This window comes from Qipengyuania pacifica (assembly GCF_019857205.1).
Taxonomy (GTDB): domain Bacteria; phylum Pseudomonadota; class Alphaproteobacteria; order Sphingomonadales; family Sphingomonadaceae; genus Qipengyuania; species Qipengyuania pacifica.
Window position 1 is genome coordinate 1 of sequence record NZ_JAHWXO010000004.1, and the last position, 52,655, is coordinate 52,655.

Sequence of the window (52,655 nt, forward strand, 5' to 3'; positions counted from 1 at the left end):
AGTTCGCGGATTCCGAGCCGGAGGGGCGCGACATGCGGCGCTGGCACGCGTTCGTGGAAATCGGGCACAAGGGCGTTGCCTTCGATACCTGGAACCACGCGACAAAGGACTGGAGCGACGGCAAGCGCTGGCGTGTGCGCAGCATCGTCATGCTCAGCGTGACCGTCCGGTTCTTCAAGAATCGCTGGGCCGATTCGCTCGCCCTGCTCAAACAGGATGGCATCACCGGCTGGAAAGCCCGCTGGGGCCTGTTCAAATATCTGACCGTCAGCCCCGGCGTCGTGCGGCGCATTTTCCCGGCATGGCTGGCCTATTTCAAACCGGGCTTCCATCCGTGGGATCACGACGATCGCGCCCTGATTAATGTTTACGAGGGCGAATTTTCCGACGCCCTGATGCCCGCGGAATAATTTTCCGCCCAATAGCTGCTGGAAGAAAGGCCCCGCGAGGTGATCGCGGGGCCTTTTCCGTTTGGTCAGGCGGCCTGAAGCGGCATCAGCGTCTCATCGGACAGGTGCAGCCGGTAAAGCGCGCAGGGCGCGTCGCTACCCCGCCCCCTGCTGTGGCGCGGAACGATCTTTCCGGTCGGTACGAAGCCGATCTTGCGCAAAACGCGCCCCGACGCCGGATTGTCGGTGAAATGGCCCGCCTCGATTCGCTGGTGGCCCAGCAGCCGCGCAACCTCCAGCACACCGCGGGCCGCTTCGGTGGCGAAACCGCGCCCCCAGTATGGCTGCGCAATCCAGTAACCCAGTTCGGTCTGGCCGTTCTCGTCCGGATCCATGCCGATGCATCCGACGATCTCCGACCCTGACGGCGTCGGCAGGGTGATCAGGAAACGCGGATAGAAGGGATCGGTGTTGCGCATCACGAATTCGTGCGCATGTCGGGGGAGATAGGGCCAGGGCGCGCTGGCAAGGTTGCGGACGACGCCTTCGTCGGCAATCGCGCGCAAAAGTGCATCGGCATCTTCGGGCCAGGCAGGCCGCAGCAGCAGCCTCTCGGTAACATGGAACATCGGTATTCTCCCCGTATCTCCACGCTCCGGGCTCCTAGGCCGGACGCGTGACAATTGCGTGGCGGCGAAAGGATTTTTCGCCGACGAAATCGAAGAGGGAGAAACGACGAGAGGGAGACGGGTTGGTCCCATCTCCCTCTTCGGTTGCCGGATCATGGACCCGGCTGGGACCGTCCCGTTTGGACGATCCCGTTATCGGAGCGTCCGGTTATTCCGCGGCTTCGGCCATCATATCGACCGAGACGAATTTGCGGTCGAGTTTGCCCTTGTGGAATCGCACAATACCATCGGTAAGCGCGAAAAGGGTGTGGTCCTTGCCCATGCCGACATTGGCACCGGCATAGAACTTGGTACCGCGCTGGCGCACGAGGATGTTGCCGGCGACGACGTTCTCGCTGCCGAACTTCTTCACACCAAGGCGACGACCGGCTGAATCGCGACCGTTACGCGACGAACCGCCTGCTTTCTTATGTGCCATCGTCCGTGCTCCTTACTTCTTGTCTTCGGTCTTCTTGGCTGCGGCCTTCTTGGGCGCTGCCTTCTTGGCCGGTGCCTTGTCGGCAGCTTCCGTCTTGGGAGCGGCCGTCTTCTCGTCGGCGTCAGCCTTCGGAGCCGCTTCCTTCTTCGGAGCCGCCTTCTTTTCGGCCTTCGAATCGCCAACCGCCGTGATGCGCAGCAGCGTCATCTGCTGGCGGTGGCCGTTCTTGCGGCGATAGTTGTGGCGGCGACGCTTCTTGAAAACGAGAACCTTCTCGCTCTTGGCCTGCGCAATGATCTCCGCCGAAACGGTAACCTTGCCGGCATCCGAAAGCTTCTCACCTTCGCCTGCAAGCAGGACGTCACCCAGCGTGATGGTGTCGCCGGCTTCTCCAGCCAGCTTCTCAACCGCGATCTTGTCTCCGGCGGCAACCCGGTATTGCTTGCCGCCCGTGCGCACTACTGCGAACATGGTACGTGTCTCTCGTTCAATTTGCTGTGCCCTAACCCACAAGACGAACTCTTGCGAATAAACGGCGCGCCCGTCAGGCCGCCAGAAGCAGCCCCGGAAAGAAGCGTGCCGTTAGGCCAAAGGCGGTCCCAAGTCAACGCCCGGTACGAGGAAATTTGCATCCTCGCTGGCGCGCTGCGACGCGCGTGATATGGAGGGTGTGATGATCGACCGCAAGCATCTTGTCTTTCCGTTCGCCGCACTTCTGGTGGCAGGCTGTGCCGCCTCCTCGGACCGCTATCCTTCGCTGGCCGTGCGCGATGTGGAACGTGCGGAAGGTACGTTCGACCCCGTACCGGGCCCGCAACTCGACGTTCCCGAGGTAGAGGTGGATGTCGGCCCGGATCTCGGCGCGGGCCTCACATCCCTGGTTGCAGACGCCCAGGCCGCCCATACCGCCTTCACCGACGCCGTCCCTGCGGCAGAACGCAGCGTTCGGGCCGCATCGGGCAGCAGTATCGGCAGCGACAGCTGGGCAGCGGCTCAGGTCGCTCTTGCCGATCTCGATTCGGCACGCAGTAATGCGGCAATCGTGCTGGGCGAACTCGATACGCTCTACACCGCTGCCACCGTGCAGGCAGAAGACGCCACGGCGATCGTCGAAGCGCGCAACACTGTCATCGCTCTCGTATCGGAAGAAGATTCGGTGCTGGAACGGCTGCGCGCGCAGGTTCGCTGAACGCCAGGGGCACGAAGCCGGTTTCCCGGCTCCGCACCCCCGCCCCCATAAACCGGTACTGGTCAGACCAGCGCGGCGATCGTGACCGTGGTCACTCCCCAGCAGAAGATCAGCACCGGCAGGATAAGCACCTGCACCGCGGCATCGCGCGCAGTCACCCGGCCCGTATGAGTGGCAATTCCGTCGCGGACGAGCTTTGCCCAGCTCATGTTCCGCCCCCGGTGTTCCGGCGCCATCCGTATCCACACCGCTGGCAGGCCGAATCCCGCGACGATGAAGAGGGTGAAGATCACCATCGGTATGATGAGCCCGGGCGATGACAGGCCAGCCGCCATGACCGCGAGAAAGCCGAGATAAAGCCCCACGGTCGCGACATAGAGCCCCTTGGGCAGTTCGAAGCTACGATCGACTTCGTGCGTTACCTGGGGCGAATCGAGGATGATCGCCTGTTCGGCAACGAGTTCGCGGGTGAAATGCTTGGACATGGCGTGCTCCTTTGATGGAGCAGTGATGCGCCGGTCAGACCGCGTTTTCCTTGATCTGGATCAAGAAACCCGAATTATTTCCAGCGCGCCAGATCGCTATGGTCCTGCCCACGGGGTTCGATCCAGTGCCAGCCATCGCCGCGCCGTTCGCGCTTCCACAGCCATGCTGCCGACTTGAGATGGTCCATCAGGAAATCGGCGGCCTCGAAGGCGTCGCGGCGATGCCGCGCGGCTGCGGCAACCAGCACGATGGCATCGCCCGGCGCCATGACACCGACCCGGTGCCACACGAGCGCGCCATCCAGCGAAAATCTCTCCTGCGCCTCTTGCGTCAGCTCCTGCATGCCGGGCAGCGTGAGCGGTTCGTAATGCGACAGTTCGAGCGCTTTCACATTGCCGTCGGGTCGCACCTTGCCGAGGAAGGACACGATCCCGCCCGCCTCGCCATGCGCGGCGTTGAACGCCGCCAGCGCTTCGCCCACCGACAGTCCCTTGTCGAGCAGTCGAACGTCCAGCGGGACGGAGATGCTAAGCCTGGCCACCGCTCACCGGGGGTAACAGGGCGACTTCATCGCCGTCCTGGGCATCGAGGGCGGTCTTGTCCGCCAGTACCCGTCCCTGGCACGCGATATTCACCCGCGTCTCGCGAAGCTGCTGCGCAATCGCCGCGTCGACCTGGCCCAGCAACCCTTCCCAATCGAGCGGGGCGGCAACTTCGATTTCCGATTCGCCGGCCAGATCGCTCAGCGGACCAAGGAAAAGAATGCGTACACCCATCGATCAGGTCTCCAGATACTGCCCGGTTATGCCGGGCGCCGCCGCAAGATAGGTTTCGGTTGCATCGACCGCTTCGCCCCCATCACCGGCAACCATGTTGATCCGGCGCGGCGCATATTTACGGGCAAGCCCTGCAACCATGGCCAGGCGCCACTGTCTATGGGTGTGATCGGCAGGCGGGACGAGTATCAATGCGTCTTCGCCCCCATCCAGGACTTGCTCGACCTGCTCCAGCCAGTGTTGGTGGAATGCGCCCGCCGCGGCCAGCGGGTCTTGCGGCAGGCCGTCTACTGCGATTCGCTTCATTCCCGGCGCTCGCGGTGCAGGGTGATGCCGATCTGCTCGCCCGCCTCCGCGATCGCCAGCTTGACGATCTTCACCGTCACCGCTTCGATCCTTCTGTCCTGCAGGAACAGGGTCTCGCACACGTGATCGGCTACGGCCTCGATCAGCTTGAAATGCACGCCCTCGGGCAAGGCACCTGATGCGGCGAACTTCAGATCCATGTAATTCTTCGAATCGTCGAGCGGCGTGTCCGGATCGTAACGGCGAAGCGGTTTCATCCGCACCTTGATGGTGAAACGCAGCGGCTGCGGGCGGCCGGTTTCTTCCGAATAAATACCGGTGAGCACATCGTGCTCGAACTCGGCCACTTCGAGGATCAGCGAATCGTTCATGCGCGCGCCTCCTAGCGCGGATTGGACCAGCGCGCGAAAATCGCGGTGGGTAGCAGGCGCCCTGCCCGCTGTTCGTCGTCGGCCTGTTCGAGGCTGTCTTCCTGCACTGCCAGATCGCCATGCTCGATCTTGCCGGGCAATCCGGCGAACAGCTCTTCCAGCAATCCACCCAGGGCAAGGCTGCTCATCCGTACGGCATAGACGGTCAGGAACAGGAACCGGCTGTCCGCATCCAGCAACTGGCGGCAGTCCGAAACGAGGCCGGGAAGCCCCTCTTCCAACCGCCATACTTCGCCGTCGGGCCCGCGGCCGAATTTGGGCGGGTCGAGGATGATCCCGTCATAACGCCGGCCGCGCCGCACTTCGCGCGCCGTATACTTCATTGCATCTTCGACCAGCCAGCGGATCGGGCGATCATCAAGGCCCGCAAGCGCCGCATTCTCGCGTGCCTGCGCTACAGATTTCTTGCTCGCATCGACATGCGTAACCCGGCCGAACCGGCTCAGCGCCTGTGTACCGACCCCGGTATAACCGAACAGGTTCATGGTCTCGGCGTCGGTGGCACCGGCCAGTTGCTCACCCATCCAGTCCCACACCGGCGCCATGTCGGGGAAGAACCCGAGATGACGGAAGGGCGTACATTGCGCGGTAAAGCGCGCCTCGTCGCCCCAACCGAGTTCCCATCCATGTTCCGGCACTTCGCCGGAATATTGCCAGCGGCCTCCGCCGTCCTCGTCGCTGCCAGGCACGAATTCGCCATCCGCATTCCACTCGGGCAAGCGCGGCGACCACATGGCCTGCGGTTCGGGGCGAATGAAGCGATAGGGTCCGTATTCTTCGAACTTGCGACCATGGCCGCTGTCGAGCAGGCGATAGGCATCCCAGCCCTCGCCGACCATCAACACCGGATCGCGCATCAACTCCGCCATCAGGCAGCATGCCCCAGAATGTGGTCGCGCACCGCCTCGTACGTGCCGGGAAGCTCGGTATAGGCTTCCTCGCGCGCGAACAGGTCGCCTACTCGCGCGGGCAAGGACGGCCGCGTCCCGGTGGAACGTTCGACGGCATCGGGAAACTTCGCCGGGTGCGCCGTCGCCAGCGTGACGACCGGCACGTCGTGAGGAAGCTCCACCGCGCGCGCTGCATGCAAGCCGATCGCGGTATGCGGGTCGACGATCTCGGCACAGTCCTCGCACGCCCAGCGCATGGCCCGTGCCATGTCGTCCTCGTCGGCGCGCATGCTGGTGAACAGCGCAGCCGCCCCATCACGCTGTGCATTGGTCAGCTGCATCGCTTTGCTCGCTTCGAAACCGCGCATCTGTTCGGCCAGAGCGATCCCGTCACGCCCCCCGACATCGAACAGCAGCCGTTCGAAATTGGAACTGACCTGGATATCCATGCTCGGCGCAGCGGTCGGTGTGACTGTTCCGGTCGAATAGTCGCCGTTCGACAGTGCTCGATACAGTATGTCGTTGGTGTTCGTCGCCACAATCAAACGTTTGATTGGCAAGCCTATCCGTTCGGCAACATGCCCGGCAAAGACATCGCCGAAATTGCCCGTGGGTACGCTGAAGGCCACTTCGCGCTCCGGCCCGCCCAATTGGAGGGAAGCCGCGAAGTAATAAACAACCTGCGCCATTAGCCGCGCCCAGTTGATCGAATTGACGGCCCCGATCCGGTGCCTCGCCGTCACGTCCCGATCGGCAAAAATGCGCTTAACCATCGCCTGCGCATCATCGAACGATCCGTCGATCGCGATGTTATGGACGTTGGGCGCACGCACCGTCGTCATCTGGCGGCGCTGCACGTCGCTGACCCGCCCCTTTGGGTGAAGCATGAAAATCTCGACCCGGTCGAGACCTGCCACGGCATCGATAGCCGCGCTGCCGGTGTCCCCGCTGGTCGCGCCGACGATGGTCAGCGTGCCATTTTCCCGCGCAAGAAATTCCTCGAACAGCAGGCCCAGCATCTGCAGCGCCACGTCCTTGAAGGCGAGTGTCGGACCGTGGAAGAGTTCCAGCAGCCACTGCCGCTCGTCGAGCTGCGTCAACGGCGTCACCGCGGCATGGGCAAAGCGCCCGTAAGCCTTGGCCGTCAGCCCGCGCAGGCTTTCCGGCGTCAGGCAGTCGCCCACGAAGGGCTGCATGACCCGGGCAGCCAGTTCGGCATAGGGCAGGCCGCGCATCGATCCGATCTCGTCACGAGAGAAACGCGGCCATTCCGCCGGAACGTAGAGACCGCCATCATTGGCGAGGCCGGCGAGCGTGACGCCAGCAAAATCGAGCGTCGGGGCGCTGCCGCGAGTAGAGACATATTGCATCGTGTCAGCCGGTTAGCGCCGGTAACTGGAGCGGGCAAGCAAGCCGCTCTTTAATCCGCCCTAGCCCGCGTCGCCTTGCGCCGTAGCGCCAGCACATAAATCACCAGGGCAGTCAGCGCGAAAAAGAACCACTGCCCGGCATAAGCCAGGTGATTGTTTGGCAGATCGCGCGGATCTGGAGAGGCGAGAGGTTCGAGTCCCGCAATCGGCTCGCTCGCGACGATCCTGCCGCCGGGCGCAATCGTACCGCGAACCATGCCGCCGTCCCAGCTCACCGGCGCCGGGTCGCGTGAAAATCCGAGGTCGATGGTTGCGCTCTCTCCGCTCCCGAGGCGACATGTCGCCCGCTGAGCCACGCCCTTTTCTCCGCGCTCGCTCGTACCGGCAACCGTCGTGATGCCATCGACACGAACGCAATCGACGCTCGTGCGACGGTAGAGGGCCTCATCCAGCGCAGCTGGCGAGCGCGGATAGTCGACCTCCGCTGACATCTGCAGGGCCTGCTCTGCCCGTGCAATCAGCGCGGCCTTTTCATCCATTCGGCCCAATTGCCAGATCCCGAGCGCAATCATGATGGCAATGGCCGCAGCGACGACAAGCGTGGGAAGAATGGGAACGCGCATCAGAAAATCCTGCTTCAGCCCTCGCGGGCAGCACTGTGACGCCCGTCGATCAATTGCACAGTAGTCACGACCATCGTCGGGAATCCCTGCGCCAAACCGAGAAGGGCAGCCTCGGTGAGACCGGGCTGCCCTTCGCGTTTTTCGAATTCTGCCGAGCCCATTAGTGGACGGCAGCACCCCAACCGCCCCAGACATAGATGGCGACGAAGAGGAACAGCCAGACGACATCGACGAAGTGCCAGTACCAGGCGGCTGCTTCGAAGCCGAAGTGCTGACGCGGCGTGAAGTGGCCCTTGTAGGTACGGATCAGGCAGACGATCAGGAAGATCGTGCCGACCAGCACGTGGAAACCGTGGAACCCGGTCGCCATGTAGAACGCCGAGCTATAGGTGTTCCCGCCGAAGGCGAAGGGCGCATGCATGTATTCATACGCCTGGATCATGGTGAAGACCGCGCCCAGGATAATGGTCAGCCAAAGACCCTTCTTCAGCCCTTCGCGATCGCCGTGGATCAGGCTGTGATGGGCCCAGGTCACGGTCGTGCCCGAGCAGAGCAGAATCAGCGTGTTGAGCAGCGGCAGGCTGAACGGATCGATTACCGCCTCGATGGCGACCGGGGGGAAGACCCCGCCGACGACTTCGGAAATCTCACTCGGGAACAGTGCGAAATCGAACCAGCTCCAGAACCAGCCAACGAAGAACATCACTTCCGAAGCGATGAACAGGATCATGCCGTAGCGCATGTGCAACTGCACGACCGGCGTGTGATCGCCGCGCTCGGCTTCCTTCACGATGTTCGAAAACCAGCTGAAGAAGGTGGCGATCAGGCCTGCGATACCCAGACCAAGCACGAGATGGCCATTTGCCATGTCGTGCATGTAGAGCACCATGCCGCTGGTGAAGACCAGCGCCGACAGAGAGCCGACGAAGGGCCAGATATCGGGTTCGAGAATGTGATATTGGTGATTGACGTTGCCAGCCATTGTACTCGCGTCCTGGGTTTCGCTTTGCGGGTGCCCTTAATGCGCCAATGCCCGCTGGTCTAGGGGCTACTCGGCAGATTCCAGAGCCCGGTGAAAAGTATACGATAATGTGATCTGCTCGACATCGTCCATATTCGGATCGTCGAGCGCCTTGGGATCGACATAATAGAGCACAGGCATGCGCACTTCCTGACCCGGTTTCAGCACCTGTTCGGTGAAACAGAAACACTGAATCTTGTTGAAATAGGCGCCTGCCTGTTCAGGCTCGACGTTGAAAGTCGCCGTGCCGGTGATCGTTTCGTCGGAATTGTTCTTGGCGAGATAGATCGCCATATCGCGTTGACCGATCGTGACCGTGTCCGTGACCTGTTCCGGCCGGAAGCTCCACGGCACGTCGTTGGCCGTCGTGCCGTCGAAACGGATCGAAATGGTCTTGGCGCCCGCACTGGCGCCCAAGCGTTCGGCCAAGGCGGCGTCACTTTCGCTGGCGCGCTGCGTGGTACCGCCGAAGCCGGTCACCTGGCAGAACATCTGGTAGAGAGGGACCGCTGCGAATCCCAGGCCGAGCATGCCCAGAGCGCCCAGGAATGCGAAGATCGCCGTGCGGTTCTTGCGTGAATCGAGAGTTGCAGCCGTCATGCGTCCCTCACATCCGCGCGATGGTTATCACGTAGAATAGAACGGCCAGAAACAGCAGAATACCGCCCAGCACGAGATTACGGCTCTTCTGGCGGCGTTTGTATTCGGTTTCTTCTTCGGGGGTCATGCGATCCATCCCAGATTGGCCAATACCCTGTCAGCCACCAGCGCGGCAAACAACGCGAAAAGATAGATGATGCTGAATGCGAACAGGCGCTTTTCGGGCTTCATCGTGTCGTTCTCGCCAGTGTGGCGGAAAGCGACGGGAAACGAAAGGGCAAGAAAGGCAAGCGAGAGCGCAAGCGATGCAACACCATAGATATAACCGGTCCCGCCGATGAACCACGGCGCCGCCGCGACCGGCACAAGCAGTACGGCGTAAGCAAGGATCTGGTGCCGCGTCGACGTTTCGCCGCGCACCACGGGCATCATGGGAATGCCGACATTGGCGTAATCTGTCTTCACGAACAGGGCGAGCGCCCAGAAATGCGGCGGCGTCCACATGAAGATAATCAGGAACAGCAGCACTGGCATGAGTGTGATGTCGCCGGTCACGGCAACCCAGCCTATCATCGGCGGAAAGGCCCCCGCCCCGCCGCCGATGACGATGTTCTGTGGTGTGCGCGGCTTGAGCCAGACAGTATAGATCACCGCGTAATAGAAGATCGACAGCGCCAGGATCGTCGCTGAAAGCCAGTTCACAGCCAGGCCCATGATCATGACCGAAGCAGCCGATATCAATACGCCGAAATCGCGCGCATCGGTGCGGTTCATGCGGCCTGCGGGAAGCGGCCGCGCCGCCGTGCGTTTCATGCCGGCATCGATATCGGCTTCCCACCACTGGTTGAGCGCTGCAGCGCCGCCCGCGCCGAGCGCGATGCACAGGATCGCGGTAAAGCCAAGTATCGGATTGATATGCCCAGGTGCAGCCAGCAAACCACATAAGCCGGTAAAGATCACCAGGCTCATAACGCGTGGCTTGGTCAGCGCGAAAAAGTCGCGCCATTCCGTAGGGAGCTGGGTGGGAACGGTCTGGGTCATGGAATCGAGCGCCCTATAGGGCGTCAGAGGCGCTTTAGCCAGTCAATCAGGATGCGGTTCACCTCGTCCGGCCTTTCCTGCTGGGTCCAGTGCCCCACTCCGTCGAGTATGTGACCTTCGACATTCGGCACGAACATCTTCACCAATCCGATCGGATCCTCGACCGCACCGAACAGGAAAGTGGCCGGATCGCGTGTGCCGCCGATGAACAAAGCGGGCTGTTCGATCAATTTGCCCGCCCAACCCTGTAGCCATTCATAGTCGGCTTCATGGTTGCGGTAGCGGTTGAGCGGTCCGCGAAAGCCGGAGGATTTAAACTCCGCTTCATAAAAATCGAGATCGTCCTCGGTCAGCCAGCCCACCGGCGCTGGATCGGGCAACCCTTCGAGGAAGGTGGCACCCAGCGGCTTGTCGAAATAATCTCCTGGCGGCACATCGCCGCTGATCGAATACATCATGCGGGCCACCCATTCGCGCGGATCCCGCTCGGCTTCCGCTTCGGCGACGCCCGGCTCCTGGAAGTATTCCTGATAGAAGAACCGCCCTTTGGACGTGAAATGTTCGCGAAACACCTCCGTGAACGGGCGATTGGGAACGCCGGCGAAGGGAACGGAAAGTCCCGCAACGGCGCGAAAATGTTCCGGATGCGTCAGCGCGGAATTCCACACGATGGGCGCGCCCCAGTCGTGCCCGATCAGGGTCGCCGGCTCATCGGGCGAAAGAGCGTTACGCAGCCCGACGAGATCGCCCACGATCCGCTGCAAGGTATAGGCTTCGATCGGATGCGGTTTGTCCGAACCGCCATAACCGCGCACATCGATCGCACAGGCGGTGAACCCCGCCGCTGCAATCGGTCCGATCTGGTGTCGCCAGCTGTACCAGCTTTCCGGAAAGCCGTGGACCATGATGACCAGCGGTCCTTCGCCCTCGATTGCACAGCGCAGGCTTGCGTCGCCCGTATCGATCGTCCGCATTTCACGCATTCGGTGTCTCCCGTCGAGATATGAAAACGGCCGGTCCACCATGGAACCGGCCGCGCTTTCATGTCCAGTCTTTCGAGCGTGGATCAGGCCGGATGGGCCTTGCTGATGTGGTCGTCGGAGGTGTGGTGATCCTCGATCACCGGCAGCTCGCTGAACTGGTGGTACGGCGGAGGGCTGGACAGCGTCCACTCGAGCGTCGTCGCGCCTTCGCCCCAGTAGTTTGCAGGAGCCTTCTTGCCGGCCACGAAAGCGTAGACCAGGTTGGCGAAGAAGAAGATCATCGAACCGGCCATGATTTCGTAACCGATGGAGCTGATCTCGTTCCAGTAGGCATAGGCATCCGCATAGTCGGGATAGCGACGCGGCATGCCCTGCAGACCCAGGAAGTGCTGCGGGAAGAAGATCACGTTCACGCCGATGAAGAAGCCCCAGAAGTGCAGGTGCGCCAGCAGTTCGGAGTGCATCTTGCCGCTCATCTTCGGGAACCAGTAGTAGAAGCCCGCGAAGAGCGAGAACACGGCACCCATCGACAGCACGTAGTGGAAGTGCGCGACGACGAAGTACGTGTCGTGAACGACGTCGTCGATGCCGCCATTGGCGAGATAGACGCCCGTCACACCGCCGACGGTGAACAGGAAGATCATGCCGATCGCCCAGACCATGGGGGATTTGAACTCGATCGAGCCGCCCCACATGGTTGCGATCCAGCTGAAGATTTTCACCCCGGTCGGAACCGCGATGACCATGGTCGCTGCGGTGAAGTACATCTTCGTGTTCACGTCGAGACCGACGGTGTACATGTGGTGCGCCCAGACGACGAAGCCGACGACACCGATCGCGACCATGGCGTAGGCCATGCCGAGGTAACCGAACACCGGCTTGCGGCTGAAGGTCGAGACGATCTGCGAGATCATGCCGAAGCCCGGCAGGATCATGATGTACACTTCTGGGTGACCGAAGAACCAGAACAGGTGCTGGTAGAGAATCGGGTCGCCACCACCGGCCGGATCGAAGAACGTCGTACCGAAGTTACGATCGGTGATCAGCATGGTGATCGCGGCCGCCAGAACCGGCAGGGCCAGCAGCAGCAGGAAGGCGGTAACCAGAACCGACCACACGAACAGCGGCATCTTGTGCAGGGTCATGCCCGGCGCACGCATGTTGAAGATGGTGGTGATGAAGTTGGTCGCGCCCAGGATCGAACCCGCACCGGCAAGGTGCAGCGCGAAAATGGCGAAATCGACGGCCGGGCCTTGCGAACCCGTGGTCGAAAGCGGCGCATAGACCGTCCAGCCCGTACCTGCACCCGGACCCGTGCCGCCCGGCACGAAGAGCGAGAACATCAGCGAGCAGAAGCCCGCAACGGTCAGCCAGAACGAAATGTTGTTCATGCGCGGGAAGGCCATGTCGGGCGCGCCGATCATCAGCGGGACGAACCAGTTGCCGAAGCCGCCGATCATCGCCGGCATCACCATGAAGAAGACCATGATCAGGCCGTGAGCGGTGATGAACACGTTCCACATGTGCAGCGCGGTGTCGAAATCGGCACTGCCGCCCATGAACTGGGCCCAGAACTGCAGATACTGGATACCCGGCTCAGCCAGCTCCATCCGCATGATGCCCGAGATCGCACCACCAACGATACCCGCGATGATCGCGAAGATCAGGTAGAGCGTACCGATGTCCTTGTGGTTGGTGGACATGAACCAGCGCGCAAAGAAACCGGGCTTGTGGTCCGCATCGTGATGCGCGTGATCTTCGTGGTGGGCCTCGAAGTGGTCGGCGGTAGTAGCCATCGTGCTATACTCTCGAGCTAATCGTAAATCTTAAGCGGTCGGTGCGACAGGAGCAGCGCCTGCCCCCGGAGCGCCGGGTTCGGCGCTTTCGGGCTGCTGCAGCGGAGCGGCGGCAGGTTCTGCTGCCGCTTCTTCCTCTTCGGCACCGGCGATGGTGCCACCCTGGGCCAGGACCCAGGCATTGTACTGATCCATCGGCAGCGCTTCGATCGCGATCGGCATATAGCCGTGACGCGCACCGCACAGTTCCGAACACTGGCCATAATAGACGCCGGGTTCGTCGATGAAGAGCATCTTTTCGTTCAGGCGTCCGGGGACCGCGTCGAGCTTGAACCACAGGCTGGGCACTGCGAACGAGTGGATCACGTCGGCTGCAGTCGTCTGCAGACGGATCGGCACACCGGCGGGAACGACCATGCGATTGTCGACGGCCAGCTGATGGGGCTCGCCCACCGCATCGGCTTCTTCCTTGCTCAGCATGTTCGAAACAACTTCGAACTCGCCGTTGTCGGGATAGGAATAGCCCCAGTACCACTGATAGCCGATGGCCTTGATGGTGATCGCATCCTTGGGCGGCGATTTGTACTGCGCGCTCAACAGGCCGATCGAAGGCACGGCGATGCCGAGCAGGATCAGCGCCGGAACGACAGTCCAGATCACTTCGATCAGCGTGTTGTGGCTGGTCTTCGAAGGCACCGGATTGGACCGCTTGTTATATTTGAGGATGACCCAGACGAACAGGGCCAGCACGAACAGGCTGATGATGACCATGATCCAGACCAGCCCGATGTGAAGGGCGTTCGCCTGGTGGCCGATCGGCGAAAACTGCTGCTGGACATCGATTGCCTTGGCGATCGGCATGCCCTTGCCTTCGGTCGGCTTCATCGGCGTGTAGGCATCGGCACCGGGGCCGACATCCTCGCTCGAAGCTTGCGCAACATCGGCCGCAGCGACTTCTTCAGTCTGCTGCGCCGCAGTCGTTTCGGTGGCATCCTGTGCCATCGCGCCCTGCGCGCCGAAAGCCAGCATCGCCGCCATCGTAAGGCTGGCGACAATCCGGTGGAACCCGTGGAGGGAGCCGAGAATTTTCATCGTCTTGGCACTCTTTCGTGTCGTGTCTCGTTCCGGGCCTGCCACACTGCGCGAATCTCGCGTACGCGGCAAGACGCGCCCCTGCGAGGGCCCGGTTGCGCCCGCCCTATAGGCAGGGATCGCGCTTGCCTCAAGCGGCTGGCCGATAAAAATGTGCACGCACCTTTGCCTCTTGCGAAAATGTGCGCGACGCGCTTTGGACGCAGGCATCATGACTGAAGACGAAATTATCTCCGAATTCCGCGCCAGCGAAGCTCTCCTCGAAGGCCATTTCAAACTTTCGAGCGGGCGCCACAGCGGGCATTATCTCCAGTGCGCGCGCGTACTTATGAATTCGGAAAGGGCCGGTAGGCTCGCTTTTGCCCTCGCCCAGAAAATTCCGCGCGAACTGCGCAACCAGATCGATGTGGTCATCAGCCCGGCCATGGGCGGTATCATTATTGGCCAGGAAATGGGCCGCGCCCTCGGCAAGGATGCCATGTTCCTCGAACGGCCCGAAGGCACGTTTCACCTTCGCCGTGGCTTCCGCCTCGAACCGGGGGCGAAGGTCTTGATGGTCGAAGACGTCGTCACGACCGGACTTTCCAGCCGCGAGGCGATCGCGGCCGTGAGTCGCGAAGGCGGCCAAGTTGTTGCCGAAGTCGCGCTGGTCGATCGCTCGAACGGCGCGGCCGATCTCGGTGTGCCTTTCTATCCGCTCGTGGACATCAACTTTCCGACATACGCGGAAGACGAAATTCCCGCCGATCTGGCAGCCATCCCGGTGACCAAGCCCGGAAGCAGGGCAGCTTGATCGATCTGCCGCATCCCCCACGCCTGAGACTGGGCGTCAATATCGACCACGTCGCAACCATCCGGAATGCGCGCGGCGGCGATCATCCGGACCCTGTCCGTGCGGCAGAAATCGTGGCGCAGGTCGGCGGGGACGGCATCACGGCGCATCTGCGTGAAGATCGTCGTCACATTCGCGATGCGGACCTCGAGCGCATACAAAAGGCCACCGACCTTCCGCTGAACCTCGAGATGGCGGCGACCGAGGACATGCTGGCCATCGCGCTCGCTCACAAGCCGCATGCCGCCTGCATCGTGCCTGAAAAGCGTGAAGAGCGGACGACCGAAGGCGGGCTCGATGCGGCAGGGTTGCACAATCAGCTCGCGCCCATCGTGTGGAAGCTGGCCGACAACGGCATCCGCGTGTCCTTGTTCATAGAAGCGAGCGAACGACAGCTGGAAGCGGCCCAACTCCTGCGCGTGCCGGTGGTCGAATTTCACACCGGCGAATATGCCCATGCCGGGCTCGACAATGATGAAGAGCGCGAAGCGCGCGAACTGGAGCGCATCGCCACCATGTCGAAGATGGCTCGCCAGATGGGGATCGAGCCGCATGCCGGACACGGCCTGACATATGAGAACGTAAAACCTGTCGCCGCGATCCCCGAACTCGCCGAACTCAATATCGGCCACTATCTCGTCGGCGAGGCAGTGTTCGTCGGGCTGGAAACGGCAGTGCGGCGCATGCGATATCTGATGGACGAGGCACGCTCATGATCATCGGCCTGGGCTCCGACTTGTGTAATATAGAGCGGATCCAGAATTCGCTGGATCGTTTTGGCGAGCGGTTCGAGAATCGCGTCTTTACCGAGATCGAGCGCGCCAAGGCCCGCCGCCGACCCTTCACCATCGCCGGCACTTACGCCAAGCGTTTTGCGGCCAAGGAAGCTTTTTCGAAAGCTGTCGGCACGGGATTCCGGCGCGGGGTCTTCATGAAGGACATCGGTGTGGTGAACGCGAAATCGGGTGCGCCCACGCTTTCGCTGACGGGCGGCGCCGCAATCGTGCTTGCGGAAATGGTGCCAGAGGGCCATGAGGCGCGCATACACCTCACCCTCACCGACGATCACCCATGGGCTCAGGCCTACGTCATCATCGAGGCCCTACCCAAGTGACCACCGGCACACCGGCAGTGAACGACACCAGCAAAAAGAAAAAGAAAGCTGACGACAAGGTCGACTGGATCGCGGAAATCCGCGGTCTGGCGTTGATGCTGTTGGCTGTTTTCGCGTTTCACAGCTTCATCGCGAAGCCATTCTATATCCCGTCGGAATCGATGATGCCGAACCTGCTGGTCGGAGACCGGCTGGTGGTGAGCAAATATCCCTACGGCTGGAACTGGTCGTCGATCAGCTTTCACCTTGCCCCGCGTGGCAAGTGGCGCCTGTTCGGCTCGACCCCGGAATATGGCGACATCGTCATTCCCGTGCACCCGCAACGCGATGAGGATTACATCAAGCGCGTCGTTGCACTCCCGGGTGACCGGATCGCGGTACGCAACGGCCAGATCATCCTCAACGGCACCCCGGTCGAACAGAAGGTCGAACCCGCCATCGCCCTGCCGCTCGATGCCAACTCGCGCTGCGACGGCTTCGGTTTCGACGACTTCCGCTCTACCAACGCCGATGGCAAACCTATTTGCCGCGTACCCGTGATGCGCGAAACCCTGCCCAATGGCGCAACCTATCTCATCATCGACCACCAGAATCAGGATCTGGACAACTTCCCCGAAATCACCGTTCCCGAAGATCATGTCTTCGTGATGGGCGACAATCGCGATCACTCGGCAGACAGCCGCGAACTGAACCACCCGCGCGGCCTCTTGGGCCCAATTCCGCTCGAAAATATCGGCGGACGTGCCGAGTTCATCACCTTCTCGCTCGACGGTACGACCACGATCAATCCGATCAGCTGGTGGACCAGCCTGCGCGAAGGGCGCGCCTGGTCGACCCTGCGTCCCGCCATTGCGGAACGAAAACCCGCTCCCGAGCGCTAAAGCCACACAATACAGGGGGCGCGCATGGCCGATAAGACGCAGGATATCCACGAAGCGGACCTCGGCACCAGCCCCTCCCGCATCAACGACCCGCATATTCGGCAGGAAATAGCGCGTGCCGTCGTCTGGGTGGGTGTCGTCGGCGCCGTGGCGCTGGCTGTCTGGATTGCTCGCCCGCTACTGGTGATCTTCGGCGCCATGGTTTTCGCGTCCATGATCGATGGCGGCGCTCGTCTGCTTGGCCGTGCCCTTCCCATCGCGCGCGCATGGCGCGTCGCGATCGTACTGGCCGCAACCGTCGCCTTTCTGGCGTGGCTCGGATATTTCGCCGGGTCAACGATTTCGCAGGAAGCGGCCCAGTTTCCCGAGATTATCGAGCGTCAGGTGGGCGAACTGATCTCCTGGGCGCGTTCGCAAGGGTTTGAAATCAACCAGCCGCAATTGCAGGACTATCTCGGTAATATCGGCAGCGGGATCAGCACCGTTACTCGCGCGCTGAGCGGGCTGGTCGGCGGGCTGGCAACGATAGTCCTCATCCTCGTAATCGGCGTCTACGTTGCGATCGACCCGCAACTCTACGAACGCGGCGTCGCCTGGATGCTGCCAAGCGAAAAACGGGATCGTTTCCATGTCACCCTTGCCCGCATGGGCAAGACGATGCGCCGGCTGATGGCCGGTCGCCTCCTCGGCATGCTGGTCGAGGCCGTTTTTACCTACATCATGCTCGGCGTGGTCGCGCCAATGGTTGGCATTGGCGCAGTGCCGATGGCAGCATTGCTCGCCATCCTTACCGGTCTGCTCGCTTTCATTCCCAATCTGGGCGCGATCATCTCAGGTCTGCTGATGGTTCTGGTGGGCTTTTCCGGTGGGGTCGAAATGGGTATTTACACCATCACCGTCTATTTCTTCGTCCAGAACTTCGATGGCTATGTAATCATCCCGATGATTGCGAAGAAGACCGTCGATCTGGCCCCCGCGCTCGTGCTCGCATTCCAGCTGATCATGGGTATTCTGTTCGGCATTCTCGGCCTTTTCCTCGCCGACCCCCTACTGGCGATGATCAAGGTCGCGCTGGAACGCCGGGCGGAACAGGCGCATGAAAACAAACGTGAAGAGGTTGCCACGAATGGCGCGTAAGTTTCTGTATTTTATTGCCGTTTGCATCGTTCTGGTGATCTTGGGAGCAATCGCACTGTCGATCTGGTCTCGCGAGGCGACTGAAATCGCCTTCGTGCCCCGCGGCGAATTCGTCGAGCAGGAACCGTTCGCCGAAAATGCCTATCAGGACCCGAACATGTGGTATTCGCGGCCTGGTCTCGGTACGAACGATCCTTCGCGCTACCAGCCTGCCATCGCGGAAACCGCGCCCGATCCGGCTGATCAGGATCCTTCGCCACAAGCCCCGGCTGCCGAGCAGAGCCTCGATGCAGGCAACCCTCTGCAGACTACCGGCACCGTCACCGGCGAAGCGGCCGATCCGCAGACGCTGCCCGAATTTGCGGTCTTCTTCGTGCCTCCCACCAGTTATATTCAGGCCGGCGGTGACTGGAATTCCAAGATCGACGATGCGACCACCAACAATCGTGCGCGCATCTTCCTCCAGGGGCTCGCCAGCCCGTTCAATCGCGCCGATGAACTCTGGGCGCCCAAATACCGGCAGGCGGCCGCAGGGGCTTTCCTGACCGACAAGCCCGAAGCGCAGCAGGCCATCGATGCGGCCTATGCCGATGTCGCCCAGGCCTTCGATTATTTCATCGATAGCGTGGACGAAAACAAACCGATCGTATTAGCCGGTCACAGCCAGGGCGCTTCCCATGTTCTGCGGCTACTACAGGAAAAGGTAGCCGGTACGCCGCTTGAAGCGCGCATCGCTGCCGTCTATGCCCCGGGGTGGCCGGTGTCGGTCGAACACGATCTTCCCGCGCTTCCATTCCCGGCCTGTGCATCGGCGGGCCAAGCGCAGTGCCTGCTCGCCTGGTCGGCATTTTCCGACGATGGCGATGCCGATCTGATCATGCGCCGCTACGAAGCAACCGTTGGCTACGATGGTCAGCCGCGCGGCACCGGGCCGATCCTGTGCGTCAACCCGCTAACCGGGGCCACCGGGGGCTCGGCTCCCGCCAGCGCCAATCTCGGCACGCTGATCCCCGATCAAAACCTGTCAAAGGGTGAACTGGTCGCGGGCGTCGTTTCCGCACGCTGCGGCGAGAACGGCCTGCTCTATATCGGCGATCCGCCGGAGCTCGGCCAAGGCGTCCTTCCGGGCGGTAATTATCATGTCTACGACATCCCCCTGTTCTGGAAGAACCTGCAGGAAGACGTCGTTACACGGGTGAAGGCATGGACGGCGGCGCAGGCCTCGTAACGGACAACGCCCTGACCTATGGCGACGTGCTACCGGAAGGTGGCGCGCTGCTCGGTCTCGACCTCGGCACGAAGACAATCGGCGTTGCGACCTGCGATGCGGGGTGGCGATATGCGACCGCGGGCAAAACGATCGCGCGCGGCAAGTTTACCAAGGATTGCTGCATCTTGCGCGCGCTTGCTACGGAACGCTCTATTCGTGGCCTCGTCATCGGCCTGCCCCGCAACATGGACGGAACCGAAGGTCCGCGCGCGCAGGCCAGCCGCGCCTATGCGAGGAACCTCTCCGCGGCCCTGGAATTGCCGGTTCTCCTGTGGGACGAACGCTGGTCGACTTCCAGCGCGGAAGCGGCCATGATCGGTCAGGACATGAGCCGCAGCAAACGTGCCGCACGGATCGACAGCCATGCCGCTGCAGTGATCCTTCAGGGCGCCATCGACACGCTGGCGGGCGGCGGGTTTTGATAGCGGCCACGGCGGCTTCACAAACACCCTGTCAACTTGCCTGCAGCCTCGCTATCGCCCTTCCATCATGAGCGAACAGGACCGTAAATTCGATCCGGCCAAGGCCACCGCGTTCTTCACCGGACGCGGTCATTCAGGCTGGCTCGGTCTCAGATATTCGGACCACGGCGACGACTGGGTCGAACTCGAACTGCCCTGGCGCGAAGACCTGCTCGGCGAAGACGGGCAACGCGTCCTGGCATCGGGTCCCATTCTCAGCCTGATGGACATGGCCAGCGGCATGGCCATCTGGCGCGCCATGGACGAATTCACTGCCATCGCGACGCTCGACCTGCGCGTCGATTACGTCCGCCCCGCACGTGAAGGGGCCAGCGTGTTCGGCCGCTCGCAATGCTATCGCCTGACGCGCAGCGCCGCGTTCGTGCGCGGCCTCGCCCATGACGGCGATGCAGATGATCCGGTAGCCCATATCCAGGCGGTCTTCATGAAGATCGCACCCACGGCGAGGCTCTGACATGGCGGACATTCCCGATATCGAAGCGCTGACGCCTTACGCCCGCTCGCTCGGCATTGCGCTGGACCGCTGGGAAGACGGCACGCCGATCATGGCCGTTTCCTTCGACGAGATGGTCGAGGGCCGACCGGATCATTACCACGGCGGCGCGACCGGCGGCTTGCTCGAAACGGCAGGCTATGCAGCGCTGCGTGCCGAACTTGCCCGGCTGGAGCGCGAGGCGGTCCTCAAGCCGATCAACATCACGGTGCAGTATCTCGCCGCCGGCAAGAGTCGCACCAGCTATGCGCGCGGACGGATCACCAAGCTGGGCCGCCGTAGCGCAAACATCACCGTCGAAGCTTGGCAGGACGATCCAGCGCGGCCCATCGCGACCGCGGTGATGAATGTCCTGATGGCCGAACCTTCCGGCTAATTCGCCGCGCCGCCTGACCCCGCGCTTTCCTCGCGCCGGTTCCGGGCTTCGAACCGTCTTTCGTCTACACGTCTGCGCGCTTCCTCGATCGCCGCCTCGTCGACCGCTACGCCCTGATCGCCCACGCTGATATCGACGGGGATGCCGTCGATCTCGGTCGACAGTACCGCTTCGCCATCGCGGATGCGCAGGCGCGAATTTCCGTCCCCGAGGGGAATATCGCCGAGATCGGGCACATCCAGCGGCTCGATCGGTGTGCCCGGATCCGCCTGTTCGCGCGGCTTCGGCTGGCTTGGCGCACCCCTGACGTTCATCGCGCTGTTCATGAAATCACGCCAGATCCGCGCAGGCAGGCCCCCGCCGCTGATCCCGCCCTGCAGCGGGGAATTGTCGTCGTTCCCGATCCACACGCCCACAACCAGGTCACCGGCATAGCCGACGAACAGTGCATCGCGATTGTCCTGCGTCGTGCCGGTCTTGCCGAAATTGGGTCCCGACAGCATTGCTGCCCGCCCCGTTCCGTTATTGATGGCTGCGCGCAGCATCTGTTCCATTTCCGACTGGGTGGAAGATGAAAAGCTCGAAGGTCCATCCCACAGATTGGCAAAGAAACCCCGTTCCGGCCGCGCGAACGCATGCGGTTCTACCGGATATTCATTGGCCGCGATCGCCGCATAGGCGGACGTCAGTTCGAGCAGCGACATGGTCGATGTTCCCAGCGCCAGGCTCGGATCGCCTTCCGGCAATGGTGCCGTAACGCCCAGATCGCGGGCGGTCGCGATCACCTTGGCGCTACCGACGTCGCCCAGCAGGCGCACCGCTGCGACATTGCTCGATTGCGCAAACGCTTCTTCCAGCGTCAGGCTTTCCGAATAGCGCCCGCGGGAATTCTTGGGGCGATAACTGCCTTCGGTGATCTCCGTATTCGCGATCCTGTCCTGCGGGCTCCACCCTGCCCGCAGCGCGGCAAGATAGACGAACAGCTTGAAGGTCGATCCTGGCTGGCGCTTGGCCTGCGTGGCGCGATTGAAGGGCGATTTCGCGTAATCCTTGCCCCCGATCATTGCTACGACCTCGCCATTGCGACGCATGGCGACGAGCGCCACCTGTGCCCCGCCCAATGGGGCATTCTGGGTCACCCGCCGGGCGATGTTCTGCAACCGGCTGTCCAGTGTGGTGGTCAGCGTCTGGCGGGAATAGCCCTGCTCGGTCAGCTCGCGCGCTTCGGGCAGCGCCCAGTCGGCGAAATATGTGCCCGTGGGCAATTCGTTGCGCGCGCGCACGTCCAGCGTCGGCGGCCTCATCTGCCGCGCCTCGGCTTCGGTGATGTATCCCGCATCGACCATGGACTGGACCACGACCCGCATGCGCTTTTCCGCCCGCGCATAATGCTTGGTCGGGGCATAGGCGCTCGGCGCCTGCAGCAGGCCGGCCAGCATCGCGGCCTGATTGGGTTTCAGGTTCTCCGGCCGGCGGTAGAAATAATGCAGGCTCGCTGCGCGCAGGCCATACACATTGTCCCCAAAATAGGCGTTGGACAGATAGCGGCTGAGGATTTCGTCCTTCGTCAGCCAGCTTTCCAGCCAGAATGCAATCAACGCCTCGCGCGCCTTGCGCGTCAGCGTGCGCTCCGGCGAAAGAAAGGTGAATTTGGCGAGCTGCTGAGTGATCGTGCTGCCCCCGCCCGTCCCGGTGAACGCGGCGCGCGCGATCCCGCGCGGGTCCACGCCCCAGTGCGAATAGAACCGCCGGTCCTCTGTCGCCAGGAAGGCCTCGACCACATGCGGTGGAAGCTGCGACACTTCGACCGGCTCATCCGTGATTGCACCGTTGCGGGCGATCGGCGTCCCGTCTGCTGCCAGCAGCGTGATCTGCGGCGCGGCAATCGGCTCGAGCGATTTGGACAGCGGCGCGGTAACCGCCAGCCATGCGACCAACAGTATGAACAGGGCGATGATGGCGGCAAGGATGTGGCTGGCCCACCAGCGCTTGCGGCGGCCAAGCCAGTAATCGCGCTGCCACCAGCGCCGGCGCCGCTTCTCCTCGGCATCGAGAGCATGGTCGACCCGATCCAGCCGATCGTCCCAGTCGTCGTAATCGAGAGCGTCATGCGTGGCGTAATATCCGCGGTGCGGCGGATGGTCCGCCTCCGGAGCGGATCTGCGCAAAAGGGAATCGAGAACGCCCATCGCCTACTGTGTTAACCCAACAACACAGTCAATGATAGGGGGCGCAAGCTTAACTCTTGCCGACTACGCTTTCGGGCAGGTCCTCGCCGAAAACGCGCTGGTAATATTCGGCCACCAGCATCCGTTCTTCCTCATCGCATTTGTTGAGGAAGCTGAGGCGGAAGGCCAGGCCGACATTCTTGAAGATCGCCGCATTCTCCGCCCAGGTTATGACGGTACGCGGGCTCATGACGGTCGAAATGTCGCCATTGATGAAGCCCTGCCGCGACAAATCGGCAACCTTGATCATGTCGGCAACCAGCTTGGGATCGGTCTCGGGGTTCTTCGCCTCAACGATCTTCTGTTCGGTTTCGGCCGGCAGATAATTCAGCGCGACCACGATGTTCCAGCGGTCCATCTGCCCCTGGTTGATCTGCTGCGTGCCGTGATACAGGCCCGACGTGTCGCCGAGGCCAACCGTGTTGGCGGTGGCGAACAGGCGGAAATTCGCATCGGGGCGGATCACGCGATTCTGGTCGAGCAGGGTAAGTTTGCCCTGCTGTTCCAGCACGCGTTGGATCACGAACATTACGTCCGGGCGGCCAGCATCATATTCGTCGAATACCAGCGCCACCGGGTGCTGCAGCGCCCAAGGAAGCAGACCTTCGCGGAATTCGGTAACCTGCAGCCCGTCGCGCAGCACGATCGCATCGCGACCGACCAGGTCGATACGGCTGATATGCGCATCGAGGTTGATGCGGATGCACGGCCAGTTGAGACGCGCGGCAACCTGTTCGATATGCGTCGACTTGCCCGTACCGTGATAGCCCTGAACCATCACCCGCCGATCATGTGCAAATCCGGCCAGGATCGCCAGCGTCGTGTCCGGGTCGAAAACATAGTTTTCGTCCAGATCGGGCGTGCGTTCGTCGGGCTTTGAAAACGCCGGAACCTGCCAGTCGATATCGATCCCGAAGGTCTCGCGAACGTCCACGGTAATGTCGGGCGCGGCGAGCACGGTTTTGGCGGATGCGTCGAAGGTCTTGTCGGTCATGTCATTCATCTTGTTGGCGGGTTAGACGGATGGATAGGTGGCTGCAAGCAACGAAATCGCTGTGGGCCCCAAGCCGCTCTCGACTCGCCGTCCGCCCCGCCGCATAATCGCCCGCGATGCCACCGACCCCGCTTTCAGAACGTCTGCGCCTCAAGCTGGTCGAGCGTGTACGCGGCGTTTTCAACGATGTCGAAAGCGGCCAGCAGCCGGTGCCGACATCCGATGAAGCGCTGTTTCCAAAGGATTCGCCGATCCGGATGGTCCATGCCGACATCGTCGCCATGATGGTCGGCGGGGTGCGCGGACTGCTGCTGCAGATGCTCCACCCGCATGCGCTGCAGGGCGTGCTCGATCATTCGAACTTCCGCACGGACATGCATGGTCGGCTGCGCCGGACCGCGCGTTTCATCGCCGTGACGACCTTCGGCCATCGGGAGGATGCGATGGCCGCGGTCGACCGCGTCAACCGCATTCACGCCAAGGTCGGCGGCACCCTGCCCGACGGCACGGCATACTCCGCTACCGATCCCCGCACGCTCGCCTGGGTCCATGTTGCGGAAGCGACCAGCTTTCTGGCGGCCTATCTGCGCCACGTCCGCCCCGACATGCCCGGCAGCGAACAGGATGAATATTATCGCCAGTTCGCTGTGATCGCCCGCGCTCTGGGCGCCGATCCGGTGCCGATCGACCGGCGTGAAGCCGAAGCGATCTTTCGCGATCTGCGCACCGATCTCACCGCTTCGCCCGCTGCACGCGAAATCGCCCAACTGGTCCTGACGCAGAAGCCGCCAGGTTCGCCCCCTGCTGTTCAGGCCCTGCTGGGCGCAGAAGCGGTTGCCCTCTTGCCCCCGTTTGCGCGATCCATGCTTGCGCTGGAACGTCCAGGCCTTGCCGCCATCCCTGCCCGCGCCGCGACATGGGGAATGGGCAAAACCCTGCGCTGGGCTTTCCGTCAGAATTGAGAAGGCTGGCCTTCTGTTGAGGCGCTCACCTCATGCCGAGCATCCCGCGTTTTGCGCATACGCTGAAAGTGGCGATGATCAGTATGGCCCAGATCAGCGTCAGAATGTCGATCATCTGGGGCTGCGGCACAAAACCGAAAATCGAAAACGCCGCCCAGCCGCCTATGAAAAGCAAGACGAGGTAAAAGGCGGTAGATCCTGCCTGACGCGAAACCGTGCGCATCAATTCATCGGAATGTTTCATCGATCGCACGGATGCAAGCGTCGCGATCACGAGGAGGACACCTGCCGCGACAGCGCCTGCCATGGGCGCAAGCAGAGCACCGGGACCGGTCAGGGCGAGAACTGCGAGCACCCCGCCAAAGGCTACACTTCCAATTCCGCTAGCCAAAAGGCTTTGCTTCATTTCACGCAATTCCTCGGCATCCTGAACGTTGAGGAATCGCGCTCCAAGGCGCGGCGACAATGCACCGAAGCCAACGAGCACGCCCATGAAGCCATACAGCATCGCCACCAGCAATGCGATCTCGCGCGAAGGGCCGAGCGAGCCGAGCGCACCGCTATCGATGAGCGTCATCAGTCCAAGCGCCCCGAAAAAGCCGGTCAGCGCGCCGCCGCCGATCATCAGCGCAAGTTTGCGCCCCTTGTGCGGGGGCTGGGAAAGGTCTGTCGATGCAGTGTTCATGGCTGTGGCTCCCAGTCGTCGATGAAAAGTTCGGGCACCGACACGCCGAACAGTTTCGACATGCGCAGCGCCAGAGGCAGGGACGGATCGTATTTGTCGGTTTCGACCGCATTGATCGTCTGCCGGGACACACCCAGCCGGCGCGCGAGTTCACCCTGGCTCCAGCCATGTGTTTCGCGAAATTCCTTCAAGCGGTTTTTCAACGACTCATCCTTCTGCCTGACAAGAGCTCTTTACTGTAAAGACTTCTTGTCAGTCAAGACCTCTTTACAGATGCACTTGGGTCCGCAAACTCCAACCGCCTCAGGCAAAGAAGATCAGTCGATCTTCTCGGGCAGTTCGAATATGTCCATGAACCGCTCCGCCAATTCGGGATCGCCATCCAGACGGATGCCCACGTCGGCTAACGGCATGCCGACATAGAATGCCCCGGCCAGCGCCGGCCCGTCGGGCGCATGGAAGACCACGTCGCACCCGTCCGCATCGGTCCGGGAAACCGCCATGGCACCGTCTTCCAGATCGGCCACCAAACTCACATCCGGGAACTTGAAACCCACCCGCATCGCCAGTCCAGCGGCCCTGTCCTTATCGAACATGGTGCGCAGCGACAGCAGGAAGCTGGTGGGCGAGAGCGGCAACGTCGGGTCGTGCTGCGAAGATTGCGCGGCCCAGCGTCCCAGTTCCTGGATTAGCGGTTCGGCCGCATAGCCCCACCGGGTCAGCTCATAGACTCGCGCGCTCGACGGCGCTGGCAGAGTGCGATGGATCAGAACACCCGCCCCCTCGAGCTTTTCCAGCCGCTCGGTAAGCACTTTGGCCGAAATACCGGGCAGATTGGCGCGAAGGGCGGAAAACCGCAGTGCGCCGAACATCAATTCCCTTACGATCAGCAACGACCACCGTTCGCCGACCAGTTCCATTCCGAACGCCGTGCCGCAGGCGTCGTTGTACCACCTTCCGTGCACATCGGCATCGGGTCGACGCGGTTTAGTTTCTTTTTGTAACTTCATAGTTGCTTTTAGTAACTCACAGGTGCACCAATCGCAAGTCGCGAGTCGGCCAAAGAGGGAGAGGCATCGATGACCCGGAGGAAATTCGCAGATCTGCCAGAGGCGCGCGTCGCGCGCCCCCGTTCCCCGCACTCTTGGAAAAGTCGCGCATGAGGGGCCGTCCGCCAAACCATAGCCAACGATAATAAACGGCCCCGCGCCCCATCCCCGAGGAGAGAGATGATGAGTTATTTCGACGGTTTCGTGCTTGCAGTGCCCACCGCCCGCAAGGACAAGTTCATCGCCCATGCCACGCTGGGCGACGCCGTGTTTCAGGATGAAGGGGCCCTTCGCATCGTGGAAGCCTGGGGCGACGATGTGCCCAAGGGCAAGGTCACCGATTTTCAGGGCGCCGTGCAGGCGAAGGACGACGAGACGATCGTCTTCGCGTGGGTCGAATGGCCCGACAAGGCCCACCGTGACGATGTGATGGCGCGTTCGCAGGAATGGATGGCGGATCCGCGCATGGATCCCGAAAACAACCCCATGCCCTTCGATGGCAAGCGGATGATCTACGGCGGGTTCGATACGCTGGTCGACGAAGGCGATGGCGGCGGCGACTATGCCGATGGTTATCTTGTCCCGGTGCCCGAAGCGCGCAAGGAGGATTACCGCGCGCTCGCCGCAAAGATGGCGCCCGTCTTCCGCGGCTATGGCGCCACCCGCGTGGTCGAGGCGTGGGGCGACGATCTGCCCGACGGCAAGCTCACCGATTTCCGCCGCGCCGTTAAGGCGGAAGATGGCGAGAACGTCGTCTTCTCCTTCGTGGAATGGCCCGACAAGGCGACCCGGGATGCCGGCTGGGCCAAGATGATGGAGGAGGACGGCCCCGACGGAGACATGCCGTTCGACGGAAAACGCATGTTCTGGGGCGGTTTCCGGCCCGTAGTCGACCTGCAGGCCCGCTGACGCATGGCCGATCCCGTCACCATCTGGACGCTCGACTGGGTGCCCGAAACGCCGCGCGGTTTCGTGCGCGACCTGCGGCTGCGCTGGGCGTGCGAGGAGGCGGGCCTTCCCTATCGCATCGCCACCGTTCCGTTCGACGATCGCGAAACCAACCATCTCGACCGGCAGCCCTTCGGCCAGGTGCCGATGCTGGAGGACGGCGATCTGCGCCTGTTCGAAAGCGGGGCCTGCGTCATCCACCTCGCGCGCAAGGGCGGCATACTGATCCCGGCCGATCCCAAGGGCGAGATCAAGGTTCTGCAGTGGATCATGGCCGCGCTCAATTCGATCGAGATGGTGACCATGCCCTGGGTGGTGCTTACATGGTCGGACGAGGAATTCGCCGGCATCACCGGCTGGCTCGACAAGCGGCTGGCGCAGATCGAAGCCGTGCTGGCCGGTCGCGAATGGCTGGTGGGCGACACCTTCACAGCCGCCGACCTCATCATGGCCGACGTGCTGCGCGTCGATCTGGTGCGCAAGCACGGCGATCGCCCGGCAAGCGAAGCCTATGTCCGCCGCGTCACCGACCGTCCTGCCTTCCGCAAGGCGCATGCCGACCAGCTGGCCCATTTCGCGGTCGCCGATGCAAACCGAGAGGAGAAGTCCGATGGCTGACAGTCAGGGCGATTTCGTCTGGTACGAACTGATGACCGGCGATGCCGATGCCGCGCAGGCATTCTACGAACCGCTGCTCGGGTGGACATTTGCCGGCAGCGGCATGTCCGACATGGACTACCGGCTCGGCAGCGCCAACGGCGTGGAGGTGGTCGGCCTGCTCGAGCTGACGCAGGACATGACCAGCGGCGGCGCACGGCCGGCGTGGATCGGCTACATCGCGGTCGCCGATATCGACGCCTCGCTGACCAGGCTCAAGGAACAGGGCGGCCAGCTGTTCAAGGGGCCCAACCATCTCGAAGGCGTCGGCCGCATGGCCATGGTCGCCGATCCGCAAGGTGCGCCCTTCTATCTCATGCAGCCCGAAGGTGAAGCGAGCCAGTCCTTCGCCAGATACGAACCGCGCCCTGGCCATTGCGCGTGGAACGAACTGATGAGCGGCGACCGGCAGGGCGCGCACGATTTCTACACCGCCCTGTTTGGCTGGGAGAAGGCCGACAGCATGGATATGGGCGAGATGGGCTCCTACGACATGTACCGCGCCGGCGATTACATGCTGGGTGCGATCATGCAGAAACCGGACGACATGCCCGCCAGCCTGTGGAGCTATTATTTCCGCGTTCCCGAAATCGAACCTGCGGCAGATTATGTGCGATCCAACGGCGGCCAGGTGATCAACGGACCGATGGAAATCCCGGGCGGCGAGCACGTGTTCAACGCCATCGACCCGCAAGGCGCGATGTTCAGCCTCATCGGCAAAGGAGCTTAAGCCATGGCAGACTATACCCTTTTCACCAATCCGATGAGCCGCGGCCAGATCGCGCGCTGGGCGCTGCACGAAGCGGGCGCGGATTACGATACCCAGCTCGTCGAATGGGACGACAGGCCGCAGGCCCTGCTGGATGCCAACCCGATGGGCAAGATCCCCACCCTCATCCACCATCACAACGGGCACGATCACATCATCACCGAATGCGCGGCGATCTGCCATTACCTGGGCGCGATGCAGGCCCCCGAACTGACCCCGAAGGCGGAAGAGACGGCGGATTATTTCCGCTATTTCTTCTTCGTCGCCGGCCCTGCCGAACAGGCAATCACCACGCGTGCCATGGGCTGGTCTGCCGAGGATCCGCAAAAGCAGATGATGCTCGGCTACGGCACCTTCGACAAGGCGATGGACACGTTCGAAACGCTGATGACGGGCCGCGATTATGTCTGCGGCGACCGCTTCACCATGGCCGATGTCTATGTCGGCAGCCAGGTCGACTGGGGGCTGACCTTCGGATCGATGCCCAGTCGCCCCGCGTTCGAGGATTACGCCGCCCGCCTGCGCGAACGCCCGGCCTACAAGGAAGCCAAGGCGATCGACGCCAGACTGATCGAGGAGCGGCAGAATGGCTGACAAGCTCACCACCGTCCTCTGGTTCGACGGCGATGCCGAGGAAGCGGCCCGCTTCTACGCCGATACCTTGCCCGACAGCGCCGTGGGCACGATCTTTCGCGCGCCGTCCGATTTCCCCGGCGGAAAACAGGGCGATGCGCTGACGGTAGAATTCACCGTCTGCGGCCGCGCGTATTCCGGCCTCAACGGCGGCGATATGTTCAAGCCGAACGAGAGCGTCAGCTTCATGGTGGTGACCGAGGACCAGGCCGAAACCGACCGCTACTGGGACGCGATCACCGGCAATGGCGGGCAGGAAAGCGCCTGCGGCTGGTGCAAGGACAGATGGGGGTTCAGCTGGCAGATCACCCCGCGCACCCTGCTGGAATCGCAGGCCGCCGGCGGCGAGGAAGCACGCCGCGCCTTCGAAGCCATGATGACGATGCGCAAGATCGACGTCGCTGCCATCGATGCGGCACGCAAGGGGGACTGATCCGATGATACGCAAACTGACCGGCGCCGCCTTCGTCTCGCTCGACGGGGTGATGCAGGCCCCCGGCGGCCCTACCGAAGATCCCACCGGCGGCTTCGACGAAAGCGGCTGGGTCTTCCGCATGGACGACGACGGCATAAACGATACGCTCGGCGCGCTGTTCGGTGCGCCCTACGATCTGCTGCTGGGGCGCCGCACCTACGATATCTTCGCGGCCTACTGGCCCTATGTCGAAGGCGAGAATGCCTTCATGGGCGAATCGCTGACGCAGGCGGGCAAATACGTCCTCACCAGCAGCGACGCGCCGCTCGAATGGGAAAACTCGCACCGCCTGTCCGCCATCGACGAGGTGCCCGCCCTCAAACAGAGCGACGGCTCCGACCTGCTGATCCAGGGTTCGAGCACGCTCTATCCGCAATTGCTGGATGCGGGCCTGCTCGACCGGCTGGTGCTGATGACCTTCCCCATCGTGCTGGGCAAGGGCAAGCGCCTGCTCGATGGCGCGATGTCCGCCGGCAAGCTGAGGCTGGTCGACCACCGCGTCACAAGCAAGGGGACCGTCATCACTACCTACGAGCCGGACGGCACCATTCCGCCCATGCCCGCCAACGCTCCCGAACCTGCCACCAGCAAGCGCGAGATGGCGCGGCGGGCGCGGATCGAGGCGGGAACTTGGTGATGCTGGCGCTCTACGGCCACCGCTTTTCCTCCTACACGTGGAAAGCGCTGATCCCGCTCTACGCCAACGGCACAGAATTCGAATTTCGCGATGTCGATCCGGGCGTGCCCGATGGCCCGGCCAATATGGATTTCGTGCGCAAGGCCCACCCCGCGGGAAAATTCCCGGTGCTGGCGGACGGCGATGCCACCGTTATCGAGGCGACCGCGATCGTCGAACACCTTGCCGTGCACCACCCCGGCCCGGCCCCGCTCATCCCCGCCGATCCGGCAGAGGCCGCCACCGCCCGGATGATGGACCGGGTGTTCGACAATTACGTGATGGGCACCGCGCAGCTCGTCGTGAACGCCTATATCGCCGATGCGCAGAACCCCGATCCGGAGCAGCTCGACCTCGGACGCACCGGCCTGCTGCGCGCCTATCGCTGGCTCGAAGGCTGGCTGGCCGACCACAGCCTGCCGCCCCACGTCAGCCTCGTCACCTGTGCGGCGGCCCCGGCACTGTTCTATGCCGACTGGGTCGAGCGCATCCCCGAAGACTGCCCCCGCGTTGCCGCCCTGCGCGCCGAAATCCTCGCCCTGCCCGCGGTCGCCCGCTGCATCGACGACGCACGCCCCTACCGCCACTATTTCCCCCTCGGCGCCCCCGATCGGGACTGATCGCATTCGAGCGTTCCGTGCTGGAAGCAGACGGGCAGATAACGACCCAATTTCGGACGACCGACGAGACGCCTCATCCCTCCGAAGGCGGTCGCGGCATAAGTGCCTTGCATAACAAGTATACTCTGCTTAGGAACCTTGCATGGCAAGGAACTCGATTGAGGCGCACGAGGAGACTGCACGCTGGGAGGTTCAGCTGCGCAAGGGCGTGCTCGAGTTTGCAATCCTGCTGACGCTGCGTGGAGGGGAGCACTACGGATTTGAACTGGTGACCAGTCTCACCTCGAAAGCCCGGATCAATGTGCCAGAGGGAACAATCTACCCTCTCCTGCTGCGGCTCGCCAAGGACGGCCTGATTAAATCCGAGATGCGAGACGGCGAAGGAGGCGCGCCTCGCAAATACTACACGCTTACCCCGCGAGGCGTCGTGCTGCTCGAAGCCATGATCCCACGCTGGAAGCAGCTTTCCACCTCGGTCGAAGGCCTGCTTGCTGGAGAAGAAAATGACTGAACTTTTCGATGATCCCGCAATGGTAAAATTGTGGAACGCCTATTTTAGCGAGTTCGACAAGTTAAGCGCGCCTTTGGGGGACGAGGGGCGCGAACTGCGGAGTGATCTTGAGCGGCATGTGATGGAAAGCATCGGCGCGCAACCAGCGACTGGCAATCCGGCGCAACAGCTGAAGGTTGCGTTGAAGCGACTTGGTCGTCCGATCGATTACCTCCATCCGATCCTAGGCGAACGCTATATCTCTCGCGCCACGCACACATATAGTCCGGTCGCGGTCGGGAAGGGATTATTTCATACCATTCTCGCCGGTGGAGGCCGGTTGCTGGCAGCGAGTCTGTTCTGTCTCGGCTATCTGTTCATAGCGGTTTTCGCGGTTATCGCCCTTTCAAAACCCTTCTGGGCGGACAACGTCGGATTGTTCCGCGCTCCCGATGGAACGATCGCCGCAGGTATCGTAGCCGAAACGGCGGAACACCAAGAAGTGCTTGGCTGGTGGTCCATTCCAATCGCGCTCGCCCTAGCGATGCTCACTTATCTCCTGCTCACCAAGGGTTTGGGTCGGCTGATACGAACCCAATAACGCATTTATCTCAAAACCTTGCAATACAAGGGTGGAAAATGAACCAAACCGAACATGCCGCCCGATCATTCCCGTGGACCTTCGTCGTGCTCACCTATGGGTTAAGCTGGAGCATTTGGGTTGCGGGCTGGCTGTTATCTGGCAAGCCGATAGAATCCGGCGCGTCTGGCACGATGATGGCGGCAATCCTCCTTGGTTCCTTCGCGCCAGGGATGGTCGCGGCAATGTTGTTGGCGCGGTCCGGGGGTGCAAGCAAAGTCAAAGCGTGGCTGCGGGATTTCATTCAGATTCGGTGCGGATGGCGAGCCTATGCCGCTGCTCTGCTACCTTTTCCCATCGCCTTGCTCATTCTGACGGCACTGTTTGGATATGTGCCAATGCCTGACGCCGCCGGGGGAGATGCACCCGCACTGTTTTACCTTACAATCTTCCCGGTCTCGATCCTTAACGGCGTGGCGACGGTTTTCATGGGCGCTGGTCCCCTCGGCGAGGAAGGGGGCTGGCGGGGCTATCTCTTGCCGCGCTTGATCGAGGTTCACGGTGAGTGGCGCTCCTCGCTGATTATCGGGGTCATCTGGTCGCTATGGCATCTTCCGGTAATGGCCATGTTCCCCGATTGGCGCGACGGGATCGACTTCTGGACATACCTACCGCTCTACACATTGAGCGTGACGGCACTGTCCTACCTCATGACGCGCGTGTGGGTGATCGGAAGAGGCAGCCTAATCCCCGTTATCTGGCTGCATGGACTCGTTAATGCGGTAGGTCCGATGGCTTTCAACCGCGAACTATGGTCGAGCACATGGTCGCAAGGGTTCGGGGTATTACTGTTCGCTGTGGCGGCGCTCGCGTCGGCGCTCGTGCTTAATCGCAATGCTACGAAGAGAAAAAGCGAATGACCGCTCTATCTTCTTTCTCACCAGAACCCGTCAGTCTCAAAACCACCCCAATTGCAGTCGCTCTTGTGTAACGAGAGATACTATTTTATTTTGTGCGAATGGATCAGGAAAAGCGCGAGCTTCGTCATCAGTTGAAGAATGCCGAGCAGGAGAAACTCGCGCTTAAAGGCTTGGTGAAACGAGCAGCAGACGAGCTCGATGATCTGGCAGAAGCAGATTGCTCGGAAGAGGCCATTGATAGCGCAAAGGCTCAGGCTGAGCGGTTTCGAAAGGTCATCGGCTCCAAAGCGGAGCAATGACAGCCGTCCACCCGCTGCCGCAAGATCGGCGTGTATGATCTAGAGCCAGGGCGCGATCCGGTTTCGACCCTGCGTAATCCCGGAGGTTTGAATGCTATCGCCAACAACGCTTGCCGCCGCATTCGACCGGGTGTCGGAATACTGGTCGCCCAAGGTGATCGGTCAGGTCAACGATCAGCTTCTCAAGGTCGCAAAGCTCAAGGGCGAATTCGTGTGGCACGCGCACGAGGGGCAGGATGAGCTCTTTTATATCGTTAAAGGATCGCTTCGAATTGAGTTTGAGAACGAAGCCGTCGATCTCGAGCAGGGCGACTTCCTCACCGTACCCAGCGGCGTCCGCCACAATCCTGTCGCGCGGGAGGAATGCTGGGTGCTGCTGATCGAGCCAGCTGCAACAAAGCATACTGGGGAAGAGATCACATCGCGCACCCGCAGCCTTCAGGAACAGCTCGGCCAATAGCCGTACGGCTGCCCTGCCCTCAGCAGTCCTCGAAATTGGCTACTCCGGTTCCTCCAGCTCTCGTCATTCCCGCGCAGGCGGGAATCCAGCCCGGCCCGGCGCGTCATCGCCGTCTCGCCAATGACTGCAGCCATGCCCGCCACCAGCCGTAGGACCCTCTCTCGAACAATCCTATTTCTGCGCTAAATACTTGACTTTCATGCACCTTTTCGGCATAGACCCCGCCGGATCGGGAGGGCGCGAAAGCTGGTGCACCCCCTTCCTTGCCCCCATGGCCCGCGACGGCGGTGTCCGAAAGGGTGACGCGGCCGGTGCGAAAGGCGCGGGCGTCCAGATCGGGATCGGATGACCTCATCCGGATCGCAAGGACACCTCTCCTCCTTCACCGGATGCGGCAGGCAGTACGATAGCGGTTGCGGGGCCCTTTCGCCCGCGCGGACAGCGGCAGGGGCTCACGCTTTGTAAGGCGAACCCTCCCCGTCGCACCGATTGCCCATGTCGCACTCGAGTATAATCGGGGTTCAGGTTCGTGTTCATGCCCTGCCGCCTCAAGGCTCCGGCAGTGCATGAAATATCCGTGCGATGCGGCTTTACCGCCGCTTCGCACGAGGCCCGGCAGGCAGCCACGCGAACCGCGCCGATACTCCCCGGCCACCGCCATCCCGCTCCCGGGCTACGCCGCGCGTCTCGCGCAAGGTTCGCCCCGGCCGCGTGATCTTGTTTTGTAGGCATTACAGTCCGGGCTCGCCGCCGGATGCTTTCGTGTGCGGAAACAACCTCATTGCCGAGCCGCTTGGAATTCGCGCATAAGGAACCTCTGTCACATGCAGGAGGCGCCTATGCATTTCATGCAGCTTCTGAAGTCGCTCGATGAACTTCTCTACGAGGTCATGAGCTGGCTGGTCTTCTTCCCGCTCACGCTCTGGCGAACACTTACGCAGCCCATCACGATGATGGAGTATGCGGACAGCGAACTGCATGATCCCGAAGAACAGCAATATGAGGATGCGCTCAGTCCGCCACTGTTCCTGCTTCTCGCGATACTGATCACCCAGGCCATTTCCATGTCGGTCGACTCCGGCACGAACACATTCGTCGCGGATCAGGCGGGCCTGGCGAGCCTGATCCAGGACGATACCTCGTTCCTGCTCCTGCGTCTGGCCGTCTTCTCGCTCATCCCGATGGCCTTTGCCGTAAGCCAGGTAGGCGGGCGGAAAAGGCGGATGACCCGCAAGGGCCTTCAGGCTCCCTTCTATGCACAATGCTACCCGGTGGCTGCCCTGGCGCTGACGCTGGGCGTGTGCACCTCCATACTCTCGTCGAACACTGGCGAGGGGCCAAGACTGGCGGCGCAGCTTCTCATCGTCATTGCGCTACTGCTGTTCCTGGCGCTTGAAATGCGCTGGCTGCGCCGGCGCCTACATTGCGGGTGGCTAAAGGCCACCGGAAGAGCGGCAGCCGCTTTCGCCGTAGGTATTTGCACTGCCATCGGGCTGGCTTGGCTTTTCACCTAGCGGTGATACACTTTCGCGGTCATCGTGACAGGAGATGCGCATGCGACTCGCGCATTTGTCTCGCTATCGGCGCTTGTGTCGGCTCAACCCAGCCAGGCTCAGGCTCCTCCCGACATCGCGGATCTGGTCGGCGCCCGCGCAGCAGGCGGAGAGACGCAGCTGGAAGCGCGCGGCTACGATTACGTTCGCGGTCAGACAGGCGACGATCGCGTGTGGACCTATTGGTGGAACCCACGAACGCAGGTTTGCATAACGGTATCGACGGTCAACGGTCGCTACGAGGCAATCACCCCCTCGCCCGCGCCGGATTGCGGCCAGGCCCAGGCTCGCCCAACCACTCTTCCGGACAGACCGGTCCGCCCCATGCCAGTCCCCTCGGATCCCGATGCAGCAGCTTCGAACCTCGGCCTGGTATGTTTTGGCGAAGGCCAGCGGCCGCAGCTCGCGACGAAGTACGGCTACACCTGGGACGACAAGAAGGAGCGTTATACCTACGGCAATCGCACGGAACTCGCCGCCGAAGACTTCGATGCATCCGTGAGCATCCAGTTGTGGGACGGGGGCGGCCGGATCCGGCTTCCCAAGAAACTCATCCCGCCGCTCCATTCGCGCGGTCAGGATGGCTGGTGGAACCTCGACGCGGTCGTCGCCACGCGCGACACGATCACGGCGCAATATCGTCTCAACGGGCTCAACAAGCCAAGGCTTTCGATCGACCGCAGAAGCGGACGCATCTCTATCCGGGGGGCCTCCGATTATGCTTTTTCCGGGACTTGCGACACGGTGGATAACGAGCAGCGGCGCTTCTGACGGCTGCTCGCATCCCGCCGCCGATCCAGGCCCGGGAATTGAAAATTAGGTAATCCGGCCCGCCCGTGCTACAACGCAGTTGCTGACGTCGAATTATGCGACGGACTTCGGATTTTGACGACCGCCGCTTGCTTTCGATAGCCCCGGCGCAAACCAGACGACGACTTCCTTTCATCGGACGATTCTAAGCACGACCTTGCCGCATGCTGCGGCGGGGCAACCCCATGCGTTCTTGAAAGGAACTATCATGAGCAAGACCGGAACCGTAAAATTCTTCAACACCGACAAGGGCTACGGCTTCATCCAGCCCGACGACGGTTCGGACGACAGCTTCGTTCACATCAGCGCCGTACAGGCTGCTGGCATGAACTCGCTCGATAAGGACCAGCGCCTCAATTACGAAGTCGAAACCGGCCGTAATGGCAAGGCCAGTGCGATCAATCTGTCGGCTGCCGACTAAGCACCTGCCAAGGTCTCTTCCGCGTGCTCGTGCGACCCTGCACGCGGAAGGGGCACCCTACCCGATGACCAAACTTTGCGGAGCGCTATCATGAGCCAGACATTCGAATTCTACGATACCCGTGCCCGCGAAGCTGCCGTCGAAGCAGAAGCGGCCACGCTCGACAACGTCAAGGAACGCAGCCTTCGCGCTGAAAAGACCTGGCGCGGCTTGGCCAATCAGGCCCGCAAGGTGAAAGCGGACCGCGAAAGGCACGAGAGCGAACGCCTCGCCGCCCGCCAACTGGCCGAAAGCGCCAGCCAGTAACAGGCGCCCTATCGGTCCGGAGCGCGTCAGCCGAAAGCTTTCTCTCGGCGCACGGCCCGCCCCGTTAGCCGACGTTAGTGTCTACCCAGACGCCTTCGCTTTTCTGCGCCAGGCATGCAGCAGCGGTTCGGTGTAACCGCTCGGCTGCTCTACACCCTTGAAGATCAGATCCTTCGCCGCACTGAAAGCGGGGCCGTCCTCGTTTTCCAGCAGCGGCCGGTAGAAGGGATCGCCAGCATTCTGGCCGTCGACCTTGGCGGCCATGCGGCGCAGGCTGTCCATCACCTGCTCTTCGGAAATCACGCCGTGCAGCAGCCAGTTGGCGATGTGCTGGCTGGAAATGCGCAGCGTCGCGCGGTCTTCCATCAGGCCGACATCGTTGATGTCCGGGACCTTGGAACAGCCCACGCCCTGATCGATCCAGCGCACGACATAGCCCAGCAATCCCTGGCAATTATTGTCCAGTTCCTCGCGGATTTCGTCCTGCGACCAGTTCGTGCCGTCCGCCAGCGGAATGGTCAGCAATTCGTCCAGCTTGGCCGCGGCGGGCAGGCCCTTCTGTATCTCGAACACGTCCTCGCGGTGATAATGGATCGCGTGCAGCGTCGCGGCGGTTGGGCTCGGCACCCAGGCCGTGTTCGCCCCGGCGCGCAAATGCCCGATCTTCTCGATCATCATCTGCCCCATCAGGTCGGGTGCGGCCCACATGCCCTTGCCGATCTGCGCCCTGCCCGACAGGCCGCATTTCAGACCGATCCCGACATTGCGCGCCTCATAGGCCTTGAGCCAGGCGGAGTTCTTCATTGCGCCCTTGCGCATCATCGGCCCCGCCCGCATCGAGGTATGGATTTCGTCCCCCGTACGGTCGAGGAAACCCGTATTGATGAAGACGATCCGGTCCTTCACCGCGTGGATGCAGGCGGCGAGATTGGCCGATGTGCGCCGTTCCTCGTCCATCACGCCGACCTTGATCGTGTGCCGTTCAAGCCCCAGCAAATCCTCCACCGCATCGAACAGATCGTTGGTGAAGGCGCATTCTTCCGGCCCATGCATCTTGGGCTTCACGATGTAGATGCTGCCGCAGCGCGAATTGCCATGGCGGCCAAGCTTTGCAACGTCCTGCGCGCCGATCGCGCTGGTGACGACGGCATCCATGATGCCTTCGGGGATTTCCTTCCCGTCCCAGCGCATCGCCGGGTTTGTCATCAGATGTCCGACATTGCGCACGAACATCAGGCTGCGGCCGGGCAGCGAATGCTGTGCTCCCTTGTCGTCGGTCCAGACCACATCGCTGGCGAGTTCGCGCGTGACGGTGCGCCCGCCTTTTTCGAAACTCTCCGACAGGTCGCCGCGCATGATGCCCAGCCAGTTGCGATAGGCCACCAGCTTGTCCTCGGCATCCACTGCCGCGACCGAATCCTCGCAATCCGCGATCGTCGTCAGCGCAGCTTCGAAAACGATATCCGCGATGCCGAGCCGGTCCGTCTTGCCGACCTGGCTGTCGGGGTCGACGACCAGTTCGATATGCAGCCCGTTATGCCGGAACAGCGGCCCGCGTTCCGTCCTGCCGATGTGCTGTGCCGGATCGGCGAGTTCGATGGCATCGAGGTCTGCGAGATCGGCCCAGCCACCACTGGCGAGCGGCACGATCTCGTCGAGCAGCCTGCGCCCTTCGGCAATCACCGCAGCGCCGCGCTCCTCGTCGTAGCCGCCCGGCTTCGCAGGCGCCGCATCCAGCACGTCGGTGCCGTAAAGCGCATCGTACAGGCTGCCCCAGCGCGCATTGGCGGCATTGAGCAGGAAGCGTGCATTGAGGATCGGAACCACCAGCTGCGGCCCCGCCATCGTCGCGATCTCGGAATCGACGTTCTGCGTGCCGATGGTGAAATCACCCGGTTCGGGGACGAGATAGCCGATCTCCTGCAGGAATGCGCGATAGGCGCCGCTATCGTGCGGCTTGCCCGCATGTTCGCCGTGCCAGGCATCGATCTTCGCCTGCAATTCCTCGCGCTTGGCAAGCAAGGCGGCGTTGCGCGGCGCGAATTCCTCCAGCAGTGCGGCAAAGCCCTGCCAGAACCCGTCGACATCGCGGCTCAGCGGGCCAAGCACTTCGGTTTCGATGAAATCGGCAAGCTTGGGGTCGGCTTCGATCCCGGCGCGCGTTACGTATTGTGTCATGAAACTCCTCGGGGGCAGATGCAGTCGTGGCAATGTCGGACCCGGGGAGGAACGGCACGGTCTATGCCGCCAGCCGTTGATCAATGCAAGGCGCGGGGTGGACTCGGGCTTGCTCGGGATTAAGGACGTTGCACATGAAACCTGATAATGCACCGCAAGCCCTGCTCGACACGATCGATGCCGATACGATGCTGCGTGAAGTGCAGGACTGGGCGGCCATCAATACCGGCACCGCCAATATCGAAGGGCTGGATCGCATGGCCGGCATCCTGGCCGATGCTTTCAGCATCCTGCCGGGTGACGTCGAACTGATCGACCCTGCGACCGTAACGGCCATATCCGCCGAAGGGCGCGAATTCGAAAAACCGCACGGGCGGCACATGGTTCTGCGCGTCCGGCCCGATGCGGAACGGCGCTTCGTGCTGACCGGCCACATGGACACGGTCTTCCCTGTCGATCACCCGTTTCAGGAGGTCAGCTGGATCGACGATGACACGATCAACGGCCCCGGCACTGCCGATATGAAGGGCGGCCTCGATGTTATCCTCCATGCGCTGAAGACGTTCGAGACGATGGAGTGCGCCCCGCGGGTCGGATACGATGTGATGATCAACTCGGACGAGGAAACCGGCAGCCTCGCCAGCCGCTCCCTGATCGAGAAACTGGCCCGCGGAAAATATGCCGCGCTCACCTATGAACCCAGCGCCCTGCCCGATGGAACGCTGGCCCATGCACGCGGCGGTACGGGCAATTATTCGATCACCTTCACGGGCAAGTCCGCCCATGCCGGGCGCAATCCGCACGACGGGCGCAATGCCATCGTCGCAGCATCCGATCTCGTGTTGCGGATCAAGGCCCTCGAGGCAGACGACATCACCGTCAACCCCGCCAAGATCGAAGGCGGCAGCGCGAACAATGTCGTGCCTGACCTTGCCATCCTGCGGTTCAACATTCGCCCCAAATCGACCGACGCCATGAACCGCTTCGATGAGAAGCTCGACGCTGCTCTCGCTGCCATCGAGGCCGATCATGAAGTCGGCATCCACCGTCACGGCGGTGTGACCCGTCCTCCCAAGCCGGTCGACGAAAAGGCGCAGCGCCTGTTCGATCTCGTCAAAACATGCGGCGCTGAACTCGGGCAGGACATCGGCTGGAAGCCGACCGGCGGCGTGTGCGATGGCAACAATATCGCGGCTACCGGCGTACCCGTCGTGGACACGATGGGCGTCCGCGGCGGCGCCATTCATTCGCCCGACGAATTCATGATCGTTCCTTCGCTGCACGAACGCGCCGCGCTTAGCGCGCTGGTTCTCGCCAAGCTATCTTCCGGAGACCATCTGTGACTTTTCGCCTGCGCGCCGCGCATATCAGCGACCTCGAACACCTCTACGAGATGGCCAAGCTGACCGGCGGCGGTTTCACCAATCTGCCGGCCGATCGCGCAGCGCTGACCAAGAAGCTTGAACGGGCGGATGATGCCTTTTCGCGCGACGCCGACGAACTTGGCGACGACCAGTTTACACTCGTGCTGGAAAATACCGAAACCGGCCAGGTGCGCGGCACCTGTCAGATTTTCAGCCAGGTCGGCCAGCAATGGCCGTTCTACAGCTATCGCCTCAACACGTTGACCCAGCACAGCCAGGAACTTGATCGCACCGTGCGGGCCGAACTCCTCAGCCTGGTTACCGATCTGGAGGGGTCGTCCGAAGTGGGCGGTCTGTTCCTCCACCCGGGAGAACGCGCAGGCGGGCTCGGCCTGCTTCTCGCACGCAGCCGCTATCTGTTCATTGCCATGCACCGCCACCGCTTCGCCAACCGCATTCTGGCCGAACTGCGCGGCGTGATCGACGATCGCGGCGGCTCGCCCTTCTGGGACGGCGTGGCCGGCCGCTTCTTCGGCATGACCTTTCAGGAAGCCGACTATTTCAACGCCATCAACGGCAATCAGTTCATTGCCGATCTGATGCCCAAGCACCCCGTCTATGTCGCCATGCTGGATGACGAAGCGAAGAAGGTAATCGGCGTCCCCCACCCGTCGGGCCGCGCCGCCATGCGGATGCTGGAAAACGAAGGCTTCGCCGCAGAAGGCTATGTCGACATCTTCGATGGCGGCCCTTCCATGACGGCACGCACCGACAATGTGAAAAGCATCGCCGGGTCCACTCCGGGACGGGTTTCCGCAACCGATCTCGACATTGGCGAGCGCGCGCTGATCGCCACCGGCACGCTGGGCACGTTCCGCTGCGCCTACGGTATGCGGGAGACAGGCGAGGACGGATCCGTCGCCATCGACGCGATCTGTGCCGCAACACTCGAAGTCGGCGAAGGCGACGAGGTGTGGAGCGTGGCGCGATGAGCAAGCTGGTCGAGATCAATTTCGACGGGATCGTCGGACCCAGCCACAATTATGCCGGCCTCAGTCTCGGCAATATTGCCAGCGCCAGCCACAAGGGCAACGCTTCCTACCCGCGCGCGGCAGCGTTGCAGGGGATCGCGAAGATGCGCGGCAATTTGGAGCGCGGGCTTGCACAGGGCTTTTTGCTTCCCCTTCCCCGGCCCAATTTCGGCCTGCTGCGCGATCTGGCGGTAGGCGACGATACGAACCCGGCGCTCGTGGCCGCTGCATGGTCGGCCAGTTCGATGTGGACTGCCAATGCCGCCACCGTCAGTCCTGCGCCGGATACCGGCGATGGCCGCTGCCATCTGACGCTGGCCAATCTGGTAACCATGCTGCACCGCGGGCAGGAATGGCGCGATACGCAAGCGCAGCTGAAGATCGCATTCGGTGATCAGCGGCATTTCGCGGTGCACGATGCGGTCCCGTCCAGCTTCGGCGACGAAGGTGCGGCCAATCACATGCGGTTTTGCGACAGTCACGATGCACCCGGCGTGGAGGTGTTCGTCTTTGGCCGGCCCGGCGGGCGCTTTCCCGCGCGCCAGCACGAACAGGCAAGCCGCGCCGTCGCCCGGCTGCATGGCCTCGATCCCCGGCGCTGCGTCTTCATCGAACAGAACCCGGCGGCCATCGAGGCCGGGGCGTTTCACAACGACGTCGTCGCCGTCGCGAACGAGAAAGTCCTGTTCACGCACGATCAGGCCTTTGCCGACCAGATCGACGCCTACGAAGCCATCCGGGCCGTATTCCCCGACCTCCATGTCGTGGAAGTGCCGGAAAGCCAGGTTTCTCTCGAAGAGGCGATCCGTACCTATCTCTTCAATGCGCAGCTCGTGACATTGCCCACCGGCGAAATGGCGCTGGTCGTCCCCAGCGAATGCCAGGAAAGCGCCAGCGTCTGGTCGTGGTGCGAACGCATGCTCGCGTCCAACGGTCCGATCCGTCACGTCATCCCTGTCGATGTGCGCCAATCGATGGCGAATGGCGGCGGCCCGGCCTGCCTGCGGCTGCGCGTGGTGGCAGATCCTGCAACGGTCGACGCGCGGTTCTTGCTGGACGAGGCGAAGGCCGAACGGATCGAGGCGGTGATTGCCCAGATGTGGCCGGAAACAATTCAGCCCGATGAAATTGGAACCGAAGCTCTCGCAGCGAAGGTCATCGAAGCGCGCGAAGCCCTGCTGGCCGTGTTGTCGCTGGACGAACTGGCATAATTTCCACCGCCCCAGATTGGGGCGCGTAGATACATCGTCGGGCACTTTTACACTTCTTCGCGCATTAACTAGGCGAACCCGCAGATTCGCGCCGCTGGCACGCGAATTGCATCGCGGGGCGTTAAGAAACGGAGTGAGGCGCGCGTGCTGAAGAAGGTGAAACGGCTGTTCGTGATCAAGACGCGCTTCGAAGCCTATCTGATCATCTTCGCCCTGGCCCTTGGCGCAATGACCCGCGGCGCCGACTACACGCTGCAATATCCCGGCGTGGGGGGCTATCTGCTCTTCGCAGCGACATCGGGCGCAGTCTTCCTCGGCGGCGCGAAGATCCTCGACGCCTTGCGCTACGAACGCGAAGCGCAGGAAGCAGCGCCGGGTGACGCCAAGTCCGAATAAAGCCGATCGATGAAATGGGTGGGGGTTTCTGTTGCTAGCTACCCCCGGAGCCCCGGAATCCGCTTCTGTTGCCCGGTGGGTCCAACCGCGCTTTAGCTTTGTAAGATCAGGGCGTTAGCCCATCAGATTACGCTGCGAGAGCGAGTGCTTCGTTATCGTTGGCACTTGTGTGTTGTGAACAGTTTTACGGGTTACTCAGCCCGGGCGAAAACACTGCCTTTCAGCACACGTCGATCCTAGTTCGGCCCCGTCATAATCCGCCGGAAAAGGCGGTTTGTGGTGGAGCCGCCGGGTACTGCCCCCGGGTCCGTTGTACCTATTACACAGCGCAGTTTATCGCCATATCCGGCCGAAGCCGACAGCCCCTATATAGCGATGCGGAGCTTAATGTGAAGTGAGCGGAGCGCGCGTTTTGCCGTGGCAGTGTCGCGCCCCGCCCTTTCTTCGAACCTACCCCTTGGATGCAGGCCCTTGCCCTAAGGCCGCGCCGCCATCCTTGCGCAGTTCCGCCAGGATTTTCTTCAGCACGTCGAGTTCGGGATTCGTCGGCACGTCTGCGTTCTTCGAGCTGTCCTCGGTCGCAGCGGCCTTGCGCTGCATGTCTTCGGTGATCTTGTTCACGCTGCGAACGAGCATGAAGAGCGCAAAGGCGACGATGAAGAAATTGATCACGGCCGTGATGAGCGCGCCGTACCCGATCATTGCCACGCCTGCTTCCTTGAGCTGCTCGTAATTGTCGAGCGCGCCTTCGTAGCCTTCGGGTATCTCGCCCAGCTGCAGGAACCAGTTGGAAAAATCGATGTCACCGAAGATCCAGCCGATCAGCGGCATTATTATGGCTTCGGTCAGCTGCGTGACGATACCGCTGAAGGCGGCGCCGATCACGACACCGACTGCCAGATCGACAACATTTCCGCGCGCGACGAACTTCTTGAATTCTTTTCCCAGGCTCATGGCGGTATGATTCCCTTAACCCTTAAAACTGGCGCCTTCCCTGCCATGATGGTTTGGCAGTCACAAGCGGGCGTTAATCTTGAACCGGCGCCATGGTGTGCTATCTAGATAAAGCAGTACGTCCCCCGACTCCCTAAGAAGGATTCTTGAAATGAACCAATTCGCCGCTTTCCGTGCCTCGATCGTCGCCGCCGCTGCGTTGGCGATATCGGCCTGCGGGATCAACTCGGTGCCTGCTGCTGAAGAAACGGCAAAGGCCAAGTGGGCCGATGTGGAGGCCGCTTTCCAGGAACGCGCCAATCTGGTCCCCAACCTCGAACAGATCGTGATGAGCTCGGCTGAACAGGAGCGTGCAACGCTTGAATCGGTCATACAGGCCCGCGCATCCGCCACCCGTCCGGAAATCCAGCTCGATGGCAACGATCTGAGCGATGCGGACAAGATGGCCCAGTATCAGCAGGCGCAGAACACTTTCGGCGGCGCGCTGTCGCGGCTGATGGCCAATGTGGAAGCTTATCCCGAACTGCGCAGCCAGGACAATTTCGGCCGCTTCATGACCCAGATCGAAGGTCAGGAAAACCGGATCCGCGTCGCCATTCGCGACTATAACGAAGCGGTGCGCGCCTATAACACGACGATCCGCACCTTCCCCGATACCATCGGCGCCAACATCATTCACGGTGCAGAACCCATGGTTCCCTACGAAGCCGTGACGCAGGGTGCAGAAGTCGCTCCAACCCTGGACATGCGTTCGGATAGCAGCGCCGCAAACTGAGCGGCACAAACATGCGCCTGTTTCTCTCAGTAATCCTGCCCGTGGCGGCGGCGCTGGGCTTTGCCCTGCCCGCCGCTGCCCAGACCTTTCCTGAACGCGGCACTGCGCCGGTGGTGGACGCTGCGAACATCATCGATGACGCAACCGAAGCCGCTCTGACCGAAAAACTGGACGCGTTCGAGCAGCGCAGCCAGCGCCAGTTCGTGATCGCGACGATCCCCGATCTCGAGGGTTACGACATTTCCGACTATGGCTATCGCCTTGGCCGCGAATGGGCCTTGGGCGATGCGGAGCGTAATGACGGCATCATTCTGATCGTCGCTCCGAACGAGAAGAAAATGCGCGTCGAGGTCGGCTACGGCCTGGAGGGCGTCATCCCTGACGGGCTTGCTTTCGAATATGTCGAAGGGATGAAGCCATATTTCCGCGATGGCGACTATTCCGGCGGGATTAGCTGGGGTGCAGACCAGATCATCAAACAGCTCGAATTGCCTCCTGAAGAAGCGGCCAAGGTGGCCCAGCAGGTGAGCGAACAGCGCGAAAGCGACGGCGGCTTCCCCATCGGCGCGCTGATCTGGCTCGGCTTTATCTTTTTCTTCTTCGTCCTGCCCATGCTGAGTGGGCGCGGCCGGCGGCGGCGTTATCGCAAGGGACCGTGGGGCAATGCCGCACGCGACATCATTCTCTGGGAAGCCGGCAAGGCGATCGCACGCGGTCTCACCGATGACGACTGGGGCGGAGGCGGCGGCTTCGGCGGCGGCGGTGGCTTCGGCGGCGGCGGCTTTGGTGGCGGCGGCGGCAGTTTCGGGGGCGGTGGCGCCTCCGGGGGGTGGTAATGGGCTATCTTTCTCAATCCGATCACAAGATCGTATCCGATGCCGTCGCGGCGGCCGAACTTACCACCAGCGGCGAAATCGTGACCGTTCTGGCCGATCGCAGCGATGGCTATTCGGATGTCGTGCTGGTGTGGGCCGTGGCGCTGGCCTTCACGGCCATGAGCCTGTTTGCGGTGATCCCGCAGCCCTTCATGGATCTGTGGGATTCGCTCGTCGGTGGCTGGATGCACGAATGGACGACCGGCGAACTCGCCAGCATGACCATCGCCCTGGGGCTGGTCGCCTTCACGCTGGGATGGCTGTTGCTGAGCTGGGACCCGCTGCGCTTCGCCCTTACCCCCGGCCCGGTTAAGAGTGCCCGCGTTCACAGCAGCGCAATCAGGCATTTCAAAGTCGGCGCGGAACAGCGCACGCATGGCCGCACGGGCGTACTTCTCTATCTGTCCATGCGCGAACACCGCGCCGAAATCGTTGCCGACCAGCCCATTGCCGCAATTGTGCCGGCAGAAGTCTGGGGCGAAGCGATGGCGGACATGCTGGAAGAGCTCAAAGAAGGCCACATCGCCGAAAGCCTGGCCATCGGGGTACGCGACGTCGGCATGGTACTGTCAGAACATTTCCCGCGCGCCGATGACGACCGCAACGAGCTTCCCGACCGACTGATAGAAGTCTGACCATGCCCGTCCCCGATCACGATGCGGACGAGAAGATCGTCTGGCAGGGCAAATACATCACCGCCAAAACGCGCGGTCGATGGGAATATGTGGGTCGTCCCCGCAACATCCGCGCGGCGGTGATCCTTGCCGTCGACGAAGACGACCACGTGCTTCTGGTAGAGCAGTACCGGGTGCCGCTTGGCCGGCCCTGTATCGAGCTACCGGCGGGTCTCATCGGCGACGAGGCTGATTTCGAAGGCGAAGACCCTCTCGTTGCTGCCGGGCGGGAACTGGTAGAGGAAACGGGCTACCGCGCCGATGTGCTCGAAGATCTGGGCACGTTCTGGTCCTCTCCCGGAATGGTCAGCGAAAGCTTCACTCTGGTCCGCGCCAGCCAGCTGGCGAAGGTCGGCGAAGGCGGCGGGGTCGGCGGAGAGAACATCACCGTTCACCGTGTCGCCCTATCCGACATTGCCGCTTTTACCGCCGCCAAACGCGCCGATGGTTGCGGGATCGATGTGCGCGTGCTCTTGCTGCTGGGACAGGGAATATTGGCAGGAGAGTGACGATGGCAGGACGGTGTGCAGGCAAGCTGGCACTGGTGACAGGCGCGGCGCAGGGGCTCGGCCGGGCCCATGCAACCCGGCTGGCAGAAGAGGGCGCGCGGGTGCTGTGCACCGATATCAACGGTGATGGCGCTGCCGAAACCGCCTCGCTCATCAATGCGGATCTGGGTGACGGCACCGCCCATGCGATCCGGCACGACGTTACCGATCCCATTGACTGGGAAGCCGCCGTGGACGCTGCGCGCGAGAATATCGGCGGTCTCAACGTCCTGGTGAACAATGCCGGTATCGGCGTGGGCGGCAATATCGAGACCTGCGATTTCGACGATTGGAAGCGCTGCTTTGCGATCAATGTCGATTCCATTTTTCATGGCTGCCAGAAGGCGCTGCCGCTGATGCGCGAGCATGCACCCGGCTCGATCGTGAACATTTCCAGCATTGCGGGGCTGATCGCCAGCGACACCATGCCCGCCTACAACTCGTCCAAAGCCGCGGTCTGGATGCTGACTAAATCGATCGCGCTGCACTGTGCGAAGAAGAATATGCAGATCCGCTGCAATTCCGTGCACCCGACCTTCGTCGATACGCCGATCCTCGATGGCACGGCGCTCAATCACAATCTCGACAAGTCTGTCTTGCTGGAAAAGCTGGCGCGGCAAATTCCGCTCAAATTCGTGGGCGAGCCCAACGATATCGCCAATGCCGTGGTCTATCTCGCCAGCGACGAGAGCCGCTTCATGACCGGTGCGGAACTCAAGCTCGATGGCGGCATTTCCGCGATGTAAATCCGCGACTGCAGAATCAAGAGAGGGGCCATGCGGCCCCTCCCGGTTCTCTTTGTGTGAGCCACGGCCGGCACGAAAACCGGGACGGTTGGCGCGGGGCCGTGGTCAGTCTGCGATCAGTGCGATCGCCGGGTAAAGCAGGATGAAACTGCCAAATCCGAGCAGTGTTCCTGCGACGAAGCCAAGGCGGACCCAGGTGGCGTCGATGTCGAAATAGCGCGCGATACCGGAGCAGACCCCCATCATCTTGCCATTCGTGCGATCAAGCGCGAAGCTCTTGGCTGGACGGACGGCATCGTCCCCTTCGCGGAATTTCAGATTGCTCATGCGATAAGTCCATTGGGCGATGCAGGTACGATGGCGGTGGCGAAGAAGAGGGCTGAAAGGGCCAGTGAAAAGGCGGCTGCGAAGAGCTTGTGGCCGTTGTCAGAGTTGAACATGTTTTCCTCCTGAAGAATGTGGGCGGTTGGCCGATCAGGCGACGAGACCGGCGGGGCTTGCGGGGACGATGGCGGCGGCCATGAACATTGCCGAGACACCCAGGGCGAAGACGGCGGCGAGTGCACGGTTGCTGGCATATTCGAAGATGGACATTGTGTTGCTCCTTGATCCTTGGTTCGTTTTTCCCGGACCATCCGGGATGCCAAGTACTTTGCAACGGGTGTGCCAAACTCGAAAAATGGCGGAATTCCGTCAATTCTTCCTGAACCATGAGAGCAGACGTCGTTCACCAATCCGAAAGGTTGGGGAATTTCCCCAACTGTTGGAAATGATATGTTTTGAAGTGGCGGGCGTGGCGACGGCGCGCTATCGAACGCTCACCTCATGGCGCTCGATCGCATCTCCCTGACCGACTTTCGCAACCACGGTTCGACCGAACTGGGCGATACCGCGCAATTCAATCTGCTCGTGGGCGAAAACGGTGCGGGAAAGACCAATATTCTCGAAGCGCTTTCCCTGCTTGCCCCAGGGCGCGGCCTGCGCCGCGCTGCCTTGGGCGACATGGTCCGCAATGGCAGCGATGCTGGCTTCGGCGTGGGGGCCAGCCTGCTGCAGGATGGTGAAGCCGTACGGCTCGCCACATATTCGGAAAGCGCCAACCCGGGCCGCCGCCGCGTCCGGATAAACGGGGCGGAAAGCAGTGCGACCAGCCTCGGCGAATGGCTCGCGGTGACATGGCTCACTCCCGCCATGGATGGCTTGTTCACCGGCGCCGCCGGCGATCGCCGACGCTACTTGGACCGGCTGGCGCTTGCGCTCGAACCAGCGCATGCCAGTCATGCAGCCCGCTACGAAGGTGCCCTGCGCGAACGCAATCGCCTGTTATCCGACCTGCGAGAGCCTGAGAACGCTTGGCTCGATGCCATTGAAGCCCAAATGGTCCAACATGGCTCCGCCCTAATGGCAGGCCGCGCGCGCCTCGTTGAAACACTGGCGGTAAGGCTGGCGGAAATGCCTGCCGAACCGTTCGCTCGCCCCGCCCTTACCTATGCCCCGAGCGCGCCCGATCATTCGGATGGTCTATCGCAGGCGCTCTATGACAACCGCAAGCGCGACCGCGCCGCACAGCGCACCCTGCTTGGCCCGCATCGCGACGAGCTTGAAGTCATCCACGCAGCCAAGCGGGTCCCCGCTGCGCAAAGCTCGACAGGTGAACAGAAAGCGATGCTGGTCGCCATGACGTTGGCCCATGCCGGGCTGGCGGCACAAGGGCGAGCAGGTTTGCTCTTGCTGGACGAAGTGGCCGCGCATCTCGACCCCCTTCGCCGCGCCGCTCTTTTCGAACAATTGCGCAGCAGTGGAGCGCAGGTCTGGATGACTGGAACCGAGCCAGCCCCTTTCAGCAGCATAGCGACGGAATCTGCCGTCTGGGCCGTAACGGCAGGATCGGTGACGCGCGCCTAGGGCTTGGGCGGCAGCGCTTGTTCCACATCGCCCATGGTATCTCGCACAAGCGCCGCAATTCCATCGGCGGTGGGATGGATGCGGTCGTCGAGGAAGAGGCTACGGTCCTCATAGATGCTCTCGAGCCAGAACGGGATCAAAGCTGCATCGTATTGGCTGGCAAGCTCGCTATACAGGCTGTCGAACTGCTGCTGATATTCCGGCCCGTAATTCGGCGGCGCCCGCATACCCATCAGCAGGACAGGGATCTCTCGCTGGCTCAGTTCCTGCAGCATCGCTTCGAAATTGGCGCGTGTCTGTCCAGGCTGGATACCGCGCAGCATATCATTGCCGCCAAGTTCGAGGATGACGAGATCGGGTTTGACCTCCTGCGCATCGAGCGTGAAGGCCAGCCGTTGCAGACCGGCTGCACTGGTATCTCCCGAAACGCCGGCATCGATCACCCGCGCGTTGATTCCGTCCTTGCGCAGCGCGTCTTCAAGCTGTTCGGGATAGCCCTCGTTCTCTTCCAGCCCATAGCCTGCGAACAGGCTGTCGCCGAAAGCCAGTATCCGCCTCTCCGGCCCTTCGACAGCGATATCGGCCGCAGGGGTTTGCTGGCTCGCTTCCGCTTCTGTTGATGGCGCCGCATCTTGCGCGCCGCCGCAAGCGGACAGTGCCATGGCGGCGAACAGGATCGACAAATGCCGCAAACGCATCGGCGAGTTTCCTTGTGCAGTTTTCCGCTCCATGCCATCGCAGTACCGTGACGAACTCTCAAGCAGCGATTTCCGCCCGCAACCTCACCCTGACCCTCGGCTCCAGCGATGCTCCCGTCGAAATCCTTCGCGGGATCGATCTCGACATTGCGCGTGGATCGACCGTCGCATTGCTTGGCCCTTCCGGCTCGGGCAAAAGCTCGCTGATGGCCGTTCTTTCCGGCCTCGAGCGTGCCAGCGGAGGAACCCTGCTCGTGGCGGGCGAAGATTTCGCGACGCTGGACGAGGACGCCCTTGCACATGCCCGGCGCGGGCGCATTGGCATCGTGTTGCAGGCGTTCCACCTGTTACCGACCATGACCGCGCTGGAAAACGTCGCCACCCCGATGGAACTGGCTGGGGAACGCGACGCCCAGGCGCGGGCCAAAGCGGAACTCGAAGCGGTTGGCCTTGGCCACAGGCTGGATCATTACCCTCAGCAATTGTCGGGCGGCGAACAGCAGCGCGTCGCCATCGCCCGCGCGATCGCCCCGCGTCCCGACCTGATCTTCGCCGATGAACCTACCGGCAATCTCGATGCCGCCACGGGTCACGAAATCGTGGAACTTCTCTTCCACCGCCGCGCCGAAACCGGGGCGACGTTGCTCGTCATTACGCACGATCCTGAACTTGCCGAGCATTGCGAGCGCGTGCTGCAGCTCGGTGATGGTCGCATCGCCAGCGACACTGCGGCGTGACCTGGGCGATTGCCTGGCGGATCGCGCGACGCGATCTCAACGCTCGCTTTCGCGGCTTGCGCCTGCTGCTGGTTTGTCTGTTTCTCGGCACGGGAGCATTGGCGGCGATCGGATCGCTGACTGCAGCGATCGAGCGCGAGATCGAAACCAACGGCCGGACCTATCTCGGCGGCGATCTGCAGATCGAACTCTGGCAGCGTGATCTCACCAATGAAGAACGCGCTGCACTCGCTCAGCTCGGCGATGTTTCAGCCGGAACCCGCATGCAGGCCATGGCGCGATTTGGCGAGCAGGCCGCGCCGATCGAACTTAAGGCCGTCGATAAGGCCTATCCGCTTTATGGTGATTTGACCCTCGAGGACGGCCGTACGGTGGGCGCTCCAGGTTCCGATGAAGCCTGGCTGTCGCAGGGTGCAGCCGATCGCTTGGGCGTCGCGCCGGGCGACACTATCGACATCGGCACGGAGAAGTTGTCGATCGGCGGGATCATCGCCGATGAACCCGATCGTCTCGGCGAAGGTTTTCAATTGGGTCCGACGATCATCGTGGCAGAGGATCTCCCCATCCGCGCCGGGCTGATCGCGCCAGGATCGATGTATCAGTCCAAGACTAGGGTTCGTTTCACGCAAAGCCGCGATACCGAGGCGGTCGGCGAAGAACTGAAGCAGCAATTTCCCGACGCCGGTTTCGATATCGACACCGCGGACCGCGCCGCACCCGGCACCGACCGGTTCGTGGACCGCATGAGCGAGTTTCTGACGCTTGTCGGCCTCGCGGCACTGGTCATTGCCGGTATCGGTATCGGAGGCGGCGTCACATCCTATCTCGACGCGCGCAGGCAGGGGATCGCCACCCTCAAGATCCTCGGCGCGACCAGCAATGACATCGCGCGTATCTACGCACTGCAAATCGTCGCCGCTACGCTGGCGGGCAGCCTTGCGGGAATTGCCGCCGGCATTGCCATCGTTCCGCTTCTGGCAACGGCGTTGCAGGGTCTGCTGCCCGTTTCCAGCGGAGTGATCATCGATCCCGGCGCGATCGTGTTGGCATTGGCCTATGGCATGCTGGTGGCGCTGGTATTCGCGGCCCCGCCCTTGCTGCGCGCACGCAATTTCCCGGCCATGGCGCTGATGCGCGCCCGCGTCGCGCCGCTGGCGCGCGATCCCCGCGCACTGGCTTTGGTCGGCGGTGGTCTCGCTGCCATCGTCACCCTCGCCTTGCTGACATCCGACAACCCTATGCTTTCGGGCAGCTTCCTGGCCGGAGCCGCCGCCATACTCGGCCTGCTCGCCTTGCTCGGCCTTGGCATTCGCCGGCTCGCAGCCGCCCTTCCCCGGCCGCGC

Annotated in this window: 70 protein-coding genes and 1 other RNA gene (1 of these 71 running past the window's edge); 40 read left to right on the forward strand and 31 right to left on the reverse strand. The window is 62.2% G+C overall.

The features are described from left to right. A partial coding sequence (locus tag KYK83_RS07265) for a metal-dependent hydrolase (protein ID WP_222827750.1) occupies positions 1–410 on the forward strand: 410 nt, incomplete at its 5' end. Positions 411–475: 65 nt separating this feature from the next. Here KYK83_RS07265 and KYK83_RS07270 read toward each other — a convergent pair. The 3 genes from KYK83_RS07270 to rplU form a co-directional block, all read right to left on the reverse strand. Further along, a complete protein-coding gene (locus KYK83_RS07270; RefSeq protein ID WP_196845814.1) occupies positions 476–1,018 on the reverse strand; it encodes a GNAT family N-acetyltransferase in 543 nt (180 codons plus the stop codon). 208 nt (positions 1,019–1,226) lie between these two features. Continuing rightward, complete coding sequence (rpmA, locus tag KYK83_RS07275) at positions 1,227–1,496, reverse strand: 50S ribosomal protein L27 (protein WP_103024360.1); 270 nt, start codon at positions 1,494–1,496, stop codon at positions 1,227–1,229. Between the two features lie 12 nt (positions 1,497–1,508). Further along, positions 1,509–1,967 carry a 50S ribosomal protein L21 gene (rplU, locus tag KYK83_RS07280; RefSeq protein WP_196845813.1) on the reverse strand — a complete coding sequence of 153 codons (459 nt, stop codon included), beginning with the start codon at positions 1,965–1,967 and terminating at the stop codon, positions 1,509–1,511. Positions 1,968–2,169: 202 nt separating this feature from the next. On the opposite strand from rplU, the gene KYK83_RS07285 reads away from it, so the two are divergent. Further along, entirely contained in the window at positions 2,170–2,685 is a 516-nt protein-coding gene (locus tag KYK83_RS07285; protein ID WP_196845812.1) for a hypothetical protein, read from the forward strand. Between the two features lie 62 nt (positions 2,686–2,747). Here the strand turns inward: KYK83_RS07285 and KYK83_RS07290 are convergent, their stop codons facing one another. From KYK83_RS07290 to coxB, 16 genes are all read right to left on the reverse strand, one after another. Then, positions 2,748–3,170, reverse strand: a complete 423-nt coding sequence (locus tag KYK83_RS07290; RefSeq protein WP_222827751.1) for a hypothetical protein — start codon at positions 3,168–3,170, stop codon at positions 2,748–2,750. Between the two features lie 74 nt (positions 3,171–3,244). Further along, a complete protein-coding gene (locus KYK83_RS07295; RefSeq protein ID WP_196845811.1) occupies positions 3,245–3,712 on the reverse strand; it encodes a molybdenum cofactor biosynthesis protein MoaE in 468 nt (155 codons plus the stop codon). Further along, complete coding sequence (locus tag KYK83_RS07300; protein ID WP_222827752.1) at positions 3,699–3,947, reverse strand: MoaD/ThiS family protein; 249 nt, start codon at positions 3,945–3,947, stop codon at positions 3,699–3,701. The genes KYK83_RS07295 and KYK83_RS07300 overlap by 14 nt, the downstream gene beginning before the upstream one ends. Before the next feature lie 3 nt (positions 3,948–3,950). Next, positions 3,951–4,253, reverse strand: coding sequence for a Rossmann fold domain-containing protein (locus KYK83_RS07305; protein ID WP_222827753.1), 303 nt, complete (start codon positions 4,251–4,253; stop codon positions 3,951–3,953). Further along, entirely contained in the window at positions 4,250–4,624 is a 375-nt protein-coding gene (locus KYK83_RS07310) for a dihydroneopterin aldolase (protein WP_103024353.1), read from the reverse strand. Before KYK83_RS07310 ends, KYK83_RS07305 begins: the two co-directional genes overlap by 4 nt. Positions 4,625–4,635: 11 nt before the next feature. Further along, the gene (locus KYK83_RS07315; RefSeq protein WP_222827754.1) at positions 4,636–5,553 is read right to left on the reverse strand and encodes an RsmD family RNA methyltransferase; all 918 of its coding nucleotides are present in this window, start codon (positions 5,551–5,553) and stop codon (positions 4,636–4,638) included. Then, a complete protein-coding gene (thrC, locus tag KYK83_RS07320) occupies positions 5,553–6,944 on the reverse strand; it encodes a threonine synthase (protein WP_222827755.1) in 1,392 nt (463 codons plus the stop codon). Before thrC ends, KYK83_RS07315 begins: the two co-directional genes overlap by 1 nt. A gap of 50 nt (positions 6,945–6,994) precedes the next feature. Continuing rightward, on the reverse strand, positions 6,995–7,567 hold the full coding sequence (locus KYK83_RS07325) for an SURF1 family cytochrome oxidase biogenesis protein (protein ID WP_222827756.1): 573 nt from the start codon (positions 7,565–7,567) through the stop codon (positions 6,995–6,997). A gap of 14 nt (positions 7,568–7,581) precedes the next feature. Beyond that, a complete protein-coding gene (locus KYK83_RS07330) occupies positions 7,582–7,728 on the reverse strand; it encodes a hypothetical protein (RefSeq protein ID WP_222827757.1) in 147 nt (48 codons plus the stop codon). Beyond that, the gene (locus tag KYK83_RS07335) at positions 7,728–8,549 is read right to left on the reverse strand and encodes a cytochrome c oxidase subunit 3 (protein WP_103024349.1); all 822 of its coding nucleotides are present in this window, start codon (positions 8,547–8,549) and stop codon (positions 7,728–7,730) included. Before KYK83_RS07335 ends, KYK83_RS07330 begins: the two co-directional genes overlap by 1 nt. Positions 8,550–8,615: 66 nt before the next feature. Beyond that, entirely contained in the window at positions 8,616–9,188 is a 573-nt protein-coding gene (locus KYK83_RS07340; protein WP_103024348.1) for a cytochrome c oxidase assembly protein, read from the reverse strand. 7 nt (positions 9,189–9,195) lie between these two features. Beyond that, positions 9,196–9,315 (reverse strand): hypothetical protein, encoded by a 120-nt coding sequence (locus tag KYK83_RS17660; RefSeq protein ID WP_488153866.1) that lies wholly within the window; start codon positions 9,313–9,315, stop codon positions 9,196–9,198. Next, positions 9,312–10,229 (reverse strand): heme o synthase, encoded by a 918-nt coding sequence (locus KYK83_RS07345; protein ID WP_222827758.1) that lies wholly within the window; start codon positions 10,227–10,229, stop codon positions 9,312–9,314. The genes KYK83_RS17660 and KYK83_RS07345 overlap by 4 nt, the downstream gene beginning before the upstream one ends. A gap of 23 nt (positions 10,230–10,252) precedes the next feature. Beyond that, positions 10,253–11,212, reverse strand: coding sequence for an alpha/beta fold hydrolase (locus KYK83_RS07350; RefSeq protein ID WP_248284330.1), 960 nt, complete (start codon positions 11,210–11,212; stop codon positions 10,253–10,255). A gap of 83 nt (positions 11,213–11,295) precedes the next feature. Then, a complete protein-coding gene (gene ctaD / locus KYK83_RS07355) occupies positions 11,296–13,008 on the reverse strand; it encodes a cytochrome c oxidase subunit I (RefSeq protein WP_103024346.1) in 1,713 nt (570 codons plus the stop codon). 30 nt (positions 13,009–13,038) lie between these two features. Beyond that, positions 13,039–14,100 carry a cytochrome c oxidase subunit II gene (gene coxB / locus KYK83_RS07360; protein ID WP_234036325.1) on the reverse strand — a complete coding sequence of 354 codons (1,062 nt, stop codon included), beginning with the start codon at positions 14,098–14,100 and terminating at the stop codon, positions 13,039–13,041. A 211-nt stretch (positions 14,101–14,311) separates the two neighbouring features. Here coxB and pyrE point away from each other — a divergent pair, with 211 nt between their 5' ends. The 9 genes from pyrE (at position 14,312) to KYK83_RS07405 (ending at position 20,685) form a co-directional block, all read left to right on the forward strand. After that, a complete protein-coding gene (gene pyrE / locus KYK83_RS07365) occupies positions 14,312–14,893 on the forward strand; it encodes an orotate phosphoribosyltransferase (RefSeq protein WP_196845803.1) in 582 nt (193 codons plus the stop codon). Beyond that, positions 14,893–15,648 (forward strand): pyridoxine 5'-phosphate synthase, encoded by a 756-nt coding sequence (locus KYK83_RS07370; protein WP_430299111.1) that lies wholly within the window; start codon positions 14,893–14,895, stop codon positions 15,646–15,648. The genes pyrE and KYK83_RS07370 overlap by 1 nt, the downstream gene beginning before the upstream one ends. Further along, positions 15,645–16,046, forward strand: a complete 402-nt coding sequence (gene acpS / locus KYK83_RS07375; RefSeq protein WP_103024343.1) for a holo-ACP synthase — start codon at positions 15,645–15,647, stop codon at positions 16,044–16,046. Before KYK83_RS07370 ends, acpS begins: the two co-directional genes overlap by 4 nt. Continuing rightward, positions 16,004–16,927, forward strand: a complete 924-nt coding sequence (gene lepB, locus KYK83_RS07380; RefSeq protein ID WP_196845801.1) for a signal peptidase I — start codon at positions 16,004–16,006, stop codon at positions 16,925–16,927. The genes acpS and lepB overlap by 43 nt, the downstream gene beginning before the upstream one ends. Positions 16,928–16,951: 24 nt before the next feature. After that, a complete protein-coding gene (locus KYK83_RS07385) occupies positions 16,952–18,064 on the forward strand; it encodes an AI-2E family transporter (RefSeq protein ID WP_222827760.1) in 1,113 nt (370 codons plus the stop codon). Further along, positions 18,054–19,292: a DUF3089 domain-containing protein gene (locus KYK83_RS07390; RefSeq protein ID WP_103024340.1), complete on the forward strand. Its 1,239-nt coding sequence runs from the start codon at positions 18,054–18,056 to the stop codon at positions 19,290–19,292. Before KYK83_RS07385 ends, KYK83_RS07390 begins: the two co-directional genes overlap by 11 nt. After that, positions 19,268–19,756, forward strand: a complete 489-nt coding sequence (gene ruvX / locus KYK83_RS07395) for a Holliday junction resolvase RuvX (protein WP_222827761.1) — start codon at positions 19,268–19,270, stop codon at positions 19,754–19,756. The genes KYK83_RS07390 and ruvX overlap by 25 nt, the downstream gene beginning before the upstream one ends. A 67-nt stretch (positions 19,757–19,823) precedes the next feature. Then, entirely contained in the window at positions 19,824–20,270 is a 447-nt protein-coding gene (locus KYK83_RS07400; RefSeq protein ID WP_103024338.1) for a PaaI family thioesterase, read from the forward strand. A gap of 1 nt (position 20,271) precedes the next feature. After that, the gene (locus KYK83_RS07405) at positions 20,272–20,685 is read left to right on the forward strand and encodes a PaaI family thioesterase (RefSeq protein ID WP_221598573.1); all 414 of its coding nucleotides are present in this window, start codon (positions 20,272–20,274) and stop codon (positions 20,683–20,685) included. On the opposite strand, the gene KYK83_RS07410 is transcribed toward KYK83_RS07405, so the two are convergent. Beyond that, positions 20,682–22,874, reverse strand: coding sequence for a transglycosylase domain-containing protein (locus tag KYK83_RS07410; RefSeq protein WP_222827762.1), 2,193 nt, complete (start codon positions 22,872–22,874; stop codon positions 20,682–20,684). The genes KYK83_RS07405 and KYK83_RS07410 overlap by 4 nt on opposite strands. Positions 22,875–22,923: 49 nt before the next feature. Then, positions 22,924–23,916, reverse strand: a complete 993-nt coding sequence (gene cobS, locus KYK83_RS07415; RefSeq protein WP_221598575.1) for a cobaltochelatase subunit CobS — start codon at positions 23,914–23,916, stop codon at positions 22,924–22,926. A 107-nt stretch (positions 23,917–24,023) separates the two neighbouring features. Here cobS and KYK83_RS07420 point away from each other — a divergent pair, with 107 nt between their 5' ends. Further along, entirely contained in the window at positions 24,024–24,869 is an 846-nt protein-coding gene (locus KYK83_RS07420; RefSeq protein WP_222827763.1) for an oxygenase MpaB family protein, read from the forward strand. Positions 24,870–24,894: 25 nt separating this feature from the next. Here the strand turns inward: KYK83_RS07420 and KYK83_RS07425 are convergent, their stop codons facing one another. From KYK83_RS07425 to KYK83_RS07435, 3 genes are all read right to left on the reverse strand, one after another. Beyond that, positions 24,895–25,554 (reverse strand): hypothetical protein, encoded by a 660-nt coding sequence (locus tag KYK83_RS07425; protein WP_222827764.1) that lies wholly within the window; start codon positions 25,552–25,554, stop codon positions 24,895–24,897. Next, positions 25,551–25,757, reverse strand: coding sequence for a helix-turn-helix transcriptional regulator (locus KYK83_RS07430; RefSeq protein WP_222827765.1), 207 nt, complete (start codon positions 25,755–25,757; stop codon positions 25,551–25,553). The genes KYK83_RS07425 and KYK83_RS07430 overlap by 4 nt, the downstream gene beginning before the upstream one ends. 114 nt (positions 25,758–25,871) lie before the next feature. After that, positions 25,872–26,564 (reverse strand): winged helix-turn-helix transcriptional regulator, encoded by a 693-nt coding sequence (locus KYK83_RS07435; RefSeq protein WP_248284331.1) that lies wholly within the window; start codon positions 26,562–26,564, stop codon positions 25,872–25,874. Positions 26,565–26,786: 222 nt separating this feature from the next. On the opposite strand from KYK83_RS07435, the gene KYK83_RS17615 reads away from it, so the two are divergent. The 16 genes from KYK83_RS17615 to KYK83_RS07515 all read left to right on the forward strand — a co-directional run bounded on the left by KYK83_RS17615 (position 26,787) and on the right by KYK83_RS07515 (position 37,220). Next, positions 26,787–27,512, forward strand: coding sequence for a DUF1428 domain-containing protein (locus tag KYK83_RS17615; RefSeq protein ID WP_222827766.1), 726 nt, complete (start codon positions 26,787–26,789; stop codon positions 27,510–27,512). A 3-nt stretch (positions 27,513–27,515) separates the two neighbouring features. After that, positions 27,516–28,169 (forward strand): glutathione S-transferase family protein, encoded by a 654-nt coding sequence (locus KYK83_RS07445; protein WP_222827767.1) that lies wholly within the window; start codon positions 27,516–27,518, stop codon positions 28,167–28,169. Further along, positions 28,162–28,938 carry a VOC family protein gene (locus KYK83_RS07450; RefSeq protein WP_222827768.1) on the forward strand — a complete coding sequence of 259 codons (777 nt, stop codon included), beginning with the start codon at positions 28,162–28,164 and terminating at the stop codon, positions 28,936–28,938. Before KYK83_RS07445 ends, KYK83_RS07450 begins: the two co-directional genes overlap by 8 nt. A 3-nt stretch (positions 28,939–28,941) precedes the next feature. After that, positions 28,942–29,571 carry a glutathione S-transferase family protein gene (locus tag KYK83_RS07455; protein WP_222827769.1) on the forward strand — a complete coding sequence of 210 codons (630 nt, stop codon included), beginning with the start codon at positions 28,942–28,944 and terminating at the stop codon, positions 29,569–29,571. Further along, positions 29,564–30,043 (forward strand): VOC family protein, encoded by a 480-nt coding sequence (locus tag KYK83_RS07460; RefSeq protein WP_222827770.1) that lies wholly within the window; start codon positions 29,564–29,566, stop codon positions 30,041–30,043. The genes KYK83_RS07455 and KYK83_RS07460 overlap by 8 nt, the downstream gene beginning before the upstream one ends. Positions 30,044–30,047: 4 nt before the next feature. Continuing rightward, positions 30,048–30,722 carry a dihydrofolate reductase family protein gene (locus KYK83_RS07465; RefSeq protein WP_248284332.1) on the forward strand — a complete coding sequence of 225 codons (675 nt, stop codon included), beginning with the start codon at positions 30,048–30,050 and terminating at the stop codon, positions 30,720–30,722. Further along, positions 30,722–31,381 carry a glutathione S-transferase family protein gene (locus tag KYK83_RS07470; RefSeq protein ID WP_248284333.1) on the forward strand — a complete coding sequence of 220 codons (660 nt, stop codon included), beginning with the start codon at positions 30,722–30,724 and terminating at the stop codon, positions 31,379–31,381. Before KYK83_RS07465 ends, KYK83_RS07470 begins: the two co-directional genes overlap by 1 nt. 142 nt (positions 31,382–31,523) lie before the next feature. After that, positions 31,524–31,892 (forward strand): PadR family transcriptional regulator, encoded by a 369-nt coding sequence (locus KYK83_RS07475; protein ID WP_222827772.1) that lies wholly within the window; start codon positions 31,524–31,526, stop codon positions 31,890–31,892. Next, positions 31,885–32,472, forward strand: a complete 588-nt coding sequence (locus tag KYK83_RS07480; protein WP_222827773.1) for a hypothetical protein — start codon at positions 31,885–31,887, stop codon at positions 32,470–32,472. The genes KYK83_RS07475 and KYK83_RS07480 overlap by 8 nt, the downstream gene beginning before the upstream one ends. 38 nt (positions 32,473–32,510) lie before the next feature. Further along, positions 32,511–33,371 carry a CPBP family intramembrane glutamic endopeptidase gene (locus KYK83_RS07485; protein ID WP_222827774.1) on the forward strand — a complete coding sequence of 287 codons (861 nt, stop codon included), beginning with the start codon at positions 32,511–32,513 and terminating at the stop codon, positions 33,369–33,371. A gap of 98 nt (positions 33,372–33,469) precedes the next feature. Further along, the gene (locus KYK83_RS07490) at positions 33,470–33,670 is read left to right on the forward strand and encodes a hypothetical protein (protein ID WP_103024323.1); all 201 of its coding nucleotides are present in this window, start codon (positions 33,470–33,472) and stop codon (positions 33,668–33,670) included. A 91-nt stretch (positions 33,671–33,761) separates the two neighbouring features. Then, complete coding sequence (locus tag KYK83_RS07495) at positions 33,762–34,130, forward strand: cupin domain-containing protein (RefSeq protein WP_222827775.1); 369 nt, start codon at positions 33,762–33,764, stop codon at positions 34,128–34,130. 839 nt (positions 34,131–34,969) lie between these two features. Next, positions 34,970–35,644: a hypothetical protein gene (locus KYK83_RS07500; protein ID WP_222827776.1), complete on the forward strand. Its 675-nt coding sequence runs from the start codon at positions 34,970–34,972 to the stop codon at positions 35,642–35,644. A 75-nt stretch (positions 35,645–35,719) separates the two neighbouring features. Continuing rightward, positions 35,720–36,454 (forward strand): hypothetical protein, encoded by a 735-nt coding sequence (locus KYK83_RS07505; RefSeq protein ID WP_222827777.1) that lies wholly within the window; start codon positions 35,720–35,722, stop codon positions 36,452–36,454. Positions 36,455–36,701: 247 nt separating this feature from the next. Beyond that, positions 36,702–36,914, forward strand: coding sequence for a cold-shock protein (locus tag KYK83_RS07510; protein ID WP_103024320.1), 213 nt, complete (start codon positions 36,702–36,704; stop codon positions 36,912–36,914). A gap of 90 nt (positions 36,915–37,004) precedes the next feature. Then, positions 37,005–37,220 (forward strand): hypothetical protein, encoded by a 216-nt coding sequence (locus KYK83_RS07515; protein WP_196845741.1) that lies wholly within the window; start codon positions 37,005–37,007, stop codon positions 37,218–37,220. 81 nt (positions 37,221–37,301) lie between these two features. Here the strand turns inward: KYK83_RS07515 and KYK83_RS07520 are convergent, their stop codons facing one another. Continuing rightward, positions 37,302–39,398, reverse strand: a complete 2,097-nt coding sequence (locus KYK83_RS07520) for a malate synthase G (protein WP_222827778.1) — start codon at positions 39,396–39,398, stop codon at positions 37,302–37,304. Positions 39,399–39,532: 134 nt separating this feature from the next. Between KYK83_RS07520 and KYK83_RS07525 the strand changes: the two genes are divergently transcribed. From KYK83_RS07525 to KYK83_RS07540, 4 genes are all read left to right on the forward strand, one after another. Next, entirely contained in the window at positions 39,533–40,741 is a 1,209-nt protein-coding gene (locus tag KYK83_RS07525) for a hydrolase (RefSeq protein WP_222827779.1), read from the forward strand. Beyond that, a complete protein-coding gene (locus KYK83_RS07530; RefSeq protein WP_222827780.1) occupies positions 40,738–41,754 on the forward strand; it encodes an arginine N-succinyltransferase in 1,017 nt (338 codons plus the stop codon). Before KYK83_RS07525 ends, KYK83_RS07530 begins: the two co-directional genes overlap by 4 nt. Continuing rightward, entirely contained in the window at positions 41,751–43,004 is a 1,254-nt protein-coding gene (locus KYK83_RS07535; protein WP_222827781.1) for an N-succinylarginine dihydrolase, read from the forward strand. Before KYK83_RS07530 ends, KYK83_RS07535 begins: the two co-directional genes overlap by 4 nt. Positions 43,005–43,148: 144 nt before the next feature. Further along, positions 43,149–43,400: a hypothetical protein gene (locus KYK83_RS07540; RefSeq protein ID WP_222827782.1), complete on the forward strand. Its 252-nt coding sequence runs from the start codon at positions 43,149–43,151 to the stop codon at positions 43,398–43,400. A gap of 54 nt (positions 43,401–43,454) precedes the next feature. Here KYK83_RS07540 and ssrA read toward each other — a convergent pair. Beyond that, positions 43,455–43,798, reverse strand: a transfer-messenger RNA (tmRNA) gene (ssrA, locus tag KYK83_RS07545). A 52-nt stretch (positions 43,799–43,850) separates the two neighbouring features. After that, positions 43,851–44,354 carry a large conductance mechanosensitive channel protein MscL gene (mscL, locus tag KYK83_RS07550; RefSeq protein ID WP_222827783.1) on the reverse strand — a complete coding sequence of 168 codons (504 nt, stop codon included), beginning with the start codon at positions 44,352–44,354 and terminating at the stop codon, positions 43,851–43,853. A gap of 151 nt (positions 44,355–44,505) precedes the next feature. Between mscL and KYK83_RS07555 the strand changes: the two genes are divergently transcribed. From KYK83_RS07555 to KYK83_RS07575, 5 genes are read left to right on the forward strand one after another with little or no spacing between them, the layout of a single operon-like run. Then, positions 44,506–45,129 carry a LemA family protein gene (locus KYK83_RS07555; protein ID WP_222827784.1) on the forward strand — a complete coding sequence of 208 codons (624 nt, stop codon included), beginning with the start codon at positions 44,506–44,508 and terminating at the stop codon, positions 45,127–45,129. An 11-nt stretch (positions 45,130–45,140) separates the two neighbouring features. Further along, positions 45,141–45,965, forward strand: coding sequence for a TPM domain-containing protein (locus tag KYK83_RS07560; protein WP_222827785.1), 825 nt, complete (start codon positions 45,141–45,143; stop codon positions 45,963–45,965). Next, positions 45,965–46,639: a TPM domain-containing protein gene (locus KYK83_RS07565; RefSeq protein WP_103024310.1), complete on the forward strand. Its 675-nt coding sequence runs from the start codon at positions 45,965–45,967 to the stop codon at positions 46,637–46,639. The genes KYK83_RS07560 and KYK83_RS07565 overlap by 1 nt, the downstream gene beginning before the upstream one ends. Before the next feature lie 2 nt (positions 46,640–46,641). Next, positions 46,642–47,187, forward strand: coding sequence for an NUDIX hydrolase (locus tag KYK83_RS07570; RefSeq protein WP_103024309.1), 546 nt, complete (start codon positions 46,642–46,644; stop codon positions 47,185–47,187). Positions 47,188–47,189: 2 nt separating this feature from the next. After that, positions 47,190–47,972, forward strand: coding sequence for an SDR family oxidoreductase (locus tag KYK83_RS07575; protein WP_103024308.1), 783 nt, complete (start codon positions 47,190–47,192; stop codon positions 47,970–47,972). A gap of 105 nt (positions 47,973–48,077) precedes the next feature. Here KYK83_RS07575 and KYK83_RS07580 read toward each other — a convergent pair whose 3' ends face one another. From KYK83_RS07580 to KYK83_RS07590, 3 genes are read right to left on the reverse strand one after another with little or no spacing between them, the layout of a single operon-like run. Continuing rightward, positions 48,078–48,299, reverse strand: coding sequence for a PspC domain-containing protein (locus KYK83_RS07580; RefSeq protein ID WP_222827786.1), 222 nt, complete (start codon positions 48,297–48,299; stop codon positions 48,078–48,080). Next, entirely contained in the window at positions 48,296–48,412 is a 117-nt protein-coding gene (locus KYK83_RS07585) for a recombination protein F (protein WP_196845730.1), read from the reverse strand. Before KYK83_RS07585 ends, KYK83_RS07580 begins: the two co-directional genes overlap by 4 nt. A 34-nt stretch (positions 48,413–48,446) precedes the next feature. Further along, positions 48,447–48,566: a recombination protein F gene (locus KYK83_RS07590; RefSeq protein ID WP_103024306.1), complete on the reverse strand. Its 120-nt coding sequence runs from the start codon at positions 48,564–48,566 to the stop codon at positions 48,447–48,449. Positions 48,567–48,797: 231 nt separating this feature from the next. Here KYK83_RS07590 and recF point away from each other — a divergent pair, with 231 nt between their 5' ends. Beyond that, entirely contained in the window at positions 48,798–49,877 is a 1,080-nt protein-coding gene (recF, locus tag KYK83_RS07595; protein ID WP_222827787.1) for a DNA replication/repair protein RecF, read from the forward strand. Here the strand turns inward: recF and KYK83_RS07600 are convergent. Further along, positions 49,874–50,575: an arylesterase gene (locus KYK83_RS07600; RefSeq protein WP_222827788.1), complete on the reverse strand. Its 702-nt coding sequence runs from the start codon at positions 50,573–50,575 to the stop codon at positions 49,874–49,876. The two genes, recF and KYK83_RS07600, sit on opposite strands and share 4 nt — an antisense overlap. Positions 50,576–50,622: 47 nt before the next feature. Between KYK83_RS07600 and KYK83_RS07605 the strand changes: the two genes are divergently transcribed. Together KYK83_RS07605 and KYK83_RS07610 are read left to right on the forward strand one after the other, a co-directional pair. Then, positions 50,623–51,312 (forward strand): ABC transporter ATP-binding protein, encoded by a 690-nt coding sequence (locus KYK83_RS07605; RefSeq protein ID WP_346729434.1) that lies wholly within the window; start codon positions 50,623–50,625, stop codon positions 51,310–51,312. Beyond that, a protein-coding gene (locus KYK83_RS07610; protein WP_222827790.1) for an ABC transporter permease crosses the window boundary here: on the forward strand, positions 51,309–52,655 show its 5' portion. The gene runs 1,161 nt beyond the window's last position; only the first 1,347 of its 2,508 coding nucleotides appear in the window; it begins with the start codon at positions 51,309–51,311; its stop codon lies off the right edge, out of view. The genes KYK83_RS07605 and KYK83_RS07610 overlap by 4 nt, the downstream gene beginning before the upstream one ends.

What these genes read in the sequence shown, in the direction of transcription:
- KYK83_RS17660 (WP_488153866.1), bottom strand. Translation starts at nt 9,315, where the DNA reads ATGACCCCCGAAGAAGAAACCGAATACAAACGCCGCCAGAAGAGCCGT.
- coxB (WP_234036325.1), bottom strand. Translation starts at nt 14,100, where the DNA reads ATGAAAATTCTCGGCTCCCTCCACGGGTTCCACCGGATTGTCGCCAGC.
- rplU (WP_196845813.1), bottom strand. Translation starts at nt 1,967, where the DNA reads ATGTTCGCAGTAGTGCGCACGGGCGGCAAGCAATACCGGGTTGCCGCC.
- KYK83_RS07350 (WP_248284330.1), bottom strand. Translation starts at nt 11,212, where the DNA reads ATGCGTGAAATGCGGACGATCGATACGGGCGACGCAAGCCTGCGCTGT.
- KYK83_RS07480 (WP_222827773.1), top strand. Translation starts at nt 31,885, where the DNA reads ATGACTGAACTTTTCGATGATCCCGCAATGGTAAAATTGTGGAACGCC.
- KYK83_RS07475 (WP_222827772.1), top strand. Translation starts at nt 31,524, where the DNA reads ATGGCAAGGAACTCGATTGAGGCGCACGAGGAGACTGCACGCTGGGAG.
- mscL (WP_222827783.1), bottom strand. Translation starts at nt 44,354, where the DNA reads ATGAGCCTGGGAAAAGAATTCAAGAAGTTCGTCGCGCGCGGAAATGTT.
- KYK83_RS07590 (WP_103024306.1), bottom strand. Translation starts at nt 48,566, where the DNA reads ATGTCCATCTTCGAATATGCCAGCAACCGTGCACTCGCCGCCGTCTTC.
- lepB (WP_196845801.1), top strand. Translation starts at nt 16,004, where the DNA reads ATGGGCTCAGGCCTACGTCATCATCGAGGCCCTACCCAAGTGACCACC.
- KYK83_RS07585 (WP_196845730.1), bottom strand. Translation starts at nt 48,412, where the DNA reads ATGTTCAACTCTGACAACGGCCACAAGCTCTTCGCAGCCGCCTTTTCA.
- recF (WP_222827787.1), top strand. Translation starts at nt 48,798, where the DNA reads ATGGCGCTCGATCGCATCTCCCTGACCGACTTTCGCAACCACGGTTCG.
- KYK83_RS07575 (WP_103024308.1), top strand. Translation starts at nt 47,190, where the DNA reads ATGGCAGGACGGTGTGCAGGCAAGCTGGCACTGGTGACAGGCGCGGCG.
- KYK83_RS07470 (WP_248284333.1), top strand. Translation starts at nt 30,722, where the DNA reads ATGCTGGCGCTCTACGGCCACCGCTTTTCCTCCTACACGTGGAAAGCG.
- KYK83_RS07420 (WP_222827763.1), top strand. Translation starts at nt 24,024, where the DNA reads ATGCCACCGACCCCGCTTTCAGAACGTCTGCGCCTCAAGCTGGTCGAG.
- KYK83_RS07555 (WP_222827784.1), top strand. Translation starts at nt 44,506, where the DNA reads ATGAACCAATTCGCCGCTTTCCGTGCCTCGATCGTCGCCGCCGCTGCG.
- acpS (WP_103024343.1), top strand. Translation starts at nt 15,645, where the DNA reads ATGATCATCGGCCTGGGCTCCGACTTGTGTAATATAGAGCGGATCCAG.
- pyrE (WP_196845803.1), top strand. Translation starts at nt 14,312, where the DNA reads ATGACTGAAGACGAAATTATCTCCGAATTCCGCGCCAGCGAAGCTCTC.
- KYK83_RS07485 (WP_222827774.1), top strand. Translation starts at nt 32,511, where the DNA reads ATGAACCAAACCGAACATGCCGCCCGATCATTCCCGTGGACCTTCGTC.
- KYK83_RS07385 (WP_222827760.1), top strand. Translation starts at nt 16,952, where the DNA reads ATGGCCGATAAGACGCAGGATATCCACGAAGCGGACCTCGGCACCAGC.
- KYK83_RS07535 (WP_222827781.1), top strand. Translation starts at nt 41,751, where the DNA reads ATGAGCAAGCTGGTCGAGATCAATTTCGACGGGATCGTCGGACCCAGC.
- KYK83_RS07465 (WP_248284332.1), top strand. Translation starts at nt 30,048, where the DNA reads ATGATACGCAAACTGACCGGCGCCGCCTTCGTCTCGCTCGACGGGGTG.
- KYK83_RS07310 (WP_103024353.1), bottom strand. Translation starts at nt 4,624, where the DNA reads ATGAACGATTCGCTGATCCTCGAAGTGGCCGAGTTCGAGCACGATGTG.
- KYK83_RS07525 (WP_222827779.1), top strand. Translation starts at nt 39,533, where the DNA reads ATGAAACCTGATAATGCACCGCAAGCCCTGCTCGACACGATCGATGCC.
- KYK83_RS07425 (WP_222827764.1), bottom strand. Translation starts at nt 25,554, where the DNA reads ATGAACACTGCATCGACAGACCTTTCCCAGCCCCCGCACAAGGGGCGC.
- KYK83_RS07390 (WP_103024340.1), top strand. Translation starts at nt 18,054, where the DNA reads ATGGCGCGTAAGTTTCTGTATTTTATTGCCGTTTGCATCGTTCTGGTG.
- KYK83_RS07565 (WP_103024310.1), top strand. Translation starts at nt 45,965, where the DNA reads ATGGGCTATCTTTCTCAATCCGATCACAAGATCGTATCCGATGCCGTC.
- KYK83_RS07570 (WP_103024309.1), top strand. Translation starts at nt 46,642, where the DNA reads ATGCCCGTCCCCGATCACGATGCGGACGAGAAGATCGTCTGGCAGGGC.
- KYK83_RS07340 (WP_103024348.1), bottom strand. Translation starts at nt 9,188, where the DNA reads ATGACGGCTGCAACTCTCGATTCACGCAAGAACCGCACGGCGATCTTC.
- KYK83_RS07330 (WP_222827757.1), bottom strand. Translation starts at nt 7,728, where the DNA reads ATGGGCTCGGCAGAATTCGAAAAACGCGAAGGGCAGCCCGGTCTCACC.
- KYK83_RS07290 (WP_222827751.1), bottom strand. Translation starts at nt 3,170, where the DNA reads ATGTCCAAGCATTTCACCCGCGAACTCGTTGCCGAACAGGCGATCATC.
- cobS (WP_221598575.1), bottom strand. Translation starts at nt 23,916, where the DNA reads ATGAATGACATGACCGACAAGACCTTCGACGCATCCGCCAAAACCGTG.
- KYK83_RS07305 (WP_222827753.1), bottom strand. Translation starts at nt 4,253, where the DNA reads ATGAAGCGAATCGCAGTAGACGGCCTGCCGCAAGACCCGCTGGCCGCG.
- KYK83_RS07270 (WP_196845814.1), bottom strand. Translation starts at nt 1,018, where the DNA reads ATGTTCCATGTTACCGAGAGGCTGCTGCTGCGGCCTGCCTGGCCCGAA.
- KYK83_RS07560 (WP_222827785.1), top strand. Translation starts at nt 45,141, where the DNA reads ATGCGCCTGTTTCTCTCAGTAATCCTGCCCGTGGCGGCGGCGCTGGGC.
- KYK83_RS07580 (WP_222827786.1), bottom strand. Translation starts at nt 48,299, where the DNA reads ATGAGCAATCTGAAATTCCGCGAAGGGGACGATGCCGTCCGTCCAGCC.
- KYK83_RS17615 (WP_222827766.1), top strand. Translation starts at nt 26,787, where the DNA reads ATGAGTTATTTCGACGGTTTCGTGCTTGCAGTGCCCACCGCCCGCAAG.
- KYK83_RS07445 (WP_222827767.1), top strand. Translation starts at nt 27,516, where the DNA reads ATGGCCGATCCCGTCACCATCTGGACGCTCGACTGGGTGCCCGAAACG.
- KYK83_RS07315 (WP_222827754.1), bottom strand. Translation starts at nt 5,553, where the DNA reads ATGGCGGAGTTGATGCGCGATCCGGTGTTGATGGTCGGCGAGGGCTGG.
- KYK83_RS07520 (WP_222827778.1), bottom strand. Translation starts at nt 39,398, where the DNA reads ATGACACAATACGTAACGCGCGCCGGGATCGAAGCCGACCCCAAGCTT.
- KYK83_RS07405 (WP_221598573.1), top strand. Translation starts at nt 20,272, where the DNA reads ATGGCGGACATTCCCGATATCGAAGCGCTGACGCCTTACGCCCGCTCG.
- KYK83_RS07490 (WP_103024323.1), top strand. Translation starts at nt 33,470, where the DNA reads ATGGATCAGGAAAAGCGCGAGCTTCGTCATCAGTTGAAGAATGCCGAG.
- KYK83_RS07400 (WP_103024338.1), top strand. Translation starts at nt 19,824, where the DNA reads ATGAGCGAACAGGACCGTAAATTCGATCCGGCCAAGGCCACCGCGTTC.
- KYK83_RS07495 (WP_222827775.1), top strand. Translation starts at nt 33,762, where the DNA reads ATGCTATCGCCAACAACGCTTGCCGCCGCATTCGACCGGGTGTCGGAA.
- KYK83_RS07285 (WP_196845812.1), top strand. Translation starts at nt 2,170, where the DNA reads ATGATCGACCGCAAGCATCTTGTCTTTCCGTTCGCCGCACTTCTGGTG.
- KYK83_RS07510 (WP_103024320.1), top strand. Translation starts at nt 36,702, where the DNA reads ATGAGCAAGACCGGAACCGTAAAATTCTTCAACACCGACAAGGGCTAC.
- KYK83_RS07455 (WP_222827769.1), top strand. Translation starts at nt 28,942, where the DNA reads ATGGCAGACTATACCCTTTTCACCAATCCGATGAGCCGCGGCCAGATC.
- ctaD (WP_103024346.1), bottom strand. Translation starts at nt 13,008, where the DNA reads ATGGCTACTACCGCCGACCACTTCGAGGCCCACCACGAAGATCACGCG.
- KYK83_RS07335 (WP_103024349.1), bottom strand. Translation starts at nt 8,549, where the DNA reads ATGGCTGGCAACGTCAATCACCAATATCACATTCTCGAACCCGATATC.
- KYK83_RS07460 (WP_222827770.1), top strand. Translation starts at nt 29,564, where the DNA reads ATGGCTGACAAGCTCACCACCGTCCTCTGGTTCGACGGCGATGCCGAG.
- thrC (WP_222827755.1), bottom strand. Translation starts at nt 6,944, where the DNA reads ATGCAATATGTCTCTACTCGCGGCAGCGCCCCGACGCTCGATTTTGCT.
- KYK83_RS07325 (WP_222827756.1), bottom strand. Translation starts at nt 7,567, where the DNA reads ATGCGCGTTCCCATTCTTCCCACGCTTGTCGTCGCTGCGGCCATTGCC.
- ruvX (WP_222827761.1), top strand. Translation starts at nt 19,268, where the DNA reads ATGGACGGCGGCGCAGGCCTCGTAACGGACAACGCCCTGACCTATGGC.
- rpmA (WP_103024360.1), bottom strand. Translation starts at nt 1,496, where the DNA reads ATGGCACATAAGAAAGCAGGCGGTTCGTCGCGTAACGGTCGCGATTCA.
- KYK83_RS07345 (WP_222827758.1), bottom strand. Translation starts at nt 10,229, where the DNA reads ATGACCCAGACCGTTCCCACCCAGCTCCCTACGGAATGGCGCGACTTT.
- KYK83_RS07450 (WP_222827768.1), top strand. Translation starts at nt 28,162, where the DNA reads ATGGCTGACAGTCAGGGCGATTTCGTCTGGTACGAACTGATGACCGGC.
- KYK83_RS07515 (WP_196845741.1), top strand. Translation starts at nt 37,005, where the DNA reads ATGAGCCAGACATTCGAATTCTACGATACCCGTGCCCGCGAAGCTGCC.
- KYK83_RS07410 (WP_222827762.1), bottom strand. Translation starts at nt 22,874, where the DNA reads ATGGGCGTTCTCGATTCCCTTTTGCGCAGATCCGCTCCGGAGGCGGAC.
- KYK83_RS07500 (WP_222827776.1), top strand. Translation starts at nt 34,970, where the DNA reads ATGCATTTCATGCAGCTTCTGAAGTCGCTCGATGAACTTCTCTACGAG.
- KYK83_RS07435 (WP_248284331.1), bottom strand. Translation starts at nt 26,564, where the DNA reads ATGAAGTTACAAAAAGAAACTAAACCGCGTCGACCCGATGCCGATGTG.
- KYK83_RS07300 (WP_222827752.1), bottom strand. Translation starts at nt 3,947, where the DNA reads ATGGGTGTACGCATTCTTTTCCTTGGTCCGCTGAGCGATCTGGCCGGC.
- KYK83_RS07600 (WP_222827788.1), bottom strand. Translation starts at nt 50,575, where the DNA reads ATGCGTTTGCGGCATTTGTCGATCCTGTTCGCCGCCATGGCACTGTCC.